Origin of the sequence: Micromonospora sp. NPDC005173, from assembly GCF_040608515.1 — a bacterium.
GTDB lineage: Bacteria > Actinomycetota > Actinomycetes > Mycobacteriales > Micromonosporaceae > Micromonospora.
In genome coordinates this window covers 1-43,772 of sequence record NZ_JBEXIK010000054.1, presented here as the reverse complement: position 1 = coordinate 43,772, position 43,772 = coordinate 1, and the positions used below count along the sequence as shown (strand labels likewise).

48 protein-coding genes and 2 pseudogenes are annotated in these 43,772 nt (G+C 68.4%); 36 read left to right on the top strand and 14 right to left on the bottom strand.

Annotated elements, in window-relative coordinates:
* The first annotated feature begins 105 nt into the window (after window positions 1-105).
* Both ABZV00_RS33205 and ABZV00_RS33200 read left to right on the top strand, forming a co-directional pair.
* A complete protein-coding gene (locus tag ABZV00_RS33205; protein WP_355613557.1) occupies window positions 106-1,032 on the top strand; it encodes a hypothetical protein in 927 nt (308 codons plus the stop codon).
* Window positions 1,029-1,340: a transcriptional regulator gene (locus tag ABZV00_RS33200; protein ID WP_355613555.1), complete on the top strand. Its 312-nt coding sequence runs from the start codon at window positions 1,029-1,031 to the stop codon at window positions 1,338-1,340. The genes ABZV00_RS33205 and ABZV00_RS33200 overlap by 4 nt, the downstream gene beginning before the upstream one ends.
* A 212-nt stretch (window positions 1,341-1,552) precedes the next feature.
* On the opposite strand, the gene ABZV00_RS33195 is transcribed toward ABZV00_RS33200, so the two are convergent.
* On the bottom strand, window positions 1,553-2,629 hold the full coding sequence (locus tag ABZV00_RS33195) for a bifunctional NAD(P)H-dependent oxidoreductase/GNAT family N-acetyltransferase (RefSeq protein WP_355613553.1): 1,077 nt from the start codon (window positions 2,627-2,629) through the stop codon (window positions 1,553-1,555).
* Between the two features lie 31 nt (window positions 2,630-2,660).
* Here ABZV00_RS33195 and ABZV00_RS33190 point away from each other — a divergent pair, with 31 nt between their 5' ends.
* Window positions 2,661-3,137 (top strand): MarR family winged helix-turn-helix transcriptional regulator, encoded by a 477-nt coding sequence (locus tag ABZV00_RS33190; RefSeq protein ID WP_355613552.1) that lies wholly within the window; start codon window positions 2,661-2,663, stop codon window positions 3,135-3,137.
* A 73-nt stretch (window positions 3,138-3,210) separates the two neighbouring features.
* On the opposite strand, the gene ABZV00_RS33185 is transcribed toward ABZV00_RS33190, so the two are convergent.
* The 3 genes from ABZV00_RS33185 to ABZV00_RS33175 all read right to left on the bottom strand — a co-directional run bounded on the left by ABZV00_RS33185 (window position 3,211) and on the right by ABZV00_RS33175 (window position 5,211).
* Window positions 3,211-4,128, bottom strand: coding sequence for a tyrosine-type recombinase/integrase (locus ABZV00_RS33185; RefSeq protein WP_355613550.1), 918 nt, complete (start codon window positions 4,126-4,128; stop codon window positions 3,211-3,213).
* A 118-nt stretch (window positions 4,129-4,246) separates the two neighbouring features.
* Window positions 4,247-4,687 carry a hypothetical protein gene (locus ABZV00_RS33180; RefSeq protein WP_355613563.1) on the bottom strand — a complete coding sequence of 147 codons (441 nt, stop codon included), beginning with the start codon at window positions 4,685-4,687 and terminating at the stop codon, window positions 4,247-4,249.
* Window positions 4,688-4,833: 146 nt separating this feature from the next.
* A complete protein-coding gene (locus ABZV00_RS33175) occupies window positions 4,834-5,211 on the bottom strand; it encodes a hypothetical protein (protein ID WP_355613549.1) in 378 nt (125 codons plus the stop codon).
* 88 nt (window positions 5,212-5,299) lie between these two features.
* Between ABZV00_RS33175 and ABZV00_RS33170 the strand changes: the two genes are divergently transcribed.
* From ABZV00_RS33170 to ABZV00_RS33160, 3 genes are all read left to right on the top strand, one after another.
* On the top strand, window positions 5,300-5,488 hold the full coding sequence (locus ABZV00_RS33170) for a hypothetical protein (RefSeq protein ID WP_355613548.1): 189 nt from the start codon (window positions 5,300-5,302) through the stop codon (window positions 5,486-5,488).
* 172 nt (window positions 5,489-5,660) lie between these two features.
* Entirely contained in the window at window positions 5,661-6,134 is a 474-nt protein-coding gene (locus ABZV00_RS33165) for a GNAT family N-acetyltransferase (RefSeq protein WP_355613547.1), read from the top strand.
* A 368-nt stretch (window positions 6,135-6,502) separates the two neighbouring features.
* Window positions 6,503-6,826, top strand: coding sequence for a VOC family protein (locus ABZV00_RS33160; protein WP_355613545.1), 324 nt, complete (start codon window positions 6,503-6,505; stop codon window positions 6,824-6,826).
* A gap of 389 nt (window positions 6,827-7,215) precedes the next feature.
* Here the strand turns inward: ABZV00_RS33160 and ABZV00_RS33155 are convergent, their stop codons facing one another.
* Window positions 7,216-7,770 carry a hypothetical protein gene (locus tag ABZV00_RS33155; RefSeq protein ID WP_355613544.1) on the bottom strand — a complete coding sequence of 185 codons (555 nt, stop codon included), beginning with the start codon at window positions 7,768-7,770 and terminating at the stop codon, window positions 7,216-7,218.
* 672 nt (window positions 7,771-8,442) lie between these two features.
* On the opposite strand from ABZV00_RS33155, the gene ABZV00_RS33150 reads away from it, so the two are divergent.
* A complete protein-coding gene (locus tag ABZV00_RS33150) occupies window positions 8,443-8,724 on the top strand; it encodes a transposase (protein ID WP_355613542.1) in 282 nt (93 codons plus the stop codon).
* Between the two features lie 289 nt (window positions 8,725-9,013).
* On the opposite strand, the gene ABZV00_RS33145 is transcribed toward ABZV00_RS33150, so the two are convergent.
* Together ABZV00_RS33145 and ABZV00_RS33140 are read right to left on the bottom strand one after the other, a co-directional pair.
* Window positions 9,014-9,592 carry a hypothetical protein gene (locus ABZV00_RS33145; protein WP_355613540.1) on the bottom strand — a complete coding sequence of 193 codons (579 nt, stop codon included), beginning with the start codon at window positions 9,590-9,592 and terminating at the stop codon, window positions 9,014-9,016.
* A gap of 304 nt (window positions 9,593-9,896) precedes the next feature.
* Entirely contained in the window at window positions 9,897-11,273 is a 1,377-nt protein-coding gene (locus ABZV00_RS33140) for a CoA transferase (protein WP_355613538.1), read from the bottom strand.
* A 473-nt stretch (window positions 11,274-11,746) separates the two neighbouring features.
* Here ABZV00_RS33140 and ABZV00_RS33135 point away from each other — a divergent pair, with 473 nt between their 5' ends.
* The 7 genes and pseudogenes from ABZV00_RS33135 to ABZV00_RS33105 all read left to right on the top strand — a co-directional run bounded on the left by ABZV00_RS33135 (window position 11,747) and on the right by ABZV00_RS33105 (window position 17,797).
* Entirely contained in the window at window positions 11,747-12,226 is a 480-nt protein-coding gene (locus ABZV00_RS33135) for a hypothetical protein (protein WP_355613536.1), read from the top strand.
* Between the two features lie 174 nt (window positions 12,227-12,400).
* Window positions 12,401-12,826, top strand: a pseudogene (locus ABZV00_RS33130) (DUF664 domain-containing protein); the annotation flags it as partial.
* Window positions 12,738-12,947 (top strand): annotated as a pseudogene (locus tag ABZV00_RS33125) (hypothetical protein); the annotation flags it as partial. The pseudogenes ABZV00_RS33130 and ABZV00_RS33125, both read left to right, overlap by 89 nt.
* A 196-nt stretch (window positions 12,948-13,143) precedes the next feature.
* Window positions 13,144-13,899, top strand: a complete 756-nt coding sequence (locus ABZV00_RS33120; RefSeq protein ID WP_355613534.1) for a TOPRIM nucleotidyl transferase/hydrolase domain-containing protein — start codon at window positions 13,144-13,146, stop codon at window positions 13,897-13,899.
* A 477-nt stretch (window positions 13,900-14,376) separates the two neighbouring features.
* On the top strand, window positions 14,377-15,486 hold the full coding sequence (locus tag ABZV00_RS33115) for an IS110 family transposase (protein ID WP_355613532.1): 1,110 nt from the start codon (window positions 14,377-14,379) through the stop codon (window positions 15,484-15,486).
* 109 nt (window positions 15,487-15,595) lie between these two features.
* Window positions 15,596-16,255 carry an acVLRF1 family peptidyl-tRNA hydrolase gene (locus ABZV00_RS33110; protein WP_355613524.1) on the top strand — a complete coding sequence of 220 codons (660 nt, stop codon included), beginning with the start codon at window positions 15,596-15,598 and terminating at the stop codon, window positions 16,253-16,255.
* 342 nt (window positions 16,256-16,597) lie between these two features.
* Window positions 16,598-17,797: a DUF6596 domain-containing protein gene (locus ABZV00_RS33105; protein ID WP_355613561.1), complete on the top strand. Its 1,200-nt coding sequence runs from the start codon at window positions 16,598-16,600 to the stop codon at window positions 17,795-17,797.
* 21 nt (window positions 17,798-17,818) lie between these two features.
* Here the strand turns inward: ABZV00_RS33105 and ABZV00_RS33100 are convergent, their stop codons facing one another.
* Both ABZV00_RS33100 and ABZV00_RS33095 read right to left on the bottom strand, forming a co-directional pair.
* Complete coding sequence (locus tag ABZV00_RS33100) at window positions 17,819-18,178, bottom strand: YciI family protein (RefSeq protein WP_355613530.1); 360 nt, start codon at window positions 18,176-18,178, stop codon at window positions 17,819-17,821.
* 416 nt (window positions 18,179-18,594) lie between these two features.
* Window positions 18,595-19,137, bottom strand: a complete 543-nt coding sequence (locus tag ABZV00_RS33095) for a DUF6817 domain-containing protein (protein ID WP_355613528.1) — start codon at window positions 19,135-19,137, stop codon at window positions 18,595-18,597.
* A gap of 140 nt (window positions 19,138-19,277) precedes the next feature.
* Here ABZV00_RS33095 and ABZV00_RS33090 point away from each other — a divergent pair, with 140 nt between their 5' ends.
* Both ABZV00_RS33090 and ABZV00_RS33085 read left to right on the top strand, forming a co-directional pair.
* The gene (locus ABZV00_RS33090) at window positions 19,278-20,009 is read left to right on the top strand and encodes a methyltransferase domain-containing protein (protein WP_355613526.1); all 732 of its coding nucleotides are present in this window, start codon (window positions 19,278-19,280) and stop codon (window positions 20,007-20,009) included.
* A 551-nt stretch (window positions 20,010-20,560) separates the two neighbouring features.
* Window positions 20,561-21,220, top strand: a complete 660-nt coding sequence (locus tag ABZV00_RS33085) for an acVLRF1 family peptidyl-tRNA hydrolase (protein WP_355613524.1) — start codon at window positions 20,561-20,563, stop codon at window positions 21,218-21,220.
* Window positions 21,221-21,682: 462 nt separating this feature from the next.
* Here ABZV00_RS33085 and ABZV00_RS33080 read toward each other — a convergent pair whose 3' ends face one another.
* Genes ABZV00_RS33080 through ABZV00_RS33070 form a run of 3 tightly spaced genes read right to left on the bottom strand, consistent with a single transcriptional unit; the run spans window position 21,683 to window position 24,146 of the window.
* Entirely contained in the window at window positions 21,683-22,771 is a 1,089-nt protein-coding gene (locus tag ABZV00_RS33080) for an ABC transporter permease (RefSeq protein ID WP_355613522.1), read from the bottom strand.
* A complete protein-coding gene (locus tag ABZV00_RS33075) occupies window positions 22,768-23,688 on the bottom strand; it encodes an ABC transporter ATP-binding protein (protein WP_355613520.1) in 921 nt (306 codons plus the stop codon). The genes ABZV00_RS33080 and ABZV00_RS33075 overlap by 4 nt, the downstream gene beginning before the upstream one ends.
* Window positions 23,685-24,146, bottom strand: a complete 462-nt coding sequence (locus tag ABZV00_RS33070) for a GntR family transcriptional regulator (protein ID WP_355613518.1) — start codon at window positions 24,144-24,146, stop codon at window positions 23,685-23,687. The genes ABZV00_RS33075 and ABZV00_RS33070 overlap by 4 nt, the downstream gene beginning before the upstream one ends.
* A 232-nt stretch (window positions 24,147-24,378) precedes the next feature.
* Between ABZV00_RS33070 and ABZV00_RS33065 the strand changes: the two genes are divergently transcribed.
* The 20 genes from ABZV00_RS33065 to ABZV00_RS32970 all read left to right on the top strand — a co-directional run bounded on the left by ABZV00_RS33065 (window position 24,379) and on the right by ABZV00_RS32970 (window position 42,504).
* Window positions 24,379-24,525, top strand: coding sequence for a hypothetical protein (locus ABZV00_RS33065; RefSeq protein WP_355613516.1), 147 nt, complete (start codon window positions 24,379-24,381; stop codon window positions 24,523-24,525).
* Window positions 24,526-24,943: 418 nt separating this feature from the next.
* Window positions 24,944-26,044, top strand: coding sequence for a beta-eliminating lyase-related protein (locus ABZV00_RS33060; RefSeq protein ID WP_355613514.1), 1,101 nt, complete (start codon window positions 24,944-24,946; stop codon window positions 26,042-26,044).
* A gap of 558 nt (window positions 26,045-26,602) precedes the next feature.
* Window positions 26,603-26,899, top strand: a complete 297-nt coding sequence (locus ABZV00_RS33055; protein WP_355613512.1) for a pilin — start codon at window positions 26,603-26,605, stop codon at window positions 26,897-26,899.
* An 11-nt stretch (window positions 26,900-26,910) separates the two neighbouring features.
* Window positions 26,911-27,828 (top strand): hypothetical protein, encoded by a 918-nt coding sequence (locus tag ABZV00_RS33050; protein WP_355613510.1) that lies wholly within the window; start codon window positions 26,911-26,913, stop codon window positions 27,826-27,828.
* Window positions 27,825-28,715, top strand: a complete 891-nt coding sequence (locus tag ABZV00_RS33045; RefSeq protein ID WP_355613508.1) for a PrgI family protein — start codon at window positions 27,825-27,827, stop codon at window positions 28,713-28,715. Before ABZV00_RS33050 ends, ABZV00_RS33045 begins: the two co-directional genes overlap by 4 nt.
* Before the next feature lie 44 nt (window positions 28,716-28,759).
* Window positions 28,760-30,463, top strand: a complete 1,704-nt coding sequence (locus ABZV00_RS33040) for a DUF87 domain-containing protein (protein ID WP_355613559.1) — start codon at window positions 28,760-28,762, stop codon at window positions 30,461-30,463.
* Window positions 30,460-32,928 carry a DUF87 domain-containing protein gene (locus tag ABZV00_RS33035; protein WP_355613506.1) on the top strand — a complete coding sequence of 823 codons (2,469 nt, stop codon included), beginning with the start codon at window positions 30,460-30,462 and terminating at the stop codon, window positions 32,926-32,928. Before ABZV00_RS33040 ends, ABZV00_RS33035 begins: the two co-directional genes overlap by 4 nt.
* 206 nt (window positions 32,929-33,134) lie before the next feature.
* A complete protein-coding gene (locus ABZV00_RS33030; protein WP_355613504.1) occupies window positions 33,135-33,986 on the top strand; it encodes a replication-relaxation family protein in 852 nt (283 codons plus the stop codon).
* A gap of 306 nt (window positions 33,987-34,292) precedes the next feature.
* Window positions 34,293-34,982 (top strand): hypothetical protein, encoded by a 690-nt coding sequence (locus tag ABZV00_RS33025; protein ID WP_355613502.1) that lies wholly within the window; start codon window positions 34,293-34,295, stop codon window positions 34,980-34,982.
* 90 nt (window positions 34,983-35,072) lie between these two features.
* Complete coding sequence (locus tag ABZV00_RS33020; protein WP_355613501.1) at window positions 35,073-35,801, top strand: hypothetical protein; 729 nt, start codon at window positions 35,073-35,075, stop codon at window positions 35,799-35,801.
* A gap of 13 nt (window positions 35,802-35,814) precedes the next feature.
* Window positions 35,815-36,405 carry a hypothetical protein gene (locus ABZV00_RS33015; protein WP_355613499.1) on the top strand — a complete coding sequence of 197 codons (591 nt, stop codon included), beginning with the start codon at window positions 35,815-35,817 and terminating at the stop codon, window positions 36,403-36,405.
* Window positions 36,406-36,572: 167 nt separating this feature from the next.
* Window positions 36,573-37,865 (top strand): helix-turn-helix domain-containing protein, encoded by a 1,293-nt coding sequence (locus ABZV00_RS33010; RefSeq protein ID WP_355613497.1) that lies wholly within the window; start codon window positions 36,573-36,575, stop codon window positions 37,863-37,865.
* A 139-nt stretch (window positions 37,866-38,004) separates the two neighbouring features.
* Window positions 38,005-38,199, top strand: a complete 195-nt coding sequence (locus ABZV00_RS33005; protein WP_355613495.1) for a hypothetical protein — start codon at window positions 38,005-38,007, stop codon at window positions 38,197-38,199.
* 77 nt (window positions 38,200-38,276) lie between these two features.
* Complete coding sequence (locus ABZV00_RS33000; RefSeq protein ID WP_355613493.1) at window positions 38,277-39,266, top strand: DUF932 domain-containing protein; 990 nt, start codon at window positions 38,277-38,279, stop codon at window positions 39,264-39,266.
* A 120-nt stretch (window positions 39,267-39,386) separates the two neighbouring features.
* Window positions 39,387-39,788 (top strand): hypothetical protein, encoded by a 402-nt coding sequence (locus ABZV00_RS32995; protein WP_355613491.1) that lies wholly within the window; start codon window positions 39,387-39,389, stop codon window positions 39,786-39,788.
* Complete coding sequence (locus ABZV00_RS32990; RefSeq protein ID WP_355613489.1) at window positions 39,785-40,231, top strand: hypothetical protein; 447 nt, start codon at window positions 39,785-39,787, stop codon at window positions 40,229-40,231. The genes ABZV00_RS32995 and ABZV00_RS32990 overlap by 4 nt, the downstream gene beginning before the upstream one ends.
* 108 nt (window positions 40,232-40,339) lie before the next feature.
* Window positions 40,340-40,669, top strand: coding sequence for a hypothetical protein (locus tag ABZV00_RS32985; RefSeq protein WP_355613487.1), 330 nt, complete (start codon window positions 40,340-40,342; stop codon window positions 40,667-40,669).
* Window positions 40,670-40,744: 75 nt separating this feature from the next.
* A complete protein-coding gene (locus tag ABZV00_RS32980; RefSeq protein ID WP_355613486.1) occupies window positions 40,745-41,086 on the top strand; it encodes a hypothetical protein in 342 nt (113 codons plus the stop codon).
* A 75-nt stretch (window positions 41,087-41,161) separates the two neighbouring features.
* A complete protein-coding gene (locus ABZV00_RS32975) occupies window positions 41,162-42,184 on the top strand; it encodes a C40 family peptidase (RefSeq protein WP_355613484.1) in 1,023 nt (340 codons plus the stop codon).
* A gap of 173 nt (window positions 42,185-42,357) precedes the next feature.
* Entirely contained in the window at window positions 42,358-42,504 is a 147-nt protein-coding gene (locus tag ABZV00_RS32970) for a hypothetical protein (protein ID WP_355613482.1), read from the top strand.
* Window positions 42,505-42,673: 169 nt separating this feature from the next.
* Here ABZV00_RS32970 and ABZV00_RS32965 read toward each other — a convergent pair whose 3' ends face one another.
* Together ABZV00_RS32965 and ABZV00_RS32960 are read right to left on the bottom strand one after the other, a co-directional pair.
* Window positions 42,674-43,081 (bottom strand): alpha/beta hydrolase, encoded by a 408-nt coding sequence (locus tag ABZV00_RS32965; protein WP_355613480.1) that lies wholly within the window; start codon window positions 43,079-43,081, stop codon window positions 42,674-42,676.
* On the bottom strand, window positions 43,075-43,563 hold the full coding sequence (locus ABZV00_RS32960) for an alpha/beta hydrolase fold domain-containing protein (protein WP_355613478.1): 489 nt from the start codon (window positions 43,561-43,563) through the stop codon (window positions 43,075-43,077). Before ABZV00_RS32960 ends, ABZV00_RS32965 begins: the two co-directional genes overlap by 7 nt.
* Between the last annotated feature and the right edge of the window lie 209 nt (window positions 43,564-43,772).

Sequence of the window (43,772 nt, the reverse complement as noted above, 5' to 3'; positions counted from 1 at the left end):
CAGGACGACCGAGGAACCAAGGCCGACTGTCGTGCATGTGCTGGGACGGATTCGTCAAGCAGGTGGTGGGACTAGACATCTGCCGGCGGCCCTGTCCTGCGCCGGGTGATGGTTGACACCGCGACCTCGGATGATGCTTTACATGATCGCGACGACCGCGCGACTCGCGGCAGAAGCGGACGTGCGCGTCGGGCGTTCTGGCTGCCGCTGAAGGGCCTCGTCGAGCAGTCGTCCATGTCGCGGCTTGGCCGGCATGTCCGGGCGGCCACCAGCAGAAGCGTGTGTAGGGCCTCGTCGATCTTGTCGCATCCTGCGCCGCAAGGCTGGAGCGGCGGGTCTTGGCTCTTCGCACCAATCTGTCGCTTTCCTCGGCGTGTCAGCTGGCGCTACCAGGACCACCTGCCGCGCCGTGGTTGCGCTCGGTTGAGGCGACGGCTTGGAGTCGTCGCGCTGCCGGTCGGCGTTGGCGTGAGTCTCCGGAAAGTACTTGCCAGCTGGGAAAGACAACGCTACTTTCCTAGTAGGAAAGGCCTCGACTCCAGGGAGGGCGACATGAGCGAACAGGTACACCCCGACGAAGCGGCCCGGGCACTGGCGCAGATCAGAGACCGCCAGGAGCAGGTCATCAACGTGACCATTGTCCCGGCCTGGTATTGGTGGCTCGTCGGTGGGCTCATCGTGGCACTCCCTGCGGCCGTGGAATCGCGCGAACCGGTCACGATCGGCATCGGTGTCACCGTGTTCGTGCTCGGCATCCTCGGCGGGACCGGTTGGGTGGTTCGCGGTGCCCTGCGCGCCCAGCCGCGCAACGAACTACTCGGCGGGCGGGGAGTCATGATGATCCTCGGTTTCGTGGCGCTGGTCCTCGGCATCACGCTCGCCGTTGCGTTCAGCCTGGGGGCCGCCGGCGTATCGCACCCGGCGACCCTGGCCAACCTGCTGGGCGCGGTCCTGCTGATCGCGGGTGGCCCCATGCTCACGCGCGCACTGCGCCGCATCATGCTCGACCACCGCGCTGGTGGTACCCGATGATCACGCCGCGCTTTGACGAACTGATCCACGCGCCGACCCGGCTGGCGATCGTGTCCCTGCTGGCGGCCTCAGAAGTAGCCGACTTCAAATTCATCCGCGACAGCGTCGGCCTGTCCGACTCGGCCCTGTCCAAGCAGCTCACCACGCTGGAGGAGGCCGGCTACGTGCAGATCCGCAAGGGCTTCGTAGGCAAGCGACCCCGTACCTCGGCGAAGTTGACCACCGTGGGGCGCGCGGCGTTCGAGCAGCACGTCGCGGCCCTCCAGGAGATCGTGTCCCGCTCCGGCGCGTCGGTCCTGCCACCATGACGCGCCCACCGCTCTTGTCAATTGGGTAAGGAGACGCTGCGTGGGAGCTGACGGGCGGCTGGGGCCAGGCCCGTGTCGTACCTACGGTCCGGGCTGAACCGGACTGATCGCACGCACATCGGCAAAGTCGGACGTGTCCCGCACGCGGATCCGCCAACGCCCCATCAGCGGCATAGCGCACCGGACTACGTGGGTTCAATGAGCCGGCAGCGTCAGCGCTGCCTGACGGATATGTCCTTTGTAAGGCAGGTGGTTCCGTCAGGGCCGGCGAGTGGCACCGACTGGTATCCCTCGTTGTGGTAAAGGTCGATGTTCCGCAGGCTTTTCGCGCCGGTAAACAGCAGGATGCGGCGGCAATCCGGTTGGGCGCCGGCTTCGGCGGTACGTAGCAGCCACCGGCCCAGCCCCTCACCTCGCAGGTCGGGCACGACGGCGAGCCGACCCACGTGCCAGTCGGTGTCGACGCGACGGGCCCGCACCATGCCCAGCAGTCGGCCGTCCAGCCAGATGCCCGTGGTGTGCCAGGTCGCCAGCCAGTCGCGTACCTCCTCCAGCGACTCGTGCAGGGCCGGTATGGCCATGGTGTCATTGACGACGGCTTCGTCCACCCAGCAGCACCGCTGCAGCACAGTGACCTCGGGCGCGTCGTCGGGGGTCAGCCGTCTCACGTAGGACCCCGGCAACGGTCCGGACAGCGTCCCGGCTCGTGCGCGTTCGCGCAGTGGCCGTAGGGCGTGAGCGACCCGGACCAGTTCGTCCAGCAGCCCGACACCCGCCGTGTCGCGGGCCGCGTCGGACCGCAGCCGCCCACTCTCCATTGCGTCACCGATGCGAATCGCGACCGTGGCGTCCAGCGGAACCAGGCGCAGCGTAGTCACCACCTGCTTGGCATGCTGAACCGACCGGGTGCCCGCCGACGTGTGGCCGTAGCTGACGAAACCGATCGGCTTCCACGCCCATTCGCGGCTGAGGTAGTCCAGCGCGTTCTTCAGCGTCGCTGGCATTCCGTAGTTGTACTCGGGCGTGACCGCGATGAACCCGTCCGCCGCGTCGACGATCGCGCTCCACCGACGTGTGTGCTCATGCCGGTAGACACCCGACGACGGATGCTCCTCCTCGTCCAGGAACGGCAGGTTCAGATCGCTGAGGGGCACCGGTACGAGCTCGACGCCGAGTTCCGCGGCACGAAGGGTGATCCTTTCGATCAGCCACTGTCCCACCAGGGGCCCGAGGGCGCCTGGGCGGGTGCTGCACATCAGTACAAGGACACGAACCGGTTTCGTTAACATGGAAACGAAGTTTAGGTGCTAGATTGATTACATGTCAACTAAGCCGCCGGCCGGGACCGTACGCTGGTTGAACCCTGACGAGGAGCGGGCGTGGCGGGCGTTCCTGCGCGTGGTGGTCGCCGTTCAGACCGGCACGGCGCGGGATCTGGCCGCGATCGGGCTCTCCGAACCCGACTACGAGGTACTGAGTACCCTGTCGGAGCGGCCCGGCCACACCAGCAGCCTGGGGGAACAGGCCGACAAGATGGGCTGGTCACGCAGCCGGCTGTCCCGGCACGCCACCCGGATGGAGGCACGCGGTCTCCTGAGGCGCGCACCCGATCCGACCGACGGCAGAGGCTGCTTCCTCGTACTCACGGCGCAAGGTCTGGACGCACTCGAAAACGCCGCACCGGCCCACGTCGAATCGGTACGACGCCACTTCATCGACCGACTCGCCCCAGAGGACCTCATCGCCATTGAACAGATCGACCGGAGGCTGGAAGAACCCCCAAGCCGCGACGATTGACCACCCAAACGGCACCCGTCGGCATGATCGCCGATGATGAACACACTCATCTCGGCAAAGCCGCGAGCGCTGGCTATGTCCCGGAGGCCATGTAGGCGGCGAGGATGTAGTTGGGGTGCCGGTCGAGGTTCTTGCGGGCTCGGTCGTAGCGCATGGTGGTCCGCGGATCGGCGTGACGGGCCGCGATCTGCACGTCGCGCAGGCTGACGCCAGCGTCGAGCATCGTCGTCACGAACGTGTGCCGCAGCATGTGGGGGTGCATCCTCGACATCCGGATCCCCGCGGCGTGGGCAAGGTGCTTGAGCCGACGGGTGGCGGCGTGTCGGTCCATCCGCCGACCGTGGGTGTTGCGCAGGATCGGCCCGCTGGTGCTCTCATCGACGGCCCGGTCGATGGCTCGGGCGACGGCGGGTGGCAGCGGGACGAGGACAACCTTGCCGCCCTTGCCGCGCACCCGTAGGACCCGGTGGCCGTGTTCCTCACCCAGGTCGGCGATGTTCGACCCGCAGGCTTCGAAGATCCGCAAGCCGAGCAGACCCAAGAGAACGACCAGGGCGAAGTCGTTCGGGTTGGCCGACAGGCGGGCGGTAGTGATCAGAGCTTCGAACTGCAGGTGCCCCAGTCCCAGGGTCGGTGACTCGGCCGGCACCGTGGGCCGGCGGACGTAATCGGCTGGCGAGTGCTCCAGGATGGCGTCGATGACACAGACCCGATAGAACCCGACCACGACCGACAGGCGCCGCGACACCGTCGAGGGCTGGTATCGGCGAACGTCTTGCAGCCAGCGCACGTACCGCTCGACGTCCACTCGAGCTGCAGCGAGCGGGTCAAGGCTGTGGTCGCTGCACCAACGAAGGAAGACTCGCAGGTCGGACTCGGTATGGACGCGAATCTTCCCACGGTAGCGGCCCAAGAAGGCGGACACCGCGGCGCGCACAACAAGTTGATCGGCCGGTACGACACTGGAAGCCGAAGCAGGAGGGGTAGCCATACATCACCGTGCGTCACCACCGACGATGAACGCCGGCCCACCCGGAGCGGCAGAAGAGTGAGACCAACGTGGTCGCCTATGGGCGAGGCAATCCCAGCTGTCGGCGTGCCAATGGCGTTCAGTCCAGACAGCGGACTCGGACCGCGACGTGCATCCACTGGGCACCACCAGTGTCCCAGTCGATGACGGTCAACTCGGCGCGGTGATGGTCCGTGGAAACCGGGTCGCCGCCATCCCCGGCTAGACAGGTCGGATAGGTGCCATCTGAGTGGATCGTCCCCGCGACGTCCTGCCAATTGTCTGTAAGCACGGAGTAGATCGTGTCCCCGTCGTTGGGCTTGCGGACGACGCCATCCGTCTCGAACGCGATCAGTCGCGTCTCCTCGTTCGACCAGGTGACCGTCCCCGTCAACACCACTGCGGTCGCCGAATGCCGATCACGCGACAACCCGATCCGATAGCCGCCGAGCGCAGCGATGACTGCGGCGATCACTGTGAGCGCTACCGATACCCGCGCACGCCGAATCATTGCTACAACGGCAAGACGTTCCTCTTTCATGATCGGCACGAAGGCAGGGTAGGGCAGCGAGGCACGCACGGTCTATCGGGTCCAGCAGCCGACATACTCACCTCGGCACGACCGGGTGCCGACTTGATCCGTTGTGGTGACAGTGCGTAGCGGTCGGTCGGCGGCAGTTGAGTGCGTCATGGTCGAATGATGCGTGGTGCGTTGAGGTCCTGATTGTCGATGAGAACGTCGGCACGGTCATGCGGGGTACAGGCTCCGAAGTAGATGCGTTGCGCGTCCACGTAGCGGCGGATGCTCGGGTGCGCGGGATCGGGATGTGTTCCGTCGCGCATCGCCATGCGCTTTGCTGTCTCGGCAAAGGGCACGTCCAGGAACACCGACAGATCCCAGGCCGTGACCAGCTCGTCGCGTTGCAGAAAGAGCCCGTCGATGATGAGTACGGCGGCAGGCGCAGCGGTAAGCGGTTCCGGGTCGAGGGGGGGCGTCGGTGGCGAGGTCGTGTGCGGCGGGCCGGTACAGCCGTGTGCCACCCGGGCGGAAGGGTTCGAGGACATCGCTGCGGAACCTCGGATAGTTGAAGGCGTGTTGCCAATAGCCCTCTGGTGATTCCCGTCCTTGCTGGTATCGGATCGCTCGCGGGTTGTGGAAGTCGTCGAGGGAGATCCGCACGACAGGGCGGCCGGACGCCTGAACATCGGCGGCAAGCTCATCGGCGAACATCGTCTTACCGGATGCATCCGGACCATCGACCGCCACGCGGGCACAGGCACCGTTCTGCGATGCGGGCATCAAGCCCGCAACCCGCCGGATGACATCGCATCGCTCGACTGAGATGATCACCCGGCAAGATTCCCATGCTGACCTACCGGCCCGCATCCGCTCATCGGCAGTTTCGGACGTGCGCATCTACCTGAGCCCCGGCGCACCACCAGCGGCATGAGCGAATGCCAGCAGGCGGTGACTATGCGGTTGCGTCGTTGCCAGTCGCGATTAGTCTTCAGCCGTGATCTCGCTTGCCCCCCGGAACGCGCATGACGACCTGTTCGAGGTCTACTCCACCAACAAGGATTACTGGCGGTACAGCGGGGACCTCGACCCGGAAAACATCAACCGGTCCGCGGTCGCGGCGATGCTTGCCGACCTTGCCTTTGAAGAGGAGGCCCTCGTTGCCCGCGACGGCGCGGGACGGATCGTCGGCTACGTCCAGGTTCTCCCGCAGCACCCGAAGGACGACCATCCGTGGATCGGCCTCCTACTGGTTGACGGACGGTACCGGAGGCAAGGACATGGCCGGGCCATCGCCGCAGCGATCGAACAGCGGTTCCGCGACGCAGGTGCGAGAGCGGTTCGCCTCGGTGTGCTCACCAACAACGTCGAAGCGCAGCACTTCTGGACCGCGCTGGGCTACCGCCGCATCGACTTGCGACCCGACCTGGCGAAGGGCCGCGCGACTCTGGTGCTCGAAAAGCCTCTCTAGACCAGCGACGAAGGCCAAAGAGCATCCGCTCTTCGGCATGACAGCGCAGCGGAGTGGGCTGGGCGCGGCCAACGCGCGGACAGCGGCAAATGAGTACACACCGACGATCCGACGAGGTTTGCTACTTATGGGCTTCAAGGCCCGGCTGAGCGTCAGTGTTGGCTCCGCAAAGTAGCGAAAGGCTCTCTGACCTGTGGTGTTTCGTCCGAAGTGGTACGACCGGCGTGTGACGGGCGCTGCCGCGTCAAGAGGTTCCCGAAGAAAATGTTGCAAGGATGCCGAGAATGGCTTGGCGGCTCCGTCTCAAAAGTGGATGCGGCCACCGTGGCCGTACAACGCCAAGGAAGCCCGGCATGACGAGTCAGCGGATGGACAACGTCCTCATCGTTGTCGACGACCTTGACGCTGTTATCTCGTTTTTCGTCGAACTTGGCATGAAGCTGGAGGGCAAGGGGCCAATCGAGGGACGTTGGGTGGAGCGCGTCATCATTGGGATTGACGACGTCCGGCAGGACGACGCGATGCTGCGGACCGCGGAGGGTCACGGCCGCATCGATCTGGCATTGTTCCACACCCCGAAGGCGATCAGCGCCGAGTCGAAGGATGCCCCGGCAAACACCTGGCAACCAGTTGTTTGGCGAAGACCTGGGCCTAGTATTGCGTATGAGGTAGCTTTCCGGGCCGGCGGATAGTTGACGGACCTGACCCAGCCAGAGATCGAGGAAAAATTGTCGCTGGGTTCGCCGCCGACCGGGCGCCGGTGGTCGCCCGACGCTGGTCCTCGGGATATACCGCCCGCCGATGGAGCACGAGCAGCCAGCACTCAATCCGTCGAGTCGAACAAAGTCCATAATTCAGCGGGCAATGGAGCATCAACGTGCGCCCATAGCTCTACCGATCGTCGAGTCGAAGGGGTTTGTGTACAGTTATTGCTGCCCCAACCGCAATAACTGTACACAAACACACCTGCCCCAAGTAAACAATCTCAAGGTGGGGTCGTCCGGGTCAGGTCGATGATTCGCGCCCGTGTCGGGCCGGGTGCCTCGGCCGGCTCTCAGCCGCAGGTGCTGGAACGGTAAGGTCACGGAGTCCAAGTGATTGGTTCGGGAGCCCCTGCTGGCGTATATTCCACCGCAGTCGGCTTTCCGTCCTTGGGTACCTTGAACTCAAGCCAACCACGAACGCAGGTCCCGACCTTGATTTCCTTCCGGTCGGGATACTCGGGCTTCATGCCGTTGCCGCCAGCGTGGCCAGTGGTCTTGATTGAAGCGTCCCCGAATTTCAATACCCAGTTTGAGGTGCCAATCGAGACAGCGGAGTATCCCTTGGGCAGTTTTTTGAGGCAGTATTTGAGGTCGATCGCGCCATAGACATAGGCACTGTCTGATGGCTTTCCGAATTGCGTGGCGTTGTGCTTGTAACCGTAGAACGTGATGGTCGAGGTGTTCTCGTCAAAGGGAATCGCATCGCCAAGCTTGTTCCCTGCGGGTGCCGAGGGCGGCGGGGTCGATGGGACCGCGCTGGCGCTTTGGCTCGGAGCGCTCGCCGCGCCGGACTCGGTGGCTCCTCCGCATCCCGCCACTGTCATGGCCACCGCGACCGCGATGGAGGGGATCATGGTCTGCCTCAAGTGCACCCTTTTGCTCCTATGCTCAGCTTGACGATCGATGTACTGCCGATCGGCCGCGCCTCGACGCCCAGCCAAGGACGACCTTCGGGGACATCTACCGACGGCCGGGAGGGCCGGCGGATCGCGGCTAGCTAGGGAAGATAGCCCATCGACTATCTTCCCTGGGGGTCGAGGCAGGCGGTCAGGGTCTTGCGAGGCGGACCAGGAAGACCGTGGCGGCGATGAGGATTAACAGGGTCGGCCCCGTATGTCACATGTACAACCTCGCCCATGCTGGTCAAAGGCGGAGAGCCCGGACGTAAACAAGTTGTCCGCCATAGGTTGATCATGTCACTGCCGGTATCGACGAACCATCCGCTCATCGGCAGTTGCGGATTGCCGAGTGGTGCCGAGCGCTGGCCACTGTAGGTGATGGCGCGCGTCCAGCCCGCGCGCACTACCTGCGGCTACTTATTTAATTGGATCTACGACCCGTGCCCGGCCAGGCTGGGTCGAGGTAGCCGGTGGGCTCGCTCTCTCTCGCGGCTGTCCACCCGAGTCCGGGTGTGACTCTCATCTGGCGTGCGCCCGCCGAATACCGCCCGGGGAGTGGCTCGAGAGGGGTTTGTGCGGCTCGAAGTAGCTTTGCCCTCCCTGTTCGGCATCGAGTGAGTAAGCAGCCACAGCAGGAGGCAACACATGAGGCGTGTCGTGATCGGGATGGATCCGCATAAGCGGTCGGCCACGATCGAGGCCATCAACGAACGAGAGAAAGTCCTGGCCCAGGGCCGCTTCGGCACCGACACCGAGGGCTACCAGCAGATGCTGGCAGCAGGTCGCGCCTTCAGCGATCGGGTCTGGGCGGTCGAAGGTTGTTCCGGCATCGGCCGGCACATCGCCCAGCGCCTGGTCGCCGACGGCGAACCAGTGCTCGACGTGCCGCCGAAACTGTCGGCCCGAGTCCGAGTCTTCGACACGTGATCGGGCCAGTCAAGGCCCGCAGCCGTCGCCGCCGCGCGGTACTCCGCTACCGCGTCACGCAGGACGCGCATGTCGTCGAGCATCACGGAGCTCCCGGCGGTGTGGGCGTCATGCACAGGCTAGCCCCGCCCCGCTGGCGCCGGGCATCCCGGAGCCTCGCAGGCGTTGATCGCCTGAACCGTTCTCGGCAGATCCGGTCGTCTCGGACGCGCCGTCAGCGGCAGCAGAGGATGGTGCGCCCGGCCGGCTTGTTCGGACCAGTGCGGCGGCACGGCCCGCGGCGGCTCTGTCAGGTTCGGAACAGCACGTCGAAACCTGGGATTTGGGCCATCTCCTGCGGCGTGTAGAGGAAGCTAGCCAGCAGTACCGCTCGGGCGGGAAGGTCGGGCGCGCGTAACCGAAGCGGGACGTTCTCGAAGAGCGTCAGCACCAAGCTGAAGTCTCCGAGCTGGGGCAGGAACTCCGCGATGGACGCGTGGTGGAACGACAACCAGCGGCTGTCGACCGAAATGATCAGACGGCGGTTCGTGAGCGCCACGCGCGTGGTGTGAACGTCCCGCCACCGCGGCTCGGCGCTGTCCCGGCTCACTCGGTTACGGATGATCGACCCCAAAACTGCGGTCGGGGACAGGTAGGACGCGGGACTCTCGAGCAGGTATGTATCGTCGCCGTAGAACCGCGAGTACTCCATCGGTCCGTCGGCGTACGCCGACTCGCCGTCGTTCAGCCGCAGCGACGTGGCGACTGGTTCGACCAGCCCGCCGCTGACGACATGCTCGTAGAGGCGCGCGGCCTCCAGCAACGCCTCTTCGATCTGCTCCGTGTCAAAGTCCCCGGGGCGCCATCCTGGCTCCACTGTCACCTCCAAGCCTTTATCGACGTGCCGCGGATCGACGCCAGTGTTGCACGTCCCGAGTCGATCAACGCCGACCTGGTTGAAGCCAGTCCGGACTGTTGCACGCGTCCGGCGTAGTACGGCTCGGCAGGTCCACCGTGACGTACTCATCTCGGCAAGTCCGGACGTCGGCTCCATTCGCTCGACATGACGCTCCGTAGCGCGCGGATCGCGGCAGTAGCGGATGTTGTGACGCCGTTACTTCAGGTCCACTGTTCATGGTCGTCGCCGGAACTATGGCCTAGCTCGAGCCCTCTCCCAGGGTGGCCGCGGGCGTTCAGCTCCAATCGGGCGACGCTTGAGCGTAGGCGGGTGGTAGGTGAGGCCAGCCCAGTGGGCGGCCGTCGAGTTGACCTGGTGGGCTGATCGCGCTCCATCCGTTTCCGAGTGCTGTTCGGTAAATGTCGGCTTGGCGCTTCGGGTCATCGCCCGCGCTCTGCCTGGCTGGCATGATGCCTTGGTCCAGCAGCCATCGTGCCGTCCTGGCGAGGGATACAGAGACGTGGGTGGCGTCGCCGGTGCGGGCGCGTCGACCCAGTGCGGCCAGTGCACCAGCAGCGATGAGGTAGCCGGTGGCGTGGTCGAGCAACTGACAGGGCAGCGCACCGGGTCGGATGCCATCCGTGCTCGTAGCCCAGCCGATGCCGGTGGCGATCTGCACCAGGCTGTCGAAACCCCGCCGTGTGCCCCAGGTTCCGGCCGTTTCCCACGCCGAAAGCGTGACGACGATGGTGCCGGGGTGCTGGTCCGCAACCTGGTCAGGGTCCAGACCGAGACGGCGCAGCGCTCCGGGCCGGTAGCCGGTCACGAGAACGTCGGCTTGGTCGAGAAGGCGGTGCAGAGCTTGACGGCCGTTCGCCGTGCTGGCATCCAGGCTTGTGCTTGCCTTACCGATCACTCCGTCGACGGCATGCAGCGCCAATTCCGGGCGATGCGGATCATCGACTCGTAGCACGTCGGCACCGAGCGCGCCCAGCATCCGGGTGCCAACGGGGCCTGCGATGACCCGTGTCAAATCAAGCACCTTCAACCCCGACGCCGGAAGCTGGCCCGGTTCGGCTAGCGGCAACGAGCCACGGCTGAGCGGCACCATGCTCACGAGCGGCGAAGTCCCCGCCGTGCTGCATTGACTGTCTGCTTGCCACAGGGCCTGCGTACGAGCCGCCACGGCCAACCCTCCCGCGGCGTACACAACACGCTCAACCTCCAACGCCGGGCGCGCGGCAATGACGTCAGCCAACTGCGCCTGAACCTCGGCGTCTCGACCGTCGTTCACACCGAGGGACGCCAGCAGAGCCGTCCGATGCCACGGGTAGTTCGCATGGGTGCGCACCCAACCGTCCGCAGCCCGCCACAACCGGGACAGTGGAGCGAAGCCGTCGATCCCCCGCCCGTCTGCGTCGCGAAGCAAGACCTCGCTGCGCATCGCCGCCGCCACATGTTCCGTGTCGAGCGCAATGTCAGGCCGCCGACCGGTGCGCGCAGAAGCCAGATCAGCGGCAGCCGTGAGACAGGCGGCCACGGACACGATTGCGCATTCGGCGACTGCGAGCGGTGACGCCAGCACCGCAGGCTGTGGATCTCCGGCCAGCCGGGGCCCGGCGATATCCACCAGCCCCAGGTCTGCCAGTACGCCGTCCGACAGAGTCACCATGCACACATCCTTCCCGACTCTTGCTGACCCGGATTGACCCACTGGAGGTGCCGTTGCTCACCCGCCGGACAGGGTCAGGAGGAACGCCCAGAGTCGTCGGGAGCGTCGCGACGAACGTCCTCATCTCGGCAGATCCGGTCGTCTTGCACGCGCTGTCGGCGGCTTGAGCGCGCACGGGATCTCGGGTGTTGATCGTGCTCGGGCGGGCGAACGTGGTGTGTCGATGCTGCTCGGCCACGCAACGTCTCAAGGCACGAGGACGGCGGGCAGCCGTGACAGCGGCCAGGTCGAATTCCCCGCGTACGGCCAGTCCCAATGTCACGATCAGTGACGACATGAGGGCTTGCGGCCATTGCCCGCTGACCAAGATCTTCAAGCCGGCCGGAAGTGTCAGTACCGTGCCGTACGGTGCGCGCCTACCCATGTTCGTTGCCGACGAGCGATCGCGGGCGACTGATAATCGAGGACTTGACATGAGTACTGCCGCGCCCATCGACGGACGCTCTGACTTCGACTTCATCTTTGGCCGCTGGCGGGTGCACAACCGCAAGCTGGTGGACGTCACCGACCCCGAGTGCCAGGAGTGGGTCGAGTTTGACGCGACGGCCGAGGCCGAACCGATCCTGGGCGGTCTGGGCCACGTCGACCGGATCTGGACTGACACCTTCGACGGCTTCACCCTCCGCCAGTTCGACCCCGAAGCCGGAGTCTGGCGAATCTGGTGGGCCTCCAGCACCAGACCAGGACAACTGGACCCGCCCGTCGAAGGATCCTTCAGCGACGGCCGCGGCCGATTCTTCTGCGACGACGTCCTGGGCGGCCACGCGGTGAAGATCCGATTCGAATGGACCACTCCGAGCCCGGACGCCGCGCGCTGGGAGCAGGCGTTCTCCTACGACGACGGCTCCACCTGGCGGACCAACTGGACCATGGATCTCACCCGCGTCGTCTAACACTCAGTAACGGATGGCGGCCAGTTGTCTCCCCCGCTAACTGGCCGCCAGCGGGGAATCCCACCTGGCCGCTAACACAGCCGGCCGCGGCGTAGCTCAGCGGTGTCGGGTGCGAAGCTTGTCGACGAGATGGGCCGTAGTTAAATCCCTGGTCGGCCGATAGGCGTATCACCGATGATTGCGGCCATGGCCACGACCCGACGAGCCGACACGTTCACCGCGGACGGTGAGCCGTCCGACGACGGCCCGCGTGAGAACGGACCAAGGTTGGGCAACGAGCGCACCACGCTGGTCGAAGCCCTGCGCTGTCAACGCCTCACGTCGGAGATGAAATGCGCAGGTCTTGATGCGGCGGCGATGGCGCGGCGTTCCGTCGAGCCGTCGACGATGTCGCTGCTGGGGCTGGCGCGGCACCTGGCCGAGGTGGAGCGCGCGACGTTCCGGGGGCTGATGGCGGGACAGGACGTGCCCCGGCTGTTCTGCTCCGACACCGACCGTGACGGTGACTTCGATGGTGCTGTTCCCGACCCCCAAGTCGTTGCGCAAGCGTGGCACGCATGGCGTGCGGAGGTGGACTTCGCCACGCGGTTTGTGGCCGCGGCGCCCAGTCTCGACATCACCGACAACGATCCTTTTGAATCAGCATCGCAGCGGTGGAGGGTCGATGTCGCTGCGCGAGGTGCTGGTCGGAATGATCGAGGAGTACGCCCGCCACATGGGTCACGTCGACCTGTTGCGCGAGCGTATCGATGGTGGCATAGGCCAGTATCCCACCCGAGCCCTCGACCGTGGTCAGCAGCGCGTTGTTGGCGTACACGTCGTAGGCGGTGACGCCGACGTTGACTCAAATGGCCAACCAGGCGCTGGGCGGATGTGCGCGAGAGTTCTCTGCTATCACAACCGGACGGGAAACCACCATGGATGTCACCGAGGGCCGCGAGCTTGCCCGCAGGGCGCTCGATGGCCACTTGGGTGGCAATGCCGCCTCGATCCGGGCAACGGCCCGCGCCCTGGCGAAGGTCGAGTCCGCCGTAGCCGTGGTGCTCGTCGAGGGCATCAGCGACCAGATCGCACTGGAAACGGCCGCAGTGGGCCGCGGCCGGGATCTCGAGGCCGAGCGGGTCGTGATCGTGCCAATCGGCGGGGCGCACGCGATCGGCCGCTTCCTGACGAGGTTGGGCCCGCTGGTCACCCGGGTGCGACTTGCCGGTCTGTGCGACCTGCGTGAGGAGGAGATATTCCGGCGCGGACTGAACGTGACCCACGTTGGCTCACCCCGGACGCGCACCGACATGGAGCACCTCGGGTTTTACGTCTGCGTCAACGATCTGGAGGAGGAGCTGATCCGCGCCGTCGGCACCGCAGGGGTCGAAGCACTCTTCGATTCGCAGGGCGACCTCCGATCGTTCCGCTCGTTCCAGAGCCAGCCCGCCTGGCGCGGCCAGAAGCCCGAAGCCCAGATGTGGCGGTTCCTGCGCAGCAGCTCGCGCCGCAACCTGCGCTACGCACGCCTGCTCGTCGAGGCGGCAGTTGGCCGGGATACTTGCCGCGGCCGCTCGACGCACTACTCACCACCGTTTAACCCACCGAAGGTCAAGCCCTCGACCGTCGGCCCGAAAGGTGCCGGTACCGGCACCGCCATCGCCGCCCGGTTGGTCGCGCCGTCAAGATGACGCGCCATAGTTCCCGCCGGAAGCCCCGGGTTGTCACGGCAAATGCGACCAGCATGACCGCCGGAAGATCGGCTAACTCCGCCTACCGCGCCACGCGAAGGCGCGAAGGCCAAACGAAATCGCGTGTGTAGACGACCGTGAAGATCCACAAGACCAGGATCAAATGCACTGTCATCGGCTACTTGTTTCATTGACCTGCGACCGTGGCCCGGCCAGGCTTCGGTCGAGGCGCCCAGGCTGTCGCTCTCATTTCGGCTGCCCACGCTGGTCGTGTGGCTCTCATTTGGCCTGCGCAGTCCCGGGCGCCGCCCCCAGGGCGGGGAGAGGCTCCAGAGGGGTTTGCTCGGCTCGAAGTAGCGTTGCCCTCCCGGCTCGACAACCCAGGTGGATCGAGCATCGGAGGACGCGGTGAGCGGCACGTCAGATCGCGTGGTCATCGGGATGGACCCACACAAGCGCTCTGCCACGATCGAGGTCATGGCCGGCGACGAGACCATCGTCGGCGGCGGTCGCTTCGACACCGACCGCGACGGCTACACGGCGATGAGGCAGTACGCCAAGCAGTGGCCGAACCGGGTCTGGGCGATCGAGGGCTGCCAGGGCATCGACCGGCACCTCGCCAACCGGCTACTGGCCGACGGCGAGCAGGTCCTCGACGTGCCACCGAAGCTGTCCGCCAGGGCGCGGGTGTTCGCCACCGGGCAGGGCCGCAAAACTGATGCCACCGACGCCCACTCCATCGCGCTTGTCGGCACCCGCATGGCCGGCCTGCGCCCGCTCGTCAACGACGAACAGCTCGCGCTGCTGCGGATCCTGGCCGACCGTCGCCGCTCCCTCGGCGAGGACCACACCCGGATGGTGTCCCAGCTGCACCAACTGCTGCTGGAACTGATCCCGGGTGGGGCGAAGAAGAGCCTGTCCGCCGCCCAGGCCAAAGCACTGCTGGCCACGGTCCGACCCCGTGACGCGGTCGGCAAGGCCCGACGCCGGGTCGCCGCGGAGCTGATCGGGGACCTCGAACGGATCTACCGACGATCCAAGGAAGCCGACAAAGAACTCAAGGACCTCGTGGCTTCCACCGGCACCACGCTGATGGACCTGCACGGCATCGGACCTTCGGGCGCCGCCCGGCTGCTGGTCGAGGTCGGCGACGACATCACCCGGTTCCCCAACCGGGCCCACTTCGCCTCCTGGAACGGCACCGCCCCCATCGACGCATCATCCGGCGAACAGGTACGCCACCGGCTCTCCCGCGCCGGCAACCGACAGATCAACCGGGTACTGCACATCATGGCCACCGTCCAGCTCCGCAACCCCACCGACGGCCGCGCCTACGTCGACCGCAAGAAAACCGGCGGCAAGACATCGATGGAAGCGATGCGCGCCCTGAAACGACGCCTGTCCGACATCATCTACCGGCGCATGAGCAACGACGCGGTGGCCACGGCGGCGGGCCCGGGAGGACAACGGGGAACGACTACTGACTCCAGCGTGACCAGCTCGCATCCCCCAGCCGGCTCTTCGGAGAAGTCACTTCCCGGACCCGCCGAGACCCAGCTTAGAACCCCGCTCGCGGCGGTGTCTTGACACAGAGGGCGGCAGAACCGGGCATCAGCTGGGCTGTGTTCGATGGCGCGACCCGCTTCATGTGAGCATGGTGGGTGCAGGCCGGCCGTTCCCGATAGGTGGTGTTCACGTGGTGAAGGCGCGACCCGCCGCGGGTGGCGGGCGGTGGGTGGAGATCTCACCGGAGCGGATTCGTGGTTGGCTCGACGGCTTCTACAGCCGCCACGACGGCGCCACCGAGCAGGGCCTCGTGTTGACCGGCGTGAGCAACGGTGATACCGCCACGCTGTATCCGCCGCCGGGGCTTACCGACGCGCAGGATGTCGACACGCTGCTGGCCCGCATCATCCGACCGCCCCGGATCGCCGTGCTGCTGGCCCGTAAGGGCGCGGTTGCCGCCGGCGTCGCGGACGGTACGACCATCACCGTCTCGAAGGTCGAGCGCTTCTACGTGCAGGGTCGCACCGCGGCCGGCGGTTCCTCGCAGCAACGCTACGCACGTCGCCGCGCCAACCAGGCCCAGGCTGCTACTCAGCGGGCTGCCGACATCGCCGCGCGGATCATGCTGCCCCACGCGCCCGGTGTTATCGCCGACCCTCACGATGCAGTCAGTGCCCTGGTCTGTGGCGGCGACCGGTCGATGATCGACGCGGTGCTGACAGACCGGCGTCTGTCGCCACTGGCGCTACTGCGTCACCCACACCTGCTCGAATCCGCCGAGCCCCGTCTGGCCATCCTGGAGGATGCGGCGGTCACGGCCAGACGGATCCGCGTCCACCTGATGCCGTGACCACGATCAGGTCCAGCAGGTCGGACCTGTACGCGATGTCCCGTAACCCGCCCGCTCTGCGGCAGATCCGTGCAGTGTGAGGCCGGCGCCGAGGCGTCAGCGAGCACATGCTGTCCTGCTACCCGCTGTACGGGTTCGGCACTGACGCGCAGCGCAACCTCACCTGCCCGACATGCTCGGCGGCGGTCAGCTCCGGACGTACTGTCTGTCGACGGCCGCACCGACGGCTGCTGGCTTGGCCAACGGGGAAGACGATGGGGCTGGCGTCCCACCTTGGAGCTCGCGCGACGGGAAGGGGGCGCCTCGGTCTCGCGGGTATTGCACCCTGGTGCGGTGGACGACATGGCAGAACTGTTGGACCGGATCTGGCGGACGGACGCGGCCGGCATGCTCGGCGCGCTCAGCCGGCGGCTCGGCGACTTCGACTGGGCCGAAGAGGCGCTGTCGGACGCGCTGGCCGAGGCGCTCAAGCGCTGGCCCGACGAGGGTGTGCCGGAGAGCCCCACGGGCTGGCTGGTCACCACGGGCTGGCGCAAGGCGCTGGACCGGCTGCGCCGAGACGCCGTCGGCCGCAAGAAGGTGGCACAGGTGGCTGCGGAACCGCCGCCGGAACCGGGCGTGGACGATCGGCTGACCATGGTTTTCGCGTGCTGCCACCCAGACCTCGCCGAGCCGGCCCGGGTCGCGCTGACGCTGTACGCCGCCAGCGGTCTGAGCACGGCCGAGATCGCCGCCGCGTTCCTGGTGCCGCTGCCGACGATGGCGCAGCGGCTTTCCCGGGCCAAGCGGCAGCTGCGGGAGCGCGGCATCCGGTTCGAGGTGCCACCGCCGCATGAGTACGTCGACCGGCTACCGGCCGTGCTCGCGGTGATCTACCTAGTGTTCAACGAGGGGTATCTGTCCAGTGGTCGGTCCGCCCAGCGGCGCGAGCTGGCCCGCGAGGGGGTCGAGCTGGCGTGCCAACTCGCCGCGCTGCTGCCCCGTGAGCCGGAGGCCGCCGGCCTGGCCGCGTTGCTGGAGCTGCACCACGCCCGCGCCGCCGCGCGGTTTGACTCGTGGGGCCGCATCGTGCTGCTCGAACAGCAGGACCGGCGGCTGTGGGACAAGGCGGCGATCGAATGGGCGGCGCTGCGGCTGCGGGCGGCGGTGCGCCAGGGTCGGACCGGGCCGTACCAGCTGCAGGCCGGCATCGCCGCGCTACACGCCTTGGCCGCCTCGTACGAGGCCACCAACTGGGCCGACGTGCGGGCGCTGTATGACCGGCTGTGCGCGTTGGACCCGTCGCCGGTAGTGCTGCTGAACCGGGCAGTGGCCACGCGGTTCGCGGTGGGCCCGGCCCCGGCGCTGGATGAGGTCGACGCGCTCGGGGAGCGGCTTGCCGGTTACCACCTGTGGCACGCCGCCCGGGCCGACCTGCTGGCCACGCTCGACCGTCCGGCCGAGGCGCTGACGGCGGCGGAGCGGGCTCTGGAGCTGGCGACGAACCCGGCCGAACGGGAGCTGATGTCGCGTCGGGTGGGTGAGCTAAGGCGCCGGCTGTGAGACCGGCGCCCAGCGTCACCGCTATTCGCGGCTCATCACCGGACGGACCTCCAGCGCGCTCATCCCGGCGGCGAGTGGCCAGGTGGCGGCGATCCGCGCGGCTTCGTCAATGTCGTCGCACTCCAGCATGACGATCGCGCCGATGACCTCCTTGAGTTCCAGGTACGGCCCGTCGGTGATCACCGCCTGGCCGCTCACGCCGGCGCGCACTGTCTTTGCCGTGTCCCGGGGCTGTAGCTCGGCGCCGCCGTCGACGATCTTGCCGGTCGGCTGCCACCGCTCGAACCACTCGTAGACCTGCTTCATCACGTCCTGCTCGTCGGCCGGGGACAGCGCGGTCCACTCGCGGTCGTCGCCGAAGATCAGCATCGCGTACTTCATCGTTGCTCCTCGTGGCTGGAAGGGCTGCGTCGTCCGTGTGACGAACGGCCGGCACCGGTCCTCGACAGGTCCCGCCGAACTTCTTGCCGAAGTTCCGGCGGCCAACGGCTCCAGGGTGATTGAGTTGAGCTATCAGCACAACGAAGAGCCGTGGTGGCAGGGCCATTGGACGATCCCGTACAGCGCGGACCGAGTCTTGGTGATCACGGCTCAGGCGCTCCTGGCGTACTCGACGCCCGCTCGTGAGGCTGCGGACGTCATCGCGGCGAGTTTCGAACGCTGTCAGTAGAACGCGCTCACGTCGGCAGATCCGGTCGTCTTGCACGCGCTGTCGGCGGCAGAAGAGTCTGCGTGCAGACCGACTTTCTGCGTGCCGAGCAGGAAGTGGGGTTGCTGTCGAGGGCTGTGGGATTGCCTTAGCGCCGTTCGGTCATTGCCATGGTCCGACGGACATCGCCGGCGATTGCCGGGGAGGTGGCCGGCGCCCATCGGGTGAAGAGGTCGTGGAAATAATCGCCGTGTTTGTCGAGCATCGCCGGGTTCCGTTCGATGACGTCGAGTTCGTTGACGATGCTCAGGTCCACGAACGGGACGATCTGATCGGCGGCGAGGACCGTTGCGTGGCCGGTGAAGCGGTCGTGCACGGTGGCGCTTGCCGCCAGGTCTGGCCACGTGCGGTCGCGGTCGCAGGCGCCGTACAGGTACACCAGGTTCTCGGCCTCGTCGCCAACGACAGCGCGCAACGAGGCCCGGTCGGCCCGGTCGATCAGCGCCCGGTCGAAGCCGTCGGTGCCGTATGTGGCGTGAGTCAGACCGGCGAGCCGGACGTACGTGGCGGTTCCGAGCGCGGCGAGCCGTTGCTCGACCCGGCACAGGTGGGCGTAGAGCGTTCCGCCCGGGTGCTCGATGGACTCCGCGCCGTGGTCGCGCAGGAATGCGTGGGCGCTGTCGAACGTCATGGGCGTGACCTTAGGCAGATCGCGGAGGGGCTCGCAGTCCGCGATAGTGCATGATTCGTCACAATCCCTTTGCCACCGACCGATGTGAATAGATGCACTTTGCTCTTGCTGTCGCGTGCCGTGCCGGGTTTGGTCGTCCCATGGCTCTCATCGCGTACGACAGTGCGGACGCCGCCGCGTTCGAGGCGACCCGTCACCTGCCCGACGTCGCGCTCGGTACCTGGCGGGACGCGATCACCCGGTACCTCGGCCCGCGCCCGGGCTTGCGGCTGCTCGACCTCGGTTGCGGCACCGGAAGCTGGTCGCGGGCGTTCCGGTCCTGGTGGTCCGACGCCGAGGTGGTCGCGGTGGAGCCGTCCGCGGCGATGCGGGAGCGTGCGGTGCATCGGCCCGTCCTCGCCGGCAGCGCCGAGGAGATCCCGTTGGACGACTCGAGCGTCGACGCGGTCTGGTTGTCCACAGTCATCCACCACGGTCCCGATCTGGCTGCCGCTGCCCGCGAGGTGCGTCGTGTGGTGAGGCCGGGAGCGCCCGTCCTGATCCGTTCTGCGTTCGCCGGTCGGCACGAGGCGATCACGCTGTTCCGGTACTTCCCGGAGGCCATTGCGGTCCTCAACAGCTATCCCAGCGTGGCAGATGTCGAAGCTGCGTTCGCGGTCGCTGGTTTCACCACCGCGGGCTTCGAGCAGGTTCCGCAGCTGACCGCCCCGTCCCTGCGGAAAGCTGCCGCGAGCCTGCGACGTGAGGCACACACGCCGTTGCAAATGATCAGTGACGAGGCGTACGCGGCGGGCGTCGTCCGCCTGCGCAAGGCTGCGGAGACCGAGACGGGCCCGGTGGTCGACGCTCTCGATCTGCTCGTACTGCGTTGACCAGCTGGCGCCGCCCCTCACCGCGCTACCTCTCGCTCGACGGCCCCGACCTTCACTGTGAGAGGTGTACGTCAGTCCCGGAACCGGGCCGCAGTGTGACGGCGCCGGTCGATGTCGACCTGGAAAGCGTCGCTGCGGCCGTCAACAGCCCGGACAGCGGATAGCGCACCCCACGCGGGTCGCGCGGGTCGGGGACTGCGGTCAAGGCGTGCAAAAGCCTGCGCTGTTCACCCTCGGTCACCGGTCCCCCCGGCTTCTCTCGCCTCTACAAAGGCCGCTCGCCCCACAGACGCCCTGATCAGGGCGCTGCTACCCGACTACGCAATCGCCCTGTCGTGGGTACGACCATTGTTCGTGACAAGCACTGTTTGAGTTGTCAGTTGCGGTGCTCCTGTGCCACTTCAGGAAGATCAGGATCGAGCCGCCGACAAGTGCTGATGTGCACTCATCTCGGCAGAACCGGGCATCAGCTGGGCTGTGTTCGATGGCGCGACCCGCTTCATGTGAGCATGGTGGGTGCAGGCCGGCCGTTCCCGATAGGTGGTGTTCACGTGGTGAAGGCGCGACCCGCCGCGGGTGGCGGGCGGTGGGTGGAGATCTCACCGGAGCGGATTCGTGGTTGGCTCGACGGCTTCTACAGCCGCCACGACGGCGCCACCGAGCAGGGCCTCGTGTTGACCGGCGTGAGCAACGGTGATACCGCCACGCTGTATCCGCCGCCGGGGCTTACCGACGCGCAGGATGTCGACACGCTGCTGGCCCGCATCATCCGACCGCCCCGGATCGCCGTGCTGCTGGCCCGTAAGGGCGCGGTTGCCGCCGGCGTCGCGGACGGTACGACCATCACCGTCTCGAAGGTCGAGCGCTTCTACGTGCAGGGTCGCACCGCGGCCGGCGGTTCCTCGCAGCAACGCTACGCACGTCGCCGCGCCAACCAGGCCCAGGCTGCTACTCAGCGGGCTGCCGACATCGCCGCGCGGATCATGCTGCCCCACGCGCCCGGTGTTATCGCCGACCCTCACGATGCAGTCAGTGCCCTGGTCTGTGGCGGCGACCGGTCGATGATCGACGCGGTGCTGACAGACCGGCGTCTGTCGCCACTGGCGCTACTGCGTCACCCACACCTGCTCGAATCCGCCGAGCCCCGTCTGGCCATCCTGGAGGATGCGGCGGTCACGGCCAGACGGATCCGCGTCCACCTGATGCCGTGACCACGATCAGGTCCAGCAGGTCGGACCTGTACGCGATGTCCCGTAACCCGCCCGCTCTGCGGCATGAGCGCGCACCCGATCTTGGCTTGCGGTGAGCGCCAGATGAGTGCGTGGGTGGGCCATGCGGCTTCAACCGGATACGGTGATGATCACGAACAGCCTCGTTACGACGTCCCATCTTCCCGAAGCCAGCCATTCGGCGATATGTGCCGCGGGCGCGGAAGTTAGGCCCGTACCGGCCCGATCTGCTCCTCGAATCTCGGCAGGGCACGCAGGGTTGGTTCACGTCCCGCGCTGCGTCATCCACGTTGGACTGAGAGGCGGTCCCGGCGGCGGCTCGTGTGGCGGGGTGGTCGGCCGGCGTACCGGCCGCCACCCTCTTCCGGATCTCCGCCCGTATCTCGTCGTGCGGCACGGCGCAATCATCGCCGAGTGCGACACCCCCAGCGGCCGGGCCGGGGGTCAGCCCGCGCTGAGGTTGGTGCGGCGCACGATCAGCCAGACGGCGGCGAGGGCTACCGCGGCGAGGCCCAGGTAGCCGGCGCCGATGATCAGGTGGAAGTCGGGGATCCTGCTGCCCGGCTGATACTGCAGGAACTGCTGGAGATGGTTGTCGGCGAAGCAGGAGAGATCCGGCGGGGCGTCGGTGGGCGGGCACAGGCGGGTCAGCTCGGTACTGGTGAGCTGGCGGTGGGAGGCGTCGTATACGCCCGTCAGCTCGTCGCCTTCGTAGTTGATGCCGTAGTTGGTGATGAGGCCGCCCTTGACGACCATGGCGTTGTCGTCCAGCAGGCCGTCGTCCGGCGCGCCGATCTGCCGCCAGGCGGACAGCGGCTTCATGAGGGTGGGGTACCGGAGCTGGACGAACAGCATCAGGCCGATGAAGCCGGCGATGACGCCGAACACAGCGGGGAGGGTGCGTCTGATGGCGGCGCCGAGCGCGACGCCGACCGCGAACCAGCAGATGCTGATCGCGAGCGGGAGCATCCCGGTGTTCAGGAACGTCTCGTGCTGGAACATGCTTCCGATCGAGACGTTGGCCAACGCGTGTTCCAGGTGGTCGCTGGTGACGGCGACGGCCGCGGTCACGGCTGCCACGAACAGCCCGAGGAGGCTCAGCTTGGTCCACAGCCAGCGCGCCGGGGAGACGTCCTGGCTCCAGGCCAGCAGCAGGGTTCGCTGCTCGTGCTCCCTGGACAGCACCGGGACGCCGATGAACACGCCGATCAGCATCGGCATGTACTGCACCAGTCGCGACAGGTAGGAGTAGGTCCGGACCAGGCTGGAGGTCCCGGCGAGTCTGTCGCTCTGGGGGGATTGTTCCGGGCACCTCATGTCGTGGCACTGGTGATACAGGTCCGTTAGCTCGGTGGACAGGTAGGTCATCCAGCCCACCAGCACGGCGGCCAGGACGAGCGTGCCGAGGAGGGTCCAGCGGTGCTGGCGCCAGGTCAGCCAGATTAGACCGGAGAAGCCCGCGCCCGGCGTGGCGGTGGACTCGGTGTCGTCCTCGTGGTGCGCGGCGAGCCGTGGTCGGGTGATCGGGGTCATGCTGCTGCCTCCAGGTCCCGGTGTGTCTTGGCCGACGCCTTGAGGTAGGTCAGGATCAGCTCGTCCAGGGTGATGGGTTGGGCGGTCCAGCCGGGCGCGACGACGGCGTGCACGGCCGGCCCGTTGGACAGCCGGACGACGAACGTCGACTGCCGGTCGGTGTGCTGCGCCTGGACGATCGTGCCCGGGCCCGGCGGCAGGTCCGCGCGCGGTCCGGTGAGCCGCAGGTGGCTGTCGAGCAGCTCCTCGACGTCGCCGGTCAGCACGGGACGGCCCGCGTCGAGCAGCAGCAGGTGGTCGCCGACACTGCTGAGCTCGGCGATGATGTGGGTCGACAGCATCACGGTCATGTCGCTGTCGGCGGCCTCGGCCATCAGCTCGCCGGTCACCTCGGTGCGAGCCACCGGGTCGAGGTTTGCCAGGGGCTCGTCCAGCAGCAGCACCGCCGGGCGGGAGCCGAGGGCGACTGCGAGCGCGACCTGCGCCCGCTGCCCGCCGGAGAGCTTGCCGCAGCGGCGGTCCAGCGGGATGTCGAAGCGCTCCAGCCAGGACAGCGCCCGCCGCTGGTCCCACACGCGGTTCGTGGACCTTCCGAAGCGGAGCATGTCCGTGACGCTGAAGTCCCGGTACAGCGGCTTGTCCTGGGCCAGGATCGCGACCCGGCTCCCGGCCGGCCCACCCCCGTTCGTGGACCTGCCCTTCACCACCGGTCGGCCGTGGACCAGCAGCGAGCCGGAGGTGGGCGCCAGCATGCCACTGATGATGCTCATCAGCGTCGACTTGCCCGCGCCGTTGGCGCCGACGAGCGCGATGATGCGGTTGGCGGGCAGCTGGAAACTGCACTCCCGCAGCGCCCACACGTTGCCGTAGCGCTTGCTCAGGTCCCGTGCCTCGACGACGATGGCCTGGTCGCTCATGCGGCGCCTTCCTTCTGCTGGAACGCAGCGCCCGGCGCCGGTCTCCCCTGCGGCTGGTCGCTGCCGGCCTGCGTCCTGCGCAGCGAGTTCTCGACGATCACCGAGGCGAGCAGCGCCTGAACGTCCTCGTCCTCCAGACCCGCCTCGCGGGCCTGGCCGAGCCACCGGGCCAGGCCGGTGCGCAAGCGGGCCATGACATGGGGATCCGTGTGGCCGAGCGTTCCGCTGACGAAGGTGCCCGCCCCCTGCCGCGCCTCCACCAGGCCGGACAGCTCCAGCTCCCGGTAGGCCTTCAGCACCGTGCTCGGGTTGACCGTGCACGAGGTCACAACGCTGCGCACGGTGGGCAGTTGGTCCCCGGGATGCAGCAGTTCCATCCGCAGCCCCTCGCGCACCTGCCTGACCAGCTGCGCATATGCGGGGACGCTGCTGGACCGGTCGATATGGAAGTTGATCACGTCATGCGTCCTCTCCGTCCGTCCCCAGGCGAGGACAGATTGTTCTTATAGACTAGAACACCAGTTAATCAACATGGCAAGGATGACAATTGATCAACTCCCTCACGAGTCATGCCATGTGCCGAACCAACAGGCCCTCGGGCTGCCCTAGCGGGCCGACGGCATCGAACGGCTCGCCCAGCGTCTGCTGGCCGCGGCCGATGAACTTCGCAGCGGCCGCCCGCTCGCCTACGTGCACATCGTGGACAACGGCGCCACCGTCAGGGACGAAGTAGTCGGCTGGTGGGGCATCCTGTCGGCGCTGTGCCTGCGGCAGTTGCCGATACGAATCCGCAACTTCAGGCGCTTTGCCGCGCATCCTGAACGGTCGCGTTGCTGATTACTGCAGGGAATCTCAACGCGACATGCCGGCAAGACCTGCCGCGGGCGCAATCACGAGGTCGAGCACGCCCTCGTGCGGACGATGCAACGTGAACTCGGTCGCGGCGCGAAAGGTGCGGCTCCCGCCGCTCGACCGTACGACGTCCGCACATCGGCATGATGGGACGCCCAAGCCGGCTACCTTCGGCTACAGCCAGTGACGGGCCCTTCAACGACCGGCGGGCGCGGTCGGCGGCAATCGAGTGCGCGACAGGTGCACCAGGTTCAGGGTTAGCTCCTCGCCGATGCGGGTCCCGGCTCGCTCCTCCAAACGCCGCGGCCTGCATCCCACGTGCCATACGAGAGGCGTGCATAGGATGCCGACCTGCCTCCGAATCCAGTTGGCCCGCTCTTGGCTGGCATGCAACGATCCGCCGATGTCGCACAACACGAGGCAGCGTCGGCTTGCCGCGCTACGAGTCTGCGACCGGATTCTTTCCGGCGGCCCGCCCACCACCATGAGGGAGCGGCTCGCAGACATGGACGCGGGCGGTGATCTCGATAATTGGCCCGACTATTACGGCGACGGTCCGGTGACCACGCTAGAAGAACGCGTGGCAGACCTACTGGGAACCGAAGCGGCCGTATTCTTCCCCACCGGCACGATGGCCCAGCAGGTCGCGCTGCGCCATGGCGCTGACCGCACAGGGAACCCGACGGTCGCTGTCCACCCGCTCGGGCACCTAGAGGTACACCAACGCCATGCCTATGCCCACCTCAGTGGCCTGAGCAGTACCTGGCCGACAACCGCGCCCCGCAACCCGACTGCCGACGAGATCACCGCGCTCGGCGAGCCCGTGAGCACCGTCGTCATCGAACTCCCACTGCGCGACGCCGGCTTCGTCCTTCCCTCCTGGGACGAACTCGCCGCCGTATCCGCCGCAGCGCGCGCCATCGGTGCACGCGTCCATTTCGACGGCGCTCGGATTTGGGAATCCACCGCACACCTGGCGCATACCCTCAGCGAGATCGCGAACCTCGCCGACAGCACCTACGTGTCGTTCTATAAGACGATCGGCGGCATCAGCGGTGCGGCGCTCGCGGGCACCACCGAGCTCGCCTCCTACGCCCGCGTCTGGCGGCACCGCTACGGCGGCGAGGTCTTCCAGCAGTGGCCAGCCGCCCTGAGCGCACTCGCCGGTCTGAACAGGGAGTTGCCCCGCATCCCCGAATACGTACGGCACGCGCGGACAGTCGCTGCGGCACTCGCGGCGCTTCCCGGCGCGCGGGTGTATCCAGAACCTCCGCATACCCATCGATTCCGTCTCTGGCTGCCCCACCCGGCGCAGGCACTGAACGACGCTGCGCTGGCACTCGCCGAGGAGGAGAAGCTGTGGTTTGTCGCCGGCTGGCAGGAAACAGCCGTACCGGGTATCGCGATGACCGAGGTCACCGTCGCCGCGCCCGCGCTCGAGTGGACCGCCGAGGACATCGCCGAGGTGGGTGAGCGCTTCCTCTGCCGCGCCGTCGACCATTGACGCACTCACCTCGGCAGATCCGAGAGTTAAGCGGTCAGCCGCGCACCGGGCATCTGACACGCGGGGTCACCCACCCGCGCTGACCGTCAGATCCCTCGGACGTCAATAAGCTGCTCTCTGAAGGAATGGCTACCTGCTGCCCAGTTTCGCGCCGAGCACTCTCCTGGCTCGTTTTTGGGCCGCACGCCGATCCCTTGCCGGTCTCGGCACAAGGCCGTCTCGTGCGAACGCCCGGGACGGCCTCTTGGCGTTTCGGTCCGCGCCAACCTCCCTGGTTCGGACTGCGTGAGTCGCTGACCGGTCTTGTCAGGTCGTGACAGGCGCCAGGCGAGTTCGATCGGCCTGACAGCCGAGACCTGGGCGGTGCATGTCATCCACGGCATGCCCGCCCGGTGGGGATCTCCCATCCGGCGAGGCAATGGTCCGGCACGGCTGGCGCGGCGTACTGACACCGCAACCCTTCGCCCAAGGCAAGGGAGGAGCGCCCCCACCGGCCCAGTCGAAGCCTCGCCTTGGTCCCCACCGCGGCGGCCCGCGGATCTTTTGTGGAGCGTCGCAATGCACACAACTCTGTCAGTTCTGTCCGACCTCGCTGCCGGCGCGCCGCAGCCACTGGCGGCTCCAAAATCCATCAACGAGGTCATTTCCTCCATTACCGCCTGGATCATGGGCATCATCGCGTTGGTCGCGACGATGTTCCTGGTCATCGGTGGCCTGCGGTACATGGCCGCCGGCGGTGACCCGGCCCAGGTCGAGCAGGCGAAGGGCAACCTCAAGTCCGCGTTGATCGGCTACGCGTTGGCGGTCCTCTCCCCCGTGATCCTGCAGGTGCTGCAGGGCATCATCGGCGGCTGAGGACATCCGTCATGGTCAACTGGATGATGGATGGCCTGGTGGAGTGGCTCGCCGAGCGGCTACAAGACCTGCTCGGCGGGCTGCTGGCCTATCTGACGTCGTCGTTGTTCCTGTCGCCGGACGTCACCGTTTTGCCGCAGGTGCAGACCATCGCCGCGAAGAGTGCGATGGTCGTCAACGCCTGCTACGTCCTCGCGCTGGTGACCGCCGGCATCGTGACGATGACCAGCAGTTCGGTCGAGATGCGATACGGCGTCAAGGAACTCGTGCCGCGCCTCGTTGTCGGGTTCATCCTGTCGAACTTTGCGGTCCCACTCTGCGCCGTGCTCATCGGTGTCGCCAACGCGTTGACGGTGGCCATGGTCGGCACCGCGGCTCCCACCACGCAAGCTGTCACGATGGCCCGCACCCACGTGGCCGCCGCCCTCACCGATCCGGCCAACGCCCTCCTCGCCGTGATCATCGGGCTGCTGATCGTCGGACTGATGTTCGCCCTCGTCACCGGTTGGGTCGTACGTGTTGCGGTGCTGGTCATCCTGGCGGGGCTCGCCCCGCTCGCGCTGGCCTGCTATTGCCTGCCCTGGACGCAACCCACCGCAGAACTGTGGTGGCGCAGCCTGCTGGGCTGCCTCGGCACGGCCGTGCTGCAGGCCATTGCGTTCTCCACCGGCATCCAACTGCTCACCGAACCGGACGCGAGCATTCCGGTCCTGATCGGCCTGCCGGGTTCGGACGTGTTGAACCTGCTGCTGGTCGCGGTGGTGTTGTGGATGACGGTCAAGATCCCCGGGATGATGGGCCGCTACGCGACGGGCAAGGGGTCGCCGAAGATCGGCGCGGTTCTGCTGCGGGCGGTGGTCATCCAGGGCCTCACCCGCCGTCTACCGATCGGCGGGTTCGGACGGACCGCCTTACGAGGTGGGCGATGACGATCGAGGACAGCGTCCCGCGTGCCGTTGTCCCGGCCAACGTCAACGAGCCCGACCGCATCGCGTTCGGGCTGACGTTCCGACAGCTGGGCATCGTCGGCGGTGCCGGCCTCGGCGGGTTCGGGGTCTACCGCACGTTCGGGCATCTGCTGCCGCAGGTGGCCTGGATCGTCGCCGGGGCTTTCGTGTTCGCTGTGGCGGTCGTGGTGGCGCTCGGCCGCCGTGACGGCCTGCCGCTGGACGTGTGGCTGCGATACGGGTTCGCGCTCGGCCGCAGGCCGCGCACCCTCGCGCCGGGTGGGGCTCGGGTCAGCGCGGTCGCGGTCGTGGCCGGTAAGCCGAGCCTCCCGGCGCCGCTGCGCTCTCCGGTCACGGCGGTCAGTCCGACGGGAGTCCTGACCAGTGAGGGCAGCGGCAAGGTCCTGATCGCCTGCGGCACGACGAACATTCACCTGCGCACCGGGAGTGAGCAGGGCGCGTTGTTGGAGGGGTTTGGCCGGTTCCTCAACAGCCTGACCGGGCCGGCGCAGATCGTCGTGGCTGCGCAGCGGCACGACCTGACCGTCTACGCGCAGGCGACGGTCGACCACGCGCCGCGCCTGGCGCATCCGGCGTTGCAGGCCGCCGCCGCCGACTACGCCGAGTTCCTGCTCGACCTCGACAGCCAGCGCGATCCGCTGCGCCGCCAGGTCCTCGCCGTCGTCAGCGGAGAGCACGCGGCCGACACCGCCGTGCGCGCCCTGTCTGCGCTCGGCGTGGAGGCCGCCGTCTTGGACGGGCCGGCTGTCGCCTCCGCGCTGGCTGGCGCGGTCGATCCGTTCTCCCCGCCTGTGCCTGGTCCGCGTGCGGTACCCGGCGCCCCGATCACCCTGCGGAGCACATCGTGAATCTGTTGAGAAAGCCCAAGATCAGTGTCGCGGGCGGGGATGGGATGCCCTCCCCGGCCGCGTTGTCGGTCACGCCGTGGCACGTGCAGGTCGGCGACGGGTATGCCGCCACCTACGCGGTGTGCGGCTATCCGGCCGAGGTCGGCCCGGCGTGGCTCGACCCGCTGCTGTCCTACCCCGGACGGGTCGACGTCTCGGTGCACCTGGACCCGGTGGCGCCGCAACTGGCCGCGCCGATGCTCAAGCGCCAGCGCGCCCGCCTCGAATCCTCGCGCCGGCTGGACGCCGACCAGGGACGCTTGGGTGATCCGATGGTCGAGGCGGCAGCGGCGGATGCGGCCGACCTCGCCGAGCGGGTCGCCCGCGGGGCGGCGAAGCTGTTCGACGTCGGCATCTACGTCACCATCCACGCCCGGACCCTCGACGAACTCGCCACCGTTACCGCGGGCGTGAAGTCCGCCGCCGCCAGCGTGCTGCTGGACGTGCAGCCGGCGACGTTCCGCCACCAGCAGGGCTGGGTGGCCACGCTGCCGGTCGGCGTGGACCCGCTGCGGATGCGCCGCATCCTCGACACCACCGCCCTCGCGGCGGCGTTCCCCCTGGCCTCGGCGGACCTGGCCGCGCCGGCCCCGGGCACCGTCGCCCCGCCGGAAGGTGTGCTGTACGGGGTCAACACCACCAGCAACGGCGTGCTCATCTGGAACCGGTGGGCGCAGGACAACCACAACAGCGTGGTCCTGGCGCGCAGCGGCGCCGGGAAGTCCTACTTCGTCAAGCTCGAGGTGCTGCGCAACCTGTACCAGGGCACGACGGTGTCGGTCATCGACCCCGAGGACGAGTACACGCCCTTAGCAGAGCACGTTGGCGGCACCGTTGTGCAGCTCGGTCAGCCCGGCGTCAGGGTCAACCCGTTCGACCTGCCCGCCGACAACCGTCCTGACACCCTGACCCGGCGCGGGCTGTACCTGCACACGCTGATCTCGGTCATGCTCGGCGGAACCCCGCCGCCGGCCGAACGCGCCGCTCTCGACCGGGCCCTCACCGCCACCTACGCCCATGCCGGGATCAACGGTGACCCGGCCACCTGGACCAAACCGGCGCCGCTGCTGCGCGACCTGGCGGCAACCCTCGACGCGGACGACGACCCTGCCGCAGGGCAACTGGCCGCCCGGCTCGCGCCGTGGACGCTCGGCAACTTCGCCAGCATGTTCGACGGGCCGACATCCACCCGGCCGGAGGGCCACCTGGTGGTGTGGAGCCTGCGGCACTTGCCCGACGAGCTGCGCACCGTGGGAACTCTGCTCGCCCTGGACTGGATCTGGGCGGGCATCGACTCTCCGTCCGCTGGCGCCCGCCGGCGTCGACGGCTTGTCATCGTGGACGAGGCGTGGCTGCTGATGCGCGACGGCGAGGGCGCCCGGTTCCTGTTCCGGATGGCCAAGGCCGCGCGGAAGCGATCCGCAGGTTTGTGTGTCATCACTCAGGACGCCTCCGATGTCCTGTCGACGGATCTCGGCCTGGCGGTGGTGTCCAACGCCGCCACGCAGGTACTGATGCGCCAGTCCACACAGTCCATCGACGCGGTGTCCGAGGCGTTCGGCCTGACCGCCGGGGAGTCGAGGCTGCTGCTGTCGGCGCCGCGCGGTGAGGGCCTGCTCGTCGCTGGTCGTAGCCGCATTCCGTTCCGCAGTGTCGGATCGGCGGCCGAGCACAAGCTCGCCGTGACTGGAATCGGGGAGGCCGAATGACACCGACCCCGACCTGGCCCGCCGACGTCGGGGACTGGATCATCACCCGGCCGTGGCTGGGCTTCATCGCCGCCGCCCTGATCGTCAGCGCGGTGTTCGGCCATGATCAGGTGCTCGCCTGGCGGCACAAGCGGTTCGCGGCCGGCGCCCGATGGCTGACGATCGCCGCCCCGCCGGAGGTCACCGCCGAGGCTGCCGCGGCGTTCTGGACCACGCTGGTCGGCGTGCTGACGCCGTCGGTGTGGCAGCAGCGCCTGTTCGGCACCCCGCACGTCGGGTGGGAGTACATCTGGACCGGCCGGTCCCTGACCATCCGGGTCTGGGTGCCCGGCACGGTGCCGGGCGGCGCGGTCGAGGCCGCCGTCCGGGCGGCCTGGCCTGCGGCCACCCTCACCACCGCCCACGCCGCACCGCCGATTCCGCACACCGTCGCCGAGGAGGTGGGTGGGGCGCACTGGCCGCAGCACACCGACGGGCTGCCGCTGCGCAGCGAGCACGACACCGACCCACTGCGGGCGCTGCTCGCCGCCGGGGCCGAGGTACGTCACCGCGAACACGCGTGTGTGCAGATCCTCGCCCGCCCGGCGCCCACCGGCCGGGTCCGCGCGGCCCGCAGGGCCGCGGCGAGCACCAGCCATCATCGCCACGGGCGGCCTGACCTGGCCACCCGCGCCGTCACCGGGGCGGTGCGGCTGGCCATCGAGCCCCTGCTGTGGTTCCTCGACGTGTTCACGCCCGGCTCGTCGCGGCCACGCACCCCGGGCCATGCCCCAGTGGTGCGTCCGGCCGAGCGGGACCCGGTGGCCACCGCCGATGCCCGCACCATGGTGGACAAGGCCGTGCGGGTGCCGCACTACGAGATCGCGGTCCGGTTCGCCGTAGCGGCCGACGCCGGCACGTCCCCACCAGACCCGGAGCGGGCCACCCACGTCCGCTCACGCCTCGGCGGGCTCGGGCACACCATCGCCTCGGCCGCTGCGGCGTACACCGGCCCGAACCGGCTGCGGCGCATGAAGATGCCCCAGCCGGTGGCCACGATCGCCGGACGGCGACTGCGGCACGGGTTCCTGGCCACCGTGCCAGAACTCGCGGCCCTCGCCGCCCTGCCGCAAGACCTCGCCGTCCCGGGCCTCGATCGGGCCCGGGCCAAGGCCGTGCCGGCGCCCGTGCAGGTCCCCTCCGGCGGCCGGGGCGTGAAGGTGCTGGGCCGCTCACAGATAGGCCACCACAGCGTCAGCCTCAAGGTCGTCGACGCCCGCCAGCACGTGCACGTCGTCGGCAAGACCGGCGTCGGCAAGTCCACCCTGCTGTTGAACATGATCCTCGGCGACATCAAGGCCGGTCGCGGGACCGTGGTCATCGACCCCCGCGGGGATTTGATCACCGACATCCTCGACCGATTGCCCGCCTCTCACGCCAAGACGATCGTGATCATCGACCCGGACCAGGAGAACCCCGGCTGCTTCAACCCGCTCGATGACGGCGGCGATCCGCACCTGGCCGTGGACAACCTCGTCGGCATCTTCGCCAAAATCTTCCAAGGCCAGTGGGGGCCCCGCATGGACGACACCATGCGGGTCGCCTGCCTCACGCTGATGCGCCACGCCAAACCAACCCTGAGCCTGGTCCCGTCGCTGTTGCAGGACCGGGACTTCCGGGCCCGGTTCACCCACGGCCTAGACGACCCGGACGGCCTCGGCGGGTTCTGGCTCTGGTACGACGGCATCAACGAGCAGTTCCGCGGCCAGGTCATCGCACCCGTCCTCGCCCGGCTAAGAGCCTTCCTGCTGCGGGACTTCGTCAAAAGCGTGATCGGCAACGCCCACTCGTCGTTCGACATGGGCCGGGTCCTCGACGGCGGAGTGCTGCTCTGCCGGCTGCCCAAGGGCATCCTCGGTGAGGAGACCAGCCGCATCCTCGGCTCGATGATCGTCGCCCGGGTGTGGCAGGCCGCCATCGCCCGCGCCAGCATCCCCGAAGACCAGCGAAGAGACGCCAGCCTCTACGTGGATGAGTGCCACAACTTCCTCACGCTGCCCGGCAACGTCGGGGACATGCTGGCCGAGGCGCGCGGCTTTCGGCTCGGGCTCGTCCTGGCCCACCAGGATCTGGCGCAACTGCCCCACGACATCGCCGCGGCGGTGTCGGCCAACGCGCGGTCGAAGCTGTTCTTCAACGTCGACCCGGCCGACGCGCGGGACCTGTCCCGGCACACCAAACCCGAGCTGGACGAGCACGACCTCGCCCACCTCGATGTCTACACCGCCGCCGCCCGGCTGCTGGTCGGCAACCGGGAGCTGCCCGCGTTCACCTTCGTGACCAACCCGCCGGCGCCACCGGTGGGTGAAGCGACCGCGATCCGGCAGGAGTGCGCCGCCGCCCACGGCCGCACCGGTGGTGAGCCGCCGATGCAGCAGCTCGCCCGTACCGCGATGAAGCGGCGCATGACCGACCGCGACCGCTAACCCGCGGCCAAGCGTTCGGGGGCTCGGTTGGGTGCGGCACTGGGGGCTCGTCTGGGGGTGTCCGCGACACGAGACCCCACACGAGGCACCTACACCTGGGCTGTCAGGTGCCTGACCTGCCCTAACCCACCCGGCGCCAGGACCGAAATCGAGATCAACTCATCCAGACTCCCTACGGGACTCTCTCTCCAGGGGTGTGACCACCTATGCCGCAATCGCGCCCGGCCAGCCTGCTGGCCACCTATCCCCACATCACCGGCCGTGACCGTCGGCTTCTCCAGCTGCTCGACGACCACCGGGTCCTCACCACCGATCACATTCACCGCATGCTGTTTCTCGCCCGCCGTACCTGCCAGATCCGGCTCGGTGAGTTGGCCGCTTTGGGTCTGCTGGACCGTTTCCGGTTCGCCCGCGCCGGGGGTGGTAGCCATCCGTGGCACTGGACCCTCGGCCACCAGGGGCACCGGTTCCAGGCCGCCGCTCACCACCGGCCCGAGCCCACCGTGCGCACCAGCCGCCAAAGCGTCGACCGGCTCTCGGCCAACCCGAATCTGACCCACCTGCTCATGGCCAACGAGTTCTTCGTTCGGCTCACCGTGTACGCCCGCCAGCACCCGCAGGCGCGGCTGGACCGGTGGTGGTCCGAGACGATGACCACCAAGCAGTTCCGGACCATCACCGCCGACGGGCACGGCCTGTGGAGCGTCGCGGACACCACGGTGGGGTTCTTCCTGGAGGCCGATACCGGCACCGAGCCGCTGGGTCGGGTGGTGGCCAAGCTCGACCGGTACATCCAGCTGATCCGCCGCGGCGGCCCCCGCTACCCGGTGCTGTTCTGGCTCGGCAGCGAACACCGTGAGGAACACCTGCACCGGCTCCTGCGCGGCCGACGCGACACCGTTCCCCTCGCGACCGCCACCCACGCCACGGACCCCGCCGAAGCGGTCTGGCTTCCTGGCGGCGCCACCGGCCGAGTCCGGCTCACCGAGCTGCCCAGCGACCACGGTCAGCCCGTAGCGGACAACCCGAACTACGACGAGAGCGGCTTCGTGCTCTGACAGACCCTGGCAGGCTCGCGAGGAAATCCTGTCAGCGCAGCTCAGAGGCATGGACGGCAATCCTGACAGAGCTGGTGCTGTCAGGTCGCGACGCTACGGTGCAGCTTCTTCTTTTGCTCGCACCGCCGCCCGTCTGTCCCCTGGACCTGCCCGCGCCAGCGGGATCACCCACAGCCCACCTCCCGGTCGGCTCGTGATCCACGCCCCGCGCCCTCCACGGCAGCTTCCCGGCCCGGACGCAGCGATCCGGTGGCACCACGACGCACACCCTCCACGCCCACTCCTTCACGAAGGGAGCACCCTGCCATGCCCACGTCCATGCCGCTCACCGCCCCAGTCGTCACCGTCTGCTTCGCCCCCGGCGAGGACGCCGACTGGTTCGCCGCCTCGGAGAAGGTCAACGACCTCCTGCACGCCAACGGCACCCCGGCCCGCCGCTACCACGTCCGCCACCGCCGCCTCATCGGCTGGCTAACCCGCTTCCTCGGCTACTACCTCCTCGACGCCGCCCGCCGCTTCGGCGCGCTCACCATGGCCGCCGGAGGCCGCAAGGGTCGCCTCGACCTCACCGGCACAGCGGCCAAGGCTGCTCACCACGCCGCCCTGCGCTGGCGTGCCTGGAACACCCACATCGCCGCAACGACCCGCCCGGCCCGTCCCTTCGAGGACTACCTCGCCCAGCACCACGCCGACCCGACCAAGGTGAGCCTGGCCGAGGCCCGCCGCCGCTTCGAGCAGCAACCCGGAGTCCTGGCGATGCTCGCCTTCTCCTTCAACCCGTACGAGTTGTCCGTCTACCAGGCGGGCGAAGCCACCTACGTCGGGCTGTACTGGCGCATCGCGCTGATCGGCGACGCGCTGATCACCACTGACGGCCGCCTACTCATGCCGGCCAGTGACTCCGTGGCCGACCGGTTCCGCTTCCTCAACGAGGCATGCGGCTACCTCCGCAGCCTGCGCTCCAGCGCACGACTGTGCGCCGTCGCGATCGCCTAATCGCCTAACCACACCGAGGACCGGTCGCAGCCCCGCTGCGACCGGTCCCCGCCATGCCCACAACCCGACCGCCTGCGAAGGAGAAACCTCGTGTTCCTGGCCGATCCCGCGCTGCGGCGCATCGCCGCCGACACCAACGACGTCCTACCCGAGCACCTCTGGCGCCACGACACGGCCACCCTCGACGCCCTCGGCGACCTCGCCCGCGTCCTACACAAAACCGCCCGAGAGTTCACCGACAGCACCACCACGCTCGACCAGGCCCTCGCCCGCACTGGTGGGCTCGCCGAGCGGGCACGACAGGGGTTGGCCGCCCGCGCCGACCTGCACATGGCCGGCTACCACCAAACTCTCACCGACGCGCTCGTCGCCCGCGAGCGACACATCGTCCTCGGAACCGTGCTCGTTGGCGCCTACCGCGCCTGGCGCAACCACCGAACGATCGGCGACCGCGACCAGCGGCACCTCCTGCTGTACCCCGGTGATCCGTCGCGCGGCGTCGCCACCCTGCACCGCACCGAGGCAGACACCTGGCTGGTGCTACCCGACAGCGAGGCCAGCGCCGCCTTCGACATCCCTTACTCGGACCGTGTCATCGGCGAGGTCAGCGAGAGCGCCTTTGGGTGGACGCCAACCGCGTACATCGCCTCGCTGCACCAGCCCCCGCCCACGATGGCGTATCCCCTGCCCGCGTGCGACGACCTCGCCCCGGCCTGCCGGTCCCTGCTGCGCTGGTGGCACCTGCGCCACTCCGACACCTGGCGCAACCGCACCCCGAACCAACTCGACCCCGCCGAACTCGCCCACCTCACCACCTGAAGCGGGGAACCTCATGCCACACCTCGACACGATCAGCCGCTGGATCACCGCGACGACCGACCGCACCCTCGACCAACACGCCACCGACCCCATCCCCGCCGCCGCGCACCTGCCCGAAGCCGCCGCCACCCTGCGGCACCTGCGGACCGAGCTGCTGCTCGTAGTGGACCGGCTGCGCACCCTGCTGATCAACGACGACGACCTGAACGGCTCCACCAACACGGTCGCCAGCCCGGTGGAGACCATCAGGGAACTGGCCCGCGAGTACCGGTACACCCGCAACTGGATCGACACCCTCATCGGCGACGAGGCGCGGGCCGCGTACGCCGAGGCGAACCCGGGCCGGTCGGTGCGGCGGCGCTACGTCAACCCCGGTGACACGGTCCTGGTCGTCCTGCCACACACCGACTCCTGCCGCCGACAGAACCTCGCCGGACACGCCACCCACATCAAGGTCGGCACGTCCGACGCCAGGCTCCGCCCGCCCGGCAGCGTCAACCCGCTGTGGCTGTCCCACGCCGACGCCGGGATCTACCGCGATCCGGCCGAGGACCGCCTCTACATCCTGCAGGCCGCCGCCGACGAGGCCGTCCCCGGCCACTGACCGGCCGGCGCGGCACCACCCACCGCCACGACCACCGGGCCGCACGCCTCGGCAGCGCACGACGTCACGCGCCTGCCGCACCGACCGCTGCCCGCGACCCGACGCACCACCGCCCGGCACACCACCGTGCCAGGCGTCCCCACCAGTTCCCACGGAGGGAAACCCTGATGGAACACCTGTCCCTGACGCCTGCCACGCAGGCCGTCCTCGACGCCCTGACCGACCTCGGTCAGGGCAACCTCCACGAGTTGGCCGACAAGTCCGGTAAGGCCCGCTCGACCACCGACAAGGCGATCAAGACCCTGGCCGACGCCGGTGTCATCGTCGCGGTGGACACCGACGCCGACCCCGCCGAGGGCACCCCCGCCCGGTGGACCCTCGCCACGCCGAGCGACGCCGATGCCCTCATGCCTGCCGACGCGGCCGACGAGAGCGACATCGGCGACCCGGACGCCGACAACGCGAACGACCGGCCGCATATGGAGATGGGCCACCAGCTCACCGATGCGGTCCACGGCGCCGACGCCAAGAACGACCGACCGGACGACGGCAGCGACGCCGCCGTCGACACGCCGGACACCGATTCGACCGACCAGCCCGGCAGCCAGATCGATAGCGACGACGCGACCGACCACGACGACACACCCGACGACGACGCCGACCGTGGCGAGGACGAGCAGGCACCGACGGTCACCGCCGTGCAGCCCGCTCGACCCGGTGACCGCAAGGTCATGGCCATCAAGGGTGTCCTGGCCGACTACGGCGACGACGGCGCGACCCTCGACGTGATCGTCGCCGAGAGCGGTATCAGTCACCCGACCGCCTCTCGGCTGGTGACCGCGATGGCGCAGGCCGACGCCGCCCGCCGGCTGCCCGGCCTGCCGGAGCGGTGGATCCCGGGCCCGACGAAGGCCAGCGAGGTCGACCCGAATCCGGAGCCGCCCCGCTGCCCGCTGTGCTACCAGGTCATCCGCGGCCTGGCGACCGCGCCGAGCGCCACGGCGGCGGTGCTGCCCCTGATCCGGGCGGACGGCACGCTGCACGTCGTCGCGCCGGACGGCGAGACCCACGTCGTCACCCTGCCCCGTCGCACGCCGCCACGTGCGCCGGGCATCACCGCGAGCGTGGGCCGCGGCGACGCGAGCGCCAACGCCGACGGCAGCCAGCCGTTCGGCCGGGGCGAGTTGGAGAAGCTGACCCTCAACGTCCTGGCCGCGAACCCGGGCCGGGCGATGAGCCCGCAGGACATCGCCACCGCCATCAGCGGACAGCTCGGTCGCGCGGTCAGCTCCGGGGCGGTGCGCAACAACTGCACCAAGGCCGCCGCCGCCGGCCGGATCCTCCTGGTCTCCGATGCGCCGCTGACCTTCGCCTACCCGGCGCAGCCCGACCAGAACGGCACCGCGAGCACCAGCGCGGAACACCCCGGGCAGGACGACAACGACGCCGAGCAGTCCTGACCCGGTACACGCCGATCACGCTGCGGGGCCGGGCCAACCTGCGGTCCCTCAGCGACGCGACTGGAGCACCCCTCGTGCCCGACGTCCGACCACTGTCCGACCTGGTTCTGGACTACCTCGCCGAGAGGCCAGGCATCCGTTGAAGCCGCACGAGATCGCCCGCGGGATCACCGCCACCCTCGACGGGCGCCGCATCGGCACCAGCGCCGTCATCAACTACTGCCTGCACGCCGCCGCCACCGGTCACCTCATTCAGGTAACCGAGGAACCGATGGCGTTCGCCTACCCCGCCGGTCCGATCACGACCGGCGAAGGTCGCGCCGAACAGTCCTGATCCGCACCATCTCAAACCCATCGCGGGGGCCGAGCGCATGCGCTCGGCCGCCGCAGCACATCGAAGAGGAGAAACCCGTGCCGCACGAACTCGAGACGTTCGCCGACGGAACGACCGCCTTCGCCAGCGCCCGCCTGTCGGCCTGGCACCAGCTGGGCACCGTCACCCAGGACACCATGAAGGCAGAGGAGATCATGGCCGCCGCCCGGCTCGGCGACTGGGGCGTGCGGACCATCCGCGCCGTCGGCGTCGACCTCGTCGACGGTGTCGAGGTGCAGATCCCCGCCGACGACAAGCGGATGACCGTGCGCCGCAACCCCGTCACCGGTGATACCGAGTACCTGGGCATCGTCGGTACCGACTACACCGTGGTCCAGAACGAGCAGTGCGCCGAGATGCTCGATCGCCTGGTCGATCAGGTGGGCGGCGCCCACTTCGAGACCGCCGGCAGCCTCCGCCGCGGCAAGTCGGTGTTCGTCACCATGAAGCTGCCTACGGCGATGGAGATCGCCGGGGTGGACCGGCTCGACCTCTACCTGATCGGCACGACCTCCCACGACGGCACCGCCGCCCTACGGGTAGACGCCAGCCCAATCCGGGTGCTCTGCGCGAACACCCAGCGCGCCGCCTTCGCCCACTCGGTCGGTCACTACACGTTCCGGCACACCTCCAACGTCAACTCGCAGATCAGCCAGGCCCGCGAGGCGCTGGGCCTGATGTGGACGTACATGGAGACCTTCGAGAAGGCCGCCGAGCGGATGCTCCAGACCGAGCTGACCATGCGCGAGTTCGAGCAGGTCGTCGGCCAGGTGTGGCAGGTCAAGGACAACGCCTCCGACCAGACCCGCAACAACGCCAAGCAGCGGCTCGGCACCCTCAAGTACCTGATCCGCGAGGCCGACACCCAGAAGGCCATCGCCGGCAGCAGGTGGGCGGGCTACCAGGCCATCACCGAGTACCTCGACCACTACCAGCCCGCCAAGAACGAGTTCGCCCGCGCCAACCGGGTGCTCACCGGCAACGTCGGTGAGCTGAAGGTGGCCGCCTTCGACCTGCTGACGGTCTGACCGCACCTCGATCCGTCGGGGCAGCGGTCCACCGACCGCTGCCCCGGCCCGCAGAGAACGGACACACCCCATGGCACCGCCGAGCACCAGGCGGCAGGGATCAGACGGAACGGCCGGCCGATGATCGGCCACATCCGCCACCCCCGCGACCTCCGACAGTCCGTGTGCGGCCTGCCCGCCGCCGACGTCCAGCGGTGGGAGACCGAGAACCCGCCACGCGTTGAGTCCACCTGCGAGGACTGCTCCACCCTGCTGCCCGAAGCCGCCCGACCCGACGACGGCAACCATCCACCCGGAGACCCCACGCTCATCGACACGCTGTGGCGCATCGTCGCCGACCGGCAGCACGCCAAGATCGACGGTGTCCTCGTCGACCTGTGGTCGGCCAGCGTCACCGTCCTCATCTGGGACCAGCTCCGCGACGACAAGCGGCAACGGCTGCTGACCCTGCCGTCACACGAGCTGATCCTGCGCTGCATCGCGATCTACACCCGCGTCACCGCGAAGAAGGACCACCAGTGACCGGCCCTCGGCTACCCCAGTGGTTCCACTCCGGGCCGTGGGTGTTCTCGATCGACGCCGCGCAGGCGCTGATCGCGGCGTCGCCCCGCGACACCCGGCCCCTGGACGTGCCGGCGTGGGCCGCCGCGTATGGCCTTGCCCATCTCGACAACCCCAACCCGTGGGCAACCAGCCTCATCGGCCCGACCAGCACCGCCCTCAACCGGACCTACGCCAAGACCACCGACCTGAGCCAGCCGCTGATCGTGGGCCAGCTCAGCATCAGCGGACACCCGCCCGGCCCGCTGCTCATCGACGGGACCCACCGTCTCTACCGCGCCTGGCGCGAACACGTGCCCCGCCTGCCGGCCCACCTGCTCACCGTGCAGGAGACCCGCCAGATCCAGGACGACCTGCTCCTGGGACCACCCGCAATATCCAGCACCCCGCCGTCGACCCGATGACGGCCTGACACCACCCGGTCCCTACCGCGTACGCCTCGGAAGCCGCCCCTACGACGGCGGCGACCGAGGCGTACGCGCATTCACCATTCACCCATTGCGGAGGAACCCGTGACGTACACGCCACCGTGGCGCAGGGTCTGCGACTGCCGCTGCATCATTCACCACCGTCTGCCGCGCACCACCTACAACGAGCCCGGCTGCGCCTGCACCATCACCTGCACCACCCAACCCCTCACGCTGCTGGCCCACCAGCGGGGCCGCGCACTCTTCCTCGACCAGGGCGGCGACCTCTGGCACGTCCCCGCCATGGCCAACGGCACCTGGGACTGGGACAACGCCACAGAGATCGACACCCGCGCCGACGTCTACGACGCCGGCCTCGTCATCGGGCACCTGCTACGCCAGGCCGCCAACGTCCTCGACGCGTCCATCGACTGACCCGACCGCTCAAGGTGGGCCGCCCATGTGGGCGGCCCACGACCTTTTCGTGCTCCACGACCGAGGGAGACATCTATGCACCGCACCTACCGCAACGCCCGCGAGCGCGCCTGTGACTGCCGCTGCCCGATCCACCACGGCCAGCCGCGCTCGATCTACAACAACCCCGAGTGCCATTGCCTGGCCACCTGCGCCAGCCAACCCATGACCCTGCTCGCCCCACAGATCAACGGCGCCGTGTTCCTCGATGCCGCCAAGGCCCTCTGGTACGTGCCCAGCTTGGAGCCCGGCCACTGGGACTGGCGCAACGCCACCCCCGTCGACATGGGCCACCCGCTGTTCCCGGCCAGCACCCTGATCGCCGACTTACTCCGCGAGACCCACGCCGAACTACTCCCCCTTCTCTACCGCCTCTAGAACGCACGTCGCGGCCTCCGGCCGCGCACCCGCACGCAGACCGAATCCTTCTCGCTATCCCGAGAGGTCATCACCATGACAAAGATCATCATCGGCGTCGTCGCCGTCGTCGTCACCGCCTGCTTCGGCCTGCCCCTCCTGCTGCTGTCCTCCGTCACCGGCGGCGGCCCCGGCGGATGCGCCATCGCCGCCCCGCCCGGCCTACGCCCCTCCGGGCAGCCGCCCGGCACCGGCCGATGGGACACCGAGCAACTCGACATCGCCGCCACGATCATCGACGTCGGGGTCGCCAAAGGCGTACCCCGCTGGGGCTGGATCGTCGCCGTCGCCACCGCCATGCAGGAATCCGCCCTGCGCAACCTGCCCTTCCTCGGCGGCCGCAACGACCACGACTCCATCGGCGTCTTCCAGCAACGCCCCAGCCGAGGCTGGGGCACCATCGCGCAACTGTCCGAGCCCGCCTACCAGGCCGGCAAGTTCTTCGACAAGCTCCAGACCGTGCCCGGCTGGCAGACGATGCCGCTCACCCAGGCCGCGCAAGCCGTCCAGTTGTCCGCGTTCCCCGACGCCTACGCCACGTGGACCGACGACGCTTTGCACCTCGTGAAGCAGTTGACCAACACCCTCGCCGACTGCACCACCGACACCCTCAACGCGCTACCCGCCGGGTTCGTGCTACCCGCCAACACCCCACCCGCCGTAGCGACCGCCATCTTCTGGGCCGTGAACCAACTCGGCACGCCATACCGCTTCGGCGGCTCCTGCACCGACCCGCACTCCGGTAACCCCGACAAACAATGCGACTGCTCCTCGCTGATGCAATCGGCGTACCGGGCCGCCGGCATCTCCATCCCGCGGGTCACCACCGACCAGGTCAACGCCGGAAAGCCGGTGGCCGACCCGGCGCTTCTGCTACCCGGCGACCTCGTCTTCATCCCCGGCAGCCAAGGCACCATGGCCAACCCCCGCCACGTTGGCATGTACCTCGGCGACGGGCTCATCATCCAAGCCCCGAGAACCGGCGACATCGTCAAGATCACCAAGTTGAGCAGCTGGATCGATGACATCGCGGCGATTCGTCGTATCGAGACCCGATGATCACAGATGGGTCGAATCACCGCTGGCGGATTGTCACGATCTTCTCAGCCGCTATGGTGGAATTGCCAAGTTTGCGAGAGCCGACCGACGCGGCGTCTGCAGCGGCGCCAGCTTCGTGCTGAGCGCGCTGGCCACCGAGATCACCCCGGACATCGCCGGGCACCTACGGCCTGATGCGCAAGGACATCGCGCAGTTCGCCGACATGGTGCGGCCTCGGGGGATCGACCCCGACGAGCTTCGCGACCGGGGCCTGGCCGGCGCGGAGAGCCTGGTCGAGGCGGTAGACATCGTCGCCGGCCGCGCGGCCGGGACGGCGTAGTCCGCGCGGGGACGGTGGCGCGGCACCGTCGGGTACGGCGCCGCGTCGTCCCTGGTGGTCCCCTCGAAGGCGGCCGGCCGCATCACCCGGGGTCGACCCGCCCGACGCCAAGCCGCCGCACCTTCATCTGGACCTGATCAGCCCATCTCAAACACGCTCTACGGGTTGGTCATCCTCGCGAAGCCGGGTGGAGGTGGCTACGCAGGAAGGTGAGGATTTCGCGTCGCGCTGGCCGGGCGGCCGGCACGAGACCGGGGATGCTCAGGAAGGTGTGGGTGGCCCTCGGGTAGCAGGTCAGGTGAGCGTCGGTGCCGTCTTCGCGGAGTCGTTCGACGTAGCGGCGTCCATGGTCGGCCAGCGGATCCAGCGCGGCCGTGACGACCAGTGCCGATGGCAGCCCGGCGAGGCTGTCGAACGTGAGGGGCGACACGCCGCGAGCGTCGAGGCCCGGTGGGACGCTCAGCTTGCGGGCTGCGCGCAACCGGGACAGCGGCAGGGTGGGATTGTCGGCGTTCTCGTCAATCGACGAGTACTCGGTCATGGTCTCGGTCCAGTCCGTGACGGGGTAGTTCAGCACCTGGGCAAGGAGCGGTGGGCCGTCCTTGCCGGCGCGCAAGGCGATGAGCGCGCGGCGATCGTGCCGCCGGCGCTCTCGCCCATGACCGCGACAGCGCCGGGATCGACGCCCCAATCGGCGGCGTCTTCGACGAGCCGGACGAGGGTGTCGAAGCCGTCTTCGATCGGCTGGGGCAGCGGGTGCTCCGGGGCGAGGCGGTACTCCACCGATACGACCACCGCGGGGCACCGGACCGCGAGGTGGCTGTTGAGCCAGTCGTTCTGTGTGGCGGTCCCCGCGATGAAGCCTCCACCATGAAACGACACGATCAGCGGCAGTTTCCGACCTGCCTCCTTCGGTCGGTGCACGCGCAGCATCAGGCGGCGGCCAGGAAGATCGATCCTGGTCTCCTTGATGTGCGCGCGGCGGTCGGGCAAGCCAGTGACGATCCGGGCGGCACGGGACAATGCTGCCCGATTGGTCTTCTCACGCGCGGTGATCACCTGATCGTCGCTCAGGGCCTCCCAGTCCTGGGTGTCCCTGAGGATGCGGGTACCTAGTGGAGCGTCTCTGGTTTCCTATGTGATCCTCAGCGAAGCGGACATCGTGCCGGTACGGCCGTCCCGGTTGGTGATGGGGGTGGCGTGTACGTGGCGGTGGAAGCCGCGGCCGAGGGTTGCCCTGCGGACCCGGTGTGGGTGTCGCGGGGCGG

What these genes read in the sequence shown, in the direction of transcription:
- ABZV00_RS32980 (WP_355613486.1), top strand. Translation starts at nt 40,745, where the DNA reads ATGCACCGCACCTACCGCAACGCCCGCGAGCGCGCCTGTGACTGCCGC.
- ABZV00_RS33080 (WP_355613522.1), bottom strand. Translation starts at nt 22,771, where the DNA reads ATGACCCCGATCACCCGACCACGGCTCGCCGCGCACCACGAGGACGAC.
- ABZV00_RS33045 (WP_355613508.1), top strand. Translation starts at nt 27,825, where the DNA reads ATGACGATCGAGGACAGCGTCCCGCGTGCCGTTGTCCCGGCCAACGTC.
- ABZV00_RS33150 (WP_355613542.1), top strand. Translation starts at nt 8,443, where the DNA reads ATGAGGCGTGTCGTGATCGGGATGGATCCGCATAAGCGGTCGGCCACG.
- ABZV00_RS32970 (WP_355613482.1), top strand. Translation starts at nt 42,358, where the DNA reads ATGCGCAAGGACATCGCGCAGTTCGCCGACATGGTGCGGCCTCGGGGG.
- ABZV00_RS33200 (WP_355613555.1), top strand. Translation starts at nt 1,029, where the DNA reads ATGATCACGCCGCGCTTTGACGAACTGATCCACGCGCCGACCCGGCTG.
- ABZV00_RS33090 (WP_355613526.1), top strand. Translation starts at nt 19,278, where the DNA reads ATGGCTCTCATCGCGTACGACAGTGCGGACGCCGCCGCGTTCGAGGCG.
- ABZV00_RS33025 (WP_355613502.1), top strand. Translation starts at nt 34,293, where the DNA reads ATGCCCACGTCCATGCCGCTCACCGCCCCAGTCGTCACCGTCTGCTTC.
- ABZV00_RS33015 (WP_355613499.1), top strand. Translation starts at nt 35,815, where the DNA reads ATGCCACACCTCGACACGATCAGCCGCTGGATCACCGCGACGACCGAC.
- ABZV00_RS33195 (WP_355613553.1), bottom strand. Translation starts at nt 2,629, where the DNA reads ATGTTAACGAAACCGGTTCGTGTCCTTGTACTGATGTGCAGCACCCGC.
- ABZV00_RS33035 (WP_355613506.1), top strand. Translation starts at nt 30,460, where the DNA reads ATGACACCGACCCCGACCTGGCCCGCCGACGTCGGGGACTGGATCATC.
- ABZV00_RS33100 (WP_355613530.1), bottom strand. Translation starts at nt 18,178, where the DNA reads ATGAAGTACGCGATGCTGATCTTCGGCGACGACCGCGAGTGGACCGCG.
- ABZV00_RS33095 (WP_355613528.1), bottom strand. Translation starts at nt 19,137, where the DNA reads ATGACGTTCGACAGCGCCCACGCATTCCTGCGCGACCACGGCGCGGAG.
- ABZV00_RS33175 (WP_355613549.1), bottom strand. Translation starts at nt 5,211, where the DNA reads ATGTCCTCGAACCCTTCCGCCCGGGTGGCACACGGCTGTACCGGCCCG.
- ABZV00_RS33075 (WP_355613520.1), bottom strand. Translation starts at nt 23,688, where the DNA reads ATGAGCGACCAGGCCATCGTCGTCGAGGCACGGGACCTGAGCAAGCGC.
- ABZV00_RS33140 (WP_355613538.1), bottom strand. Translation starts at nt 11,273, where the DNA reads ATGGTGACTCTGTCGGACGGCGTACTGGCAGACCTGGGGCTGGTGGAT.
- ABZV00_RS33050 (WP_355613510.1), top strand. Translation starts at nt 26,911, where the DNA reads ATGGTCAACTGGATGATGGATGGCCTGGTGGAGTGGCTCGCCGAGCGG.
- ABZV00_RS32975 (WP_355613484.1), top strand. Translation starts at nt 41,162, where the DNA reads ATGACAAAGATCATCATCGGCGTCGTCGCCGTCGTCGTCACCGCCTGC.
- ABZV00_RS33185 (WP_355613550.1), bottom strand. Translation starts at nt 4,128, where the DNA reads ATGGCTACCCCTCCTGCTTCGGCTTCCAGTGTCGTACCGGCCGATCAA.
- ABZV00_RS33040 (WP_355613559.1), top strand. Translation starts at nt 28,760, where the DNA reads ATGCCCTCCCCGGCCGCGTTGTCGGTCACGCCGTGGCACGTGCAGGTC.
- ABZV00_RS33055 (WP_355613512.1), top strand. Translation starts at nt 26,603, where the DNA reads ATGCACACAACTCTGTCAGTTCTGTCCGACCTCGCTGCCGGCGCGCCG.
- ABZV00_RS33180 (WP_355613563.1), bottom strand. Translation starts at nt 4,687, where the DNA reads ATGAAAGAGGAACGTCTTGCCGTTGTAGCAATGATTCGGCGTGCGCGG.
- ABZV00_RS33120 (WP_355613534.1), top strand. Translation starts at nt 13,144, where the DNA reads ATGGATGTCACCGAGGGCCGCGAGCTTGCCCGCAGGGCGCTCGATGGC.
- ABZV00_RS33060 (WP_355613514.1), top strand. Translation starts at nt 24,944, where the DNA reads ATGTCGCACAACACGAGGCAGCGTCGGCTTGCCGCGCTACGAGTCTGC.
- ABZV00_RS33030 (WP_355613504.1), top strand. Translation starts at nt 33,135, where the DNA reads ATGCCGCAATCGCGCCCGGCCAGCCTGCTGGCCACCTATCCCCACATC.
- ABZV00_RS33115 (WP_355613532.1), top strand. Translation starts at nt 14,377, where the DNA reads ATGGCCGGCGACGAGACCATCGTCGGCGGCGGTCGCTTCGACACCGAC.
- ABZV00_RS33105 (WP_355613561.1), top strand. Translation starts at nt 16,598, where the DNA reads ATGGCAGAACTGTTGGACCGGATCTGGCGGACGGACGCGGCCGGCATG.
- ABZV00_RS32995 (WP_355613491.1), top strand. Translation starts at nt 39,387, where the DNA reads ATGATCGGCCACATCCGCCACCCCCGCGACCTCCGACAGTCCGTGTGC.
- ABZV00_RS33190 (WP_355613552.1), top strand. Translation starts at nt 2,661, where the DNA reads ATGTCAACTAAGCCGCCGGCCGGGACCGTACGCTGGTTGAACCCTGAC.
- ABZV00_RS33160 (WP_355613545.1), top strand. Translation starts at nt 6,503, where the DNA reads ATGGACAACGTCCTCATCGTTGTCGACGACCTTGACGCTGTTATCTCG.
- ABZV00_RS33010 (WP_355613497.1), top strand. Translation starts at nt 36,573, where the DNA reads ATGGAACACCTGTCCCTGACGCCTGCCACGCAGGCCGTCCTCGACGCC.
- ABZV00_RS33135 (WP_355613536.1), top strand. Translation starts at nt 11,747, where the DNA reads ATGAGTACTGCCGCGCCCATCGACGGACGCTCTGACTTCGACTTCATC.